A 55,360-nucleotide genomic window follows, 5' to 3' on the forward strand; every position below is an offset into this window, starting at 1 on the left:
GCGGCTTGCGCTTGACGAGGGCGAGCGCCGCCTTGATGACGGGGGAGAATTCCCGGTCGGTGATCAGCACCTTGGCTTCCCCATGGTCGAGGATGAAGGCGAGGATGGGGGCATCGAGCCGGGTGTTGAGGGCGTTCAGCACCGCCCCGCACATGGGCACGCCGTAATGGGCCTCCACCATGGGTGGGGTATTGGAGAGCATCACCGCCACCGTGTCACCCACACGAACGCCGGCCCGCTCGAGAGCCGAGCCCAGGCGCCGGGCGCGGGCATAAAGCTCGCCATAGGGCCGGCGCAGGGCGCCGTGCACGACCGCCACATGGTCCGGGAACACGGTGGCCGACCGCTCCAGGAAGCCCAACGGGGTGAGCGGCTGGTAGTTCGCGGGATTGCGGTCGAGATCCTGGTCATAGATGCCGGGCATCGGCTCCCCTCGTCATGTTATATTTCTGGCCGGTTCGCCGGATTGCTGGAGTGAGCCTAGCCGAGCGATTCCCGTGGGCGCAATCGCCCCGCGAGGCAGACAAAGGTCTTACGCAATCCAGCGGACTTGCCTTGCGCGACCGGCTGCGCATCATTCGCCGGCAATAAAATGAGACGAGGAAACGCGCCATGCTGGACCGCAATGCAAGCCGCTATGCGGAGGTCTACGGCCGCTGGCAGTCCGACCCCGAAGCCTTCTGGGCGGAAGCGGCGAAGGACATCACCTGGATCGCCCAGCCGCGCGCCATCTTCGAGCCCGCCCTGGGAGTCTATGGCCGTTGGTTCGTCGGCGGCCTCTGCAACACCTGCTACAACGCCGTGGACCGCCACGTGGATGCCGGGCGCGGCGCCCAGGTGGCTCTGATCCATGATAGCCCGGTCACCGGCACCAAGCGTAAACTCACCTATTCCGAGCTGCTGGCCGAGGTGCGCACGCTGGGCGCCATGCTGCGTGGGCTCGGGGTGGAGAAGGGCGACCGGGTCGTCATCTACATGCCCATGGTGCTGGAGGCGGTGGTGGCGATGCTCGCCTGCGCCCGCATCGGCGCCGTGCATTCCGTGGTGTTCGGGGGCTTTGCGGCGAAGGAGCTGGCGGCCCGCATCGACGATGCCGCGCCCAAGGTGATCCTCGCCGCCTCCTGCGGCATCGAGCCGACGCGCATCGTCCCCTACAAGCCGCTGCTGGATGCTGCCATCGAGATGGCGGACGCGAAGCCGACCTCCTGCCTCATCCTCCAGCGCCCGCAGCTGGAATGCGAACTGTTGGAGGGCCGCGACCTCGACTGGGCGAGCCTGCGCACCGCAACGGCCGCCGCGGGCAAGGGCGCGGACTGCGCCCCCATGGGCGCGACCGAGCCGCTCTACATCCTCTACACGTCAGGCACCACGGGGAAGCCGAAGGGGGTGGTGCGCGACACCGGCGGCCACATGGTGGCGCTGCGCTGGAGCATGGAGAACCTCTACGGCATCAAGCCCGGAGAGGTGTTCTGGACCGCCTCCGACATCGGCTGGGTGGTGGGGCATTCCTACATCGTCTATGCCCCTCTGATCCTCGGCTGCACCTCGATCGTCTATGAGGGCAAGCCCGTGGGCACGCCCGATCCCGGCGCCTTCTGGCGGGTGATCGAGGAGCACAAGGTGGCGGCGCTGTTCACCGCCCCCACCGCTTTGCGCGCCATCAAGAAGGAGGACCCGGAGGCCACCCACCTGAAGGGCCGCGACCTCTCCCATTTCCGCACCCTGTTCCTGGCCGGCGAGCGGGCGGACCCGGACACGGTGAACTGGGCGCAGCAGCACCTCAACGTGCCGGTGGTGGACCATTGGTGGCAGACGGAGACCGGCTGGGCCATTGCGGGCGATCCGGTGGGCCTCGGCCTGCTACCGGTGAAGCCGGGATCGGCCACCGTGCCCATGCCGGGCTACGCGCTGCACGTGGTGGACGAGGCGGCAAAGCCCGTGCCTCCCGGCACCATGGGCTCCATCGTCATCAAGCTGCCGCTGCCGCCCGGCTGCTTGCCCACTTTGTGGCAGCAGGACGAGCGCTTCCGCGAAGGCTATCTCGCCGAATTCCCCGGCTATTGCAAAACCTCGGACGCCGGCTTTATCGATGAGGACGGCTACGTCTTCGTCATGGGCCGCACCGACGACATCATCAATGTGGCCGGCCACCGCCTCTCCACCGGCGGCATGGAGGAGGTGCTCGCCTCCCATCCTGACGTGGCCGAATGCGCTGTTATCGGGGTGAAGGACGAGCTGAAGGGCGAGGTGCCCTGCGGCTTCGTGGTGCTGAAAGCCGGCGAGCGACGAGCGCCGGACGTCATCGAAAAGGAACTGGTGGCGCTGGTGCGCGAGCGCATCGGGCCCGTGGCGGCGTTCAAGCTCGCCATCACCGTGCCGCGCCTGCCGAAGACGCGCTCCGGCAAGATCCTGCGCGGCACCATGAAGAAGATCGCCGACGCGGACCCCTGGACCGCGCCCGCCACCATCGACGATGCGGGCGCGCTGGACGACATCACCGCATCGCTCAAAGCCCGCGGCTTCGGCGCCTGAGACCCGCCCTCACAGGCTCAGCGGTTGCCCGAATCCGTCGAGGGGTTCCAGCAGATGCCGCCCACGAAGCAGGCGCCATTCTGCGTCGGCACCCATTGCGGCTTGGTGACGTCGCCGCCGGGACAGAAGGCGACATCTTTCACATAGCGGTCATAGGTGGTCGGGCCGGTGGCGAGCAGCAGCGCGCCGGCGCGCGCCATCAGGCTCTGCACCTGGGCGCAGCTCATGGTGCGGGTCTGGGGCATGCCCTCCTGGGCGGAGGCGGGCCAAGCGCCGCCTGCCGCCAGCGCGGCCGCGCAGCCAAGCGCGGCCCATGTGCCAGTTCTCATGTGGCTCTCCTGTTTCAGCCCCCGCTCAGCGGCCCGTGCCTTCAGTGGAGGGGTCCACGCAGGTCGAGCCGATTGCGCATTGCTGCTGGTCGCGGGTCTGCACCCATTGGGGCTGGGCGACCTGCGCTCCGGTGCAAAGGCCCACATCCTGGACATAGCGGTTGAAGACATTGGGACCGGTGGCGAGCACCGCGCTACCCGAAGCGTTCACCGCGGCGATCGCCTCGGCGCAGGTCATGTTGAGGGTGTTCGGGAAGTCCTGGGCCAGGGCGGTCGATGCCATAACGCCAAGGGGAAGGAGGGCGAGGATCAGATGTCGAGAAGTGCGCATTTTTCGCTCCCTTGAATCGCATGTCCGGCGTTGGCGCGGACGTGTCCTGTGATAAGGGTCGTTTATGAGCGACGATATCCCCTTCAACCGTAATTTTGACGTTCCTGCGGGACGGGTGGAGCAGGTGACGCCGAGCGTCCGGCGCATTCTTGCGCCCAATCCCTCGCCTTTCACATTCACGGGTACGTGCACTTATATCGTTGGCCGCGGGAAGGTCGCGATCATCGATCCCGGCCCCGATGACCCGTCCCATGTGGCGGCCGTGCTCGACGCGGTGCGCGGGGAGAGCGTGACCCACGTGGTCCTCACCCATACCCATCGCGATCATTCCCCCGCCGTGGTGCCGGTGGTGGCGGCGACGGGTGCGGTGAAGGTGGCGGAGGGGCCGCACCGGCCCGCCCGGCCGCTCCATATCGGCGAGGTGAACCCGCTGGATGCGAGCGCCGACACGGACTTTGTGCCGGACATCGCGCTGAAGGACGAAGAGGCGGTGACGGGCGACGGCTGGACGCTGCGGGCCGTCACGACGCCGGGCCACACGGCCAACCACCTCGCCTTCGCGCTGGAGGAGGAGAACCTGCTCTTCTCCGGCGACCATGTGATGGGCTGGGCCACGTCCATCGTTGCGCCGCCGGACGGCTCCATGGGCGATTACGTGGCCTCATTGGAGAAGCTCGCTCAGCGCACCGAGCCGCTTTATCTGCCCGGCCACGGGCCGCCCGTCACCGATGCTCCCGCCTTCGTGCGCGATTATCTTGCCCACCGCCACGCCCGCGAGGCAGCGATCATGCGCGGGCTGGAGCGGGCATCGAGCATTCCCGACCTGGTGCGCGGCATCTATCTCGGGCTCGATCCGCGCCTTGTCGGCGCGGCGTCCCTGACCGTGCTGGCGCATCTTGAGCATCTGGTCGGGCGCGGCCTTGTGGCCACCGAGGGCGAGCCGGCCATCGACGGGGCCTTCCGGCTGGCGCGGTAGGTTGGGTCGACATTCACAGAGGGATCTGTGGTGCAAAGCGCCGTCATGCCCGGGCTTGTCCCGAAGTCGGATGTTTCCGACTTCGGCATTCTTTAAGTGTGGAAGTCGGCAACAGCCGACTTGGCATCCACGTCTATCCCTTAGTTTTTACCTGGCGGCGCCGCGTGGATGGCCGGGACAAGCCCGGCCATGACGAAGGTAAAGGCGGTGAACTTCCTCGGGTCCGAGGATTAATCGGCTCTAGCCTTCCTGCGCCGGCTGCCTTTCAGACGCGCCCGGCTCTTTCAACCATCCCGACGATGGTCTGATAGAGTTCATCCTTGGCCTGCTCCGGCGTAATCTCCCCTGCCGCCGCAGCATTGGAGAGCGCGTCGGCGGCGCCGAGCATCGCCCAGAGGCTGGCCTGCCCGATGGTCCCGTGCCCGATGAACGGCGTCAGCAGGCGCCGGCACTTCTCGATGAACACCGACTGATAGTCCCGCTTGATCTCCCCCAGTTCGGGCGAGCCGACCAAAGCCGCGATCACGCCGGGTATCTCTCGCCCCTGGGTCAGCACGCACTCCACATAGGAGGACGCGATGGCGCCGGCCTTGCCCGGCAATGTCGGATCGCTGGCCGCCAATGCCGCATCCATCACCTTGGTCTGACGGACATCGAATTCCTGATAGAGCGCCGCGAGCAGCCCGTTGCGTGTTCCGAAATGGTCATAGACCACGGGCTTCGTAACGCCGGCCCGCTCGGCGAGCCGCCCGAGCGACAAGGCGTCCGTGCCTTCCTCCCGAATGAGCCCCCACGACACCTGCAGGAGCTGATGATGACGCTCGTCTCGCTGCATCCGGCGGCGCGGCGCGGCGTCTGGTTTTCCAGGTCGATCGCTTGACATCACTATATACCAAAAGTAACTTACTAAAAGTATATAAGCCCATGTGGGCTGTCGCAATCGGCCTGGGAGTTTTCATGCACGCCCTTATCGTGGTCTCGCACCCAAATCCCGGTTCGCTCACCCATGCCATCGCCGCACAGGCCGCCGAGGGCGTGCGCACATCGTCCCGGGAGCACTCCGCCGAGATCGTCGACCTTGCGGCGGAGCGGTTTGATCCCTCTTTCTCCACGGACGACATCGCCGTCCATCTCAGGCAGGCCGCGCCGTCCCCCCACATTCTCGCGGAGCAGGCGCGGATCGATCGCGCCGATGCGCTTGTCCTCGTGTACCCCGTCTATTGGTGGTCCATGCCGGCCCTGCTGAAGGGCTGGATCGATCGGGTTTTCAGTAATGGCTGGGCCTATGACGAAGGCCCCGACATCGTGCCGGCGAAGAAGCTGAACCGCCTTAACGTGCACTTGGTGGCCGTCGGCGGCGCCGACCTCCGGACCTATGCCCGGCACGGCTATTTCGGCGCCATGAGAACGCAGATCGATCACGGGATCTTCGGCTATTGCGGCGCCCGCGTCGTCACGTCGGAACTCTTCGTCCCGTCGGAACCGCCCGACACGACGCATCATCTCGAATCCGCCCACACGCTGGGCCGGACCCTGTTCGCGGCCCGTGACCGCGAAGCAGCTTGAGCTTCACGGGGTTACTGACGCTTCCTGCGCTCCGCCGACAGGTCCGCCATCAGCCGTGAGATCCGCCAGGCATTCTCGCCCAGATCGTGGATGCCGTAGCGCGAGGCGGAGCGCACGTCGATGCGCGCGCCGCGCTGCGTCGGCCGCACCCGGATCACCACGTCGTTGCGGAAGCCCAGCAGCGGGGTCTGGGCCACCGCCTCGATCTGCCCGTCGCGCACGCCACCGCGCGGCGGCACCGAATCGAGGATGCGCCAGTGGCGGGCGCGCACCAAAGCCAGAACGGCGTTGAAGGCTTCTTCCGGCGTCGCGTCGAGGTCCACCGGCTTGATGCCGGGATAGGCGCCGCGCTGGAGCGCGCTTACGGCATCGCCCGGATATAGGGAGGGATTGGCCGCGCTCGGGCGGGCGAAGCCCATGGCGCGGAAGCGCGGGGGATCGGCGACGTCGGTTGTGAGGTCCGTGAGCGGCGGCAGCATGAGGCCGCGCGCCAGCACGGCGGCGGGCACAGCCAGCAGGGCCAGAGCGATGAACAGGGCGCCGACCGCCGCGCCGAGGCCGCGCCAGCCGCTCTCCCAGATGCTGATGCACGCACCGATGGCCACCAACCCGCCGATGAGCGCCATGCCGAGGCCCACGGCAAGGGTCGCCACCGCCGGCTCGAAGGTGAGAAGGTCGGCGCGGTAGAGGCCGGCGGCGAGGGCGATCACCGGGATGGAGAACAGAGCGAGCCGGAGGCTCCACACCGCGAGCGCCGAGGTGCGTTCCTCCACATAGAGGCCGCGCTTGATCAGCATGGCACCGCCTCCAGGAGATGGGCCGGAAGGTCGTCGATGGAATCCACGACGAGATCGGCCTCGCCATAGAGATGCTCCACCGGCGCGGGGCCGGTGCGCACCAGGATGAAGCGGGCGCCGGCGCTGCGCGCTGCGGTGAAATCGTGAACGCTGTCGCCGATCACCGCCATTTCCTGGGGCTCAAGGGCGAATTGCTCGGCCACCGCGCTCACCATGCCGGGGTCGGGCTTCGAGCCGTATCCGGAATCATATCCATGCACCGCGTCGAAATAAGACAGCACGCCGAGGGCGCGCGCCTGATCACGGGCGCTGGCTTCGGCGTCGTTCGTGACGATGGCGAGGCGCAGGCCCGCATCGCGCAGATGCTTCAGCACCTCCGCCGGCCGGCCGATGGGGGTGAGGTGGTGCAGGCCCCCCTCGCGGAACAGGTGGTCGATAAGGCCGAGGAAGTCCTTGTCCGCCGGGCAGCCCAGGGCTTCTGCCCAGAGCGGGCCGTAATGGGCGGAGGAGCCGGCCACCAGCGGGGAGGAGGGCAGGAAGCGCTCCTCATCGGGCAGATACTCGCTCACCTCTTCCAGGCGCTTCAGTGCGGCGGGGTTGCCCTCCGCCAGGGTGCGCATGACCGCGCCCGCCGCCGGCCCCCAGGTGCGGTCGAAATGCACCAATGTGCCGTCCTTGTCGAACAGGAGCGCCTTGAGGCCGCGCATGGAAACTCAAATCCGGAAGCCGGCCACGGAATGCGGGCGGCTCCGCGCATGAACCACGACTACGGCCCCTTCTTCAATATCTCCCGAGGGGACCGCGACGCGATGTTTGCACGAAGCACATGGGGTGGAGAGCCAAAATTCTTTTGATTTCAGTTGCTTGGAAGGTGGCGACGGTAGCTTTTGGTGCATGGCGGCTTCCCACGGGCCGATCCTGCTTCTAAGATCGGCCAGATGCGCCTGCGATCTCCCGCCCCTTTTGCGTCGCCCGAGCCGGAGGCGCCCGCCAATCTCTCCTCCCCGCGGCGGCGTCTTTCGGCCACCGCCTTGATGGTGTTGGGGCTGAGCTTCGCCTTCGAGGCGGCGGCAACGCCCTTGCCGACGCCGCGCCCTGGCACTCCAGTGGCGCAGCCCCCCGCGCGGACGCAGGCCAGAAGCGATCGCCTGCCCACCGCCAACGTACCCTTCCCCCCGTCGCGCCCCATGGACCTTGGGGAAGAAGAGGACGAGACGGAAGAAGAGCATCCCATGCAGGCGAATACGGCGCCGCAGCCGGCGGGCGCGCCATCCCAGGCGCGGGCGCCGTCATCTCTCCCGCCCGTATCCGCCGAGGCCGCCAATGTGCCCCTGGGCGAGCTGCCGGCCTTGTGCGCGGCGCTGGTGGAGCAGAAGGCGATCCTCGCGGAGCGCGCCCCGCCCGTGACCACGAAGCCGGGCTGTTCCTTGCCTGTCCCCGTGCGGCTTACGGGCGTGCGGCTCGCCGATGGCAATGTGGCGGCGCTCAATCCCGCCGCCATCCTGCGCTGCGAAGCCGCCGCCGCCATCGCCACCTGGATGCGCGATGATATCGGCCCGGCGGTGGCCGCGCTCGGCACCCGGCTCGACACCATCAAGGTGGCGGATTCCTACGACTGCCGGCCGCAGAACCGCATTCGCGGCGGGAAGATGAGCGAGCACGGCATGGGCAATGCCTTCGACACCTATGGCTTCGTGCTGGCCGACAAGCGGGTGATCGAGGTGAAGAACGGCAGCATGCCGCTGGACTTCCAGAACGCCATGAAGGCCTCCGCCTGCACCCGCTTCAGCACGGTGCTCGGCCCCGGCTCCGATGGCTACCATGAAGACCACATCCACGTGGACATGGCGGTGCGCCGGCTCGATATCAAACTCTGCAAATGGACCATCAAGACTCCGGCTCCCGCCGCCGTCGCCCGTGTCGAGCCGCGGGCCGGCGCCAAAGCCACCGTGCCGGATGAAGCGCCTACGTCCGGTCCGGCTGCGGAAGAGGCCGAGAAGCAGATGGAGGCCGAGGCCCATGCGGATGCGGACCCCGTTCCGCTGCCGCCGCGCCGTCCCGCCAGCCTCCCGTCCCGCTCCGCCCCGCCGCGGGGGTAGGCTGGATCGACATTCAGAGCCAACCTCGCCGCTTTCACCCTCCCCCCTTGCGGGGGAGGGCAGGGAGGGGGGTGATACCCTCTCCGCCAGCGCAGCGCCGAGGTGATGCTCCAGGCCGAGGCCGCATCACCCCCCTCCCCAACCCTCCCCCGCAAGGGGGGAGGGGGGTCCGGAGTTCCAGCCGCGTGCACCGAGTGCGGCATGCCCCAAAAAAGAAAATGCCCGGCCGGAGCCGGGCATTTTCTTATTCAGCGTTAAGGAACTGTCGAGACCTCAGAGCACCACCACGTTCGCGCCCATGGGCACGCGGTTGTAGAGGTCGATCACATCCTCGTTCAGCATGCGGATGCAGCCGGAAGAGATGGCCTGGCCCAGCAATTCAGGCTGGTTGGTGCCGTGGATGCGGAACAACGTGTCCTTGTTGCCCTGGTAGAGATAGAGCGCGCGGGCACCCATGGGATTGTGCGGGCCGGGACCCACAAAAGCGGGCAGGCCGGCGATGCGCTGGTGGATTTCCGGGGTCGGCGTCCAGCTCGGCCATTCGGCCTTGCGGCCCACCTTGGCGTCGCCGCGGAACGCAAGGCTCTCTTCGCCCACGGTCACGCCATAGCGGATCGCGGTGCCGTCGCCCTGCACGTAATAAAGGAACTTCTTGTCGGTATCGACGACGATGGTCCCGGGCTTCTCCTTGCCGGAATAGTCGACGATGTGCCGGGCGAACATGCCGTCCGGCTTCACCTTCGGGTAGGGCGCGTTGGCAAGCAACTGCTTGTCACGCGGCTTAAGAGCTGCCTCGGGCGCCGGCTGAGGCGTGGATGTCATGCACCCCGCCAAAAGCAGCCCGAGCAGAACAGCCGCAACCGTCCGCACCGTCATGTCAGCCTCGTAAGAATCGTAGTGAACGAAATCGAATGAACTGGAATTACCGGAATGCGACGCAGCCTTGAAGGGGCCGTAATGGCGCCACGATGCGGTGCGGAAAAGGCGTGGCAAAAATGTCTCAGCTTCTCACCTTTCGTCACCGTTAACCCGCCCTTGCAAGTTTCCGGCGATCCTTCCGCACTAAGACCTCAGTCATGTCGCTGCATCTGCACAGTTTCGACGCACTTGCACACCATCTGTCTGAGATCTTGAGAGGATGGCGCATTCGTTTTAGGCAGAGCGCCAAAGTAAGGGAGAGTCGTTATGTCCAATGCCCAGCCCGCGCAGGAACAGTCTCCGCGCGCGGAGGCCGACAAGAACCGTTATGGCGCCCAGACGGCGCAGTGGCGGGAGATCGGAATCGCTGCGGTGGCCGCGGGTGCGCGCTACGCCGGCGAGGCAAAGCAGACCAAGAGCGCCGGCGAGCCCAACAAGGTGGTCACGCTTCGCGACATCGACCATCTCGCGGCGTGATTTCCCCGGCCTGATCGTCTAAGCAACCGGCGGCCTCGTTGACCGCCGGCTCTTACGGCCCTGGCGCGGAACCGCGCGAGAAGCGAATGGCCTGACGGGCGGCGAGGACGTTCATGCTGGTTGCTTATGTTGCGTCGCAGGGCAATCTCTGCCCGCGCCCGGTCGAACACGGCGCCGATGCGCCCACCGATGCGGTCTGGCTTGATCTCGTCCTGCCCGAGCCCGATGAGGACAAGGCGGTCGAGCGCGCGGTCGGGGTGGAAGTCCCCACCCGCGAGGAGATGCGCAAGATCGAGCCGTCGAGCCGGCTCTACGTGGAAGATTCCGCCCGCTACATGACGCTGTCGGTGCTGTGCGGCGGAGAGGGTGACACCCTCTTCGTGACGCCGGTCACCTTCATCCTCGCCAACGGAAAGCTCGTCACGGTCCGCTATGCGGAGCCGCGGCCGTTCGCGACCCTGGCGGGGCGGATGGAGAGGTCCTGCCCGCTCAATGTCACGGGCGACACGGTTCTCATCGATCTTCTCGAATCCATCATCGATCGCACCGCCGACATCCTCGAGCAGGCCGGCCAGGACATCGAGCGCCTGTCCAAGCGCATCTTCGAGCGCAACGGGACGCGCCGCGACTATCGCGCCATCATGTCCCATGTGGGACGGAAGGAGGGACTGACGTCCTATGCGCGCGAGGCGCTCAACTCCCTCTCGCGCATGATCGCCTTCCTCGGCACGTCCGGCGAGGCGGCGCCCATCCGCTCCGAGCTCAAGGCGGACCTGAAGAGCATGGCGCGGGACGTGCAGGGGCTCTCGGACTACGCGAACTTCCTCGCCAACAAGCTCCAGTTCATCCTGGACGGGACCGTGGGCCTCGTCAGCCTGGAACAGAACAACATCATCAAGATCTTCGCGGTGCTCTCCGTGGTCTTCATGCCGCCGACGCTGATCGCGTCCATCTACGGCATGAATTTCGAGCACATTCCGGAGCTGCATTTCGTCGAGGGCTACCCCATAGCGCTGGTGGCCATGGTGATCTCGGCGATCGCCCCGTATCTCTTCTTCAAATGGCGCGGCTGGCTGTAGACCCCCGCACGTCATGGCCGGGCTTGACCCGGCCATCCACGCCCATCCCCTGAGCGCCCACCCAGCGGAGCCCTGTAGATGCCCGGGTCAAGCCCGGCCATGACGTTTCACGTCAGACGTTCTGTCCGCCGTCGATATGGATCTCGGCGCCGTTGAGGTAGGACGAGGTCTCGGTGCACAGCACATAGATGATCTTCGCCACCTCGTCCGGCGTGCCGAGCCGCTGCATGGGGATCTCGGCGACGATCTTCTCCGTGCCGGGGGAGAGGATGGCGGTGTCGATCTCGCCCGGCGCGATGGCGTTCACCCGCACGCCGCGCCGCCCGAAATCCCGCGCCATCTCCCGCGTCAGTGCCGCGAGCGCCGCCTTGGAAGTGGCATAGGCGGCGCCGGCGAAGGGATGCACCCGCGCGCCGGCGATGGAAGTGACGTTCACCACCGAGCCCCGTGCCGCCTCCAGTTCGCCGATGAGGCCGCGCGCCAGCATGATGGGCGCGAAGAAGTTCACCTGGAACACGTGCATCCAGGTTTCCCGCTCGGTGTCGATGGTGCCGAGCCGCGCGCCGCCCTCGCCCTTGGGCGAGATGCCGGCATTGTTCACCAGCGCGTGCAACTGGCCGGCGGGCAGGCGGCTGCGGATTTCGGCAATGGCCTTGTCCGCATCGTCGGGGTCGGAAAGGTCCACTTGGATGTGGTCCTCCGGCCCCGCGCCCCACGGGCACTGCTCCGGAAAGGCGTGGCGCGAGCAGGTGATGACGCGCCATCCGGCGCTGGAGAAGCGCTTGACGGTCGCATGGCCGATGCCCCGGGAAGCGCCGGTGAGCAGCATAATCCGCTGCGGCTGGTTGGAAGCGGGGCGCATTGATCCTCGGTTCATTCAATGCCGGCATAGGCCCGGCGGTGCAGCATAAGGCCGTGAGGCAGCACATTCCGCGCCGCCGCGTCAAGAATCACGGGTAGAGACGGGTCCTGACCCAGTCCGCGGCCGGCCCCTCGCGCCGGAACACCACGCGGTCATGCAGCCGGAAGGGACGGTCCGCCCAGAATTCCAAGGCCGTCGGCATCACCCGGAAGCCGGTCCAGTGCGGCGGGCGGGGAACGCTGCCGACGGCGTATTTCGCGGTGGTCGACGCCACCGCCGCCTCCAGCGCGAAGCGGCCCTCCAGGGGGCGGGACTGCTTGCTTGCCCAGGCGCCGATCTGCGAGAGGCGCGGGCGCGTGGCAAAATAGGCGTCCGCCTCCGCATCGCTCACCCGCTCCACCGGCCCGCGCGCCCGAACCTGACGGCGCAGCGATTTCCAGTGGAACACGAGGGCCGCCTTGGGCTGGCCGGCAAGCTCCACCCCCTTGGCGCTCTCCGTATTGGTGAAGAAGACGAAACCGCGCTCATCGAAGCCGTTCAGCAGCACCATGCGCGCATCCGGCAGGCCGTTCGCATCCACCGTGGCGAGCGTCATGGCGGTGGGATCATTGGGTTCGGAGCGCTTTGCCTCCTCCAGCCATTCGGTGAACAGCCGAAAAGGTTCGCCGGCTTCCGTGAAATCACCGGTTGTTAAGGGGTTTGTGGCTTCCATGGTGCGATCGGACATGCGTAGGGGCCCTTGCCGTGCGGCGTCTTCTGGTGCTTGCGTTTCCGGGTCGCGCCGCGCGGCTCATATATAGGGCCGCACGCGGCACGCGCCCAGCAGGCCGTGCGGCGACCGCCGGCGGACTGCTTCTCTGCGCCATGGCGCTGCCCGGCTGCGGCGCCCTGAGGCTGGGTGAAGCCGACCCCATGGTCACCGGCTCCATCAAGGTCCAGCCTGTCTCCCTGCCGGTGCCCGCGGGGGACGCTCCCTCCGGCATCGCGACCAGTGACTGGGCGCAGGCAAAGCTCGCGCTGGACCAGGCGCTCATCTCCCGCGACAAGGCCGCCAGCATCCCCTGGGACAATCCCAAGACCGGCGCGCGCGGCACGGCGACGCCCATCGGCGCGTCGGATGCGGACGGCTGCCGAGACTTCCGCATTGGTGTCGTGGACGGCACCGGCGAGCACTGGGTCCAGGGCTCCGCCTGCCGCGACACCAAGGGCGCGGTCAGCCTGTCGCAGGTGCGAGTGCTAGGACGCGCTTGAGCCGGGGCGTTGCAATCAGGCAACATGTCCTTACATGAGCAATGAGGCCGGCCGGAAAGCGCTGGCCCCGAGGTGATTTTCCATGCGCGATCCATACGACGTTCTCGGCGTTGCCAAGGGCGCCGACGAGGCCGATATCAAGCGCGCCTACCGGCGGCTCGCAAAGAAGCTGCATCCGGATTCCAACACGAGCGATCCGAAGGCGCAGGACAAGTTCGCCGAGCTGACCTCGGCCTACGACATCCTCTCCGACAAGGAGAAGCGCGGCCAGTTCGACCGGGGCGAGATCGATGCGCAGGGCAAGCCCCGCATGCACGACTTCGCCGGCTTCGGCGGCGGCCGCCAGCGTCCCGGCGGCTTTTCGGGCTTTGACGGCGACACCATTTTCGAGAGCTTCTCTTTCGGCCAGGAGGGCGCGCGCCGTCAGGGCCGGGCGGGTGGTGCCGGCGGCGGCTTCGACGATCTGGGCGACATTTTCGGCTTCGGGCGGCAGCGCCGCGCGGCCGGCGGCGGTTTCCAGGCTCCGGCCGGCGGGGACACGGAGATTACGCTCCCGGTCTCCTTCGAGGAGGCGAGTGTCGGCGCGAGCAAGCGCGTCTTCCTGCCCAACGGCAAGCAGGTGGACGTGAAGATCGCTCCCGGCACCCTCGAAGGCCACCGCATGCGGCTGAAAGGGCAGGGGGAACAGAGCCCCCTGGGCGGCCCGGCGGGCGACGCCTATGTGACCATCTCCTATTCCGCCCATCCCCAGTTCCGCCGCGAAGGCGAGGATCTGCGCTATGAGGCGCCGGTGCCGCTGGAGGATGCGGTGCTGGGGACGAAGGTGCGCGTGCCGACTTTGTCAGGCGCCGTGGACCTGAACATCCCTGCCTGGACTTCCGGTGGGCGCACCTTCCGCCTGCGCGGCAAGGGCCTGCCGAAGGCATCCGGCGGCCATGGCGATCTCCTGGTGAGCGTCGAAGTCACCCTGCCGGCGACCCCCGATGCGGAGTTGGAAGCGCTGATGCGCAAGCGGCGCGGCGACGCCTGAGGCGGACTGTCGCCTTCCTCTGACGCCGCTGTGAGTGGCCCATGAGGCTTGCCCGCTTAGGATGAGCGCGCCGCATTGATGCGGCGCGTTTTTCTGAAAGCGAGGCTTTGCCGATGCCTGCTCCCACCTCCCGTTCTGTCCTTCTTGCGAGTGCGGTGCTTGTTCTGGGCGGTGTTCTGCCGTCGCTGGCCCTCGCCCAGGCGGTCCACCAGCACGGCATGCACCAGAGCGCGCCGAGCCCGTCTACCGCCGCTTTCCAGGCCGCCAATGCCAAGATGCACAAGGACATGGACATCGCCTATTCCGGCGATGCGGACGTGGATTTCGTGCACGGAATGATCGCCCATCACCAGGGGGCCATCGACATGGCGAAGGTTGAGCTGAGCTATGGCAAGGACCCTCAGATCCGCAAGCTCGCCGAAGACGTCATCGCAGCCCAGGAGAAGGAGATCTCCGACATGCGGGCCTGGTTGGCAGCAAGGGGAAAGTGACAGGTAAGAAAGTAGGGGATTTTCTCCTGCGTAAACCAATTTGCAATCATTTGATGCTTAATGTTTAGTTCACATGGAGAGTTCTTCGCTACCGCCTGAATCCTGCAATCCCGAATGATTTGCGCAGGCCTTCGGGGCCCCCTTCTGGGGTGCCGGGACGCAGGACGATCGTGTTCGGCGGCGGGGGTGCCGCATTCTGATTGCTGGAGATGCGGATGACGGTCCTGAACGTGAACCTCGCCCCCGGAATGAAGAGCCTTTTGGATCTCTCCGGGGTCTATGCCTATGCGGTCTATTTCGACCCGACGACGGGAGCGAGTCCCACCTGGCAGGCCATTTCGCTGGACGGCGCCCTTCAGAACGGCGGCACCGGCAACGTCGCGCTCAACCTTCCCAGCAGCTTCAGCGGCGGGAAGGTCTATTTCCTCATCCAGAGCGATGATCCGGCAACCCACACCGATCTGCAGACGGTCATCACCCAGCAGAGCGACATCAACTGGAACAATGCGGCGACCTGGGGTGTCCGCTACGACAGCTTCGAGGTCACCCTCACCAACGGCGCCAACGATGTCGGAAACCTGACCTCCGTGGAAGGCTTCGGCCTCCCTATGGACCTCAGCGTGACCTATTCGGACGGGACGACGGGGCACCGCGGTTATTCGAACCCCGCTGGCGGGTTTGCGGGCAACGGCATCTGGTCCGGCATCCAGGGCGCGAGCGGCCAGCCGACTGTCTACGATTTTGCTCCGGGTACGGCCCTGTACAATCAGGGCTACCACCGCGCCGGCATCTCGCCCACCCAGGCGGTCGGGCTGAACCCGCAGAACCCTGCCTTCTCGCCTTCGGACTGGAACAACTACGTCCAGTCGCTGGAGAACACCTCCGCGTCCGACGTCGCGATCACCGGCTTCTTCAACGGGGCCAAGGACGCCAATGGCGTCTACCACAATGGTGGATTCTTCAGCTACCAGCTGGAATGGGACGCATCCCAGGGGGTCTTCTGGCTCAATCCCACGACCACCAGCCAGATCAAGGGCTATATCCGGCTCACTCCGGGTGATCTCGAGAACAGCATCTATTCGACGCTCGGTAACGTCCAGATCTACGAGAGCAAGACGGATACGAGCCCGTACATCATCTACAAGAACACCAATGTCGACGGCAATTCCGCCGACATGAATACCGGCGACAACAACCAGTGGGGCAAGGTCCTCAGCCAGTTCCTCACCGGATTCACCGCCGGCTTCTACGGGATGCAGGGCCAGTCCGCGAACGCGGATGTGGGCGCCATCGATCTCAACAAGAACTGGAACTGGGATCCGACCTATTCCTTCGGCAACAGCCTCCAGGCCGGCTACACGCCGATCCATGTGGACCAGTATTCCAAGGTCTTCTTCTATAATTCGAATTCCTATGGCTCGGGCTATTCGGACAGCCTGATGAGCCAGTACAGCGTCGGCGGGCCGCTGCTGTCGGTGTACGATCCCGGCACCCATGCCGACGTCGCCGCCATCAACATCACCCTCTACGCGGACGATGAGCCGGCGGGCGGCTATGTACCGCCGGTCATCTACAACCACATTGGTCCTTCGGGCGCCCAGTACGATGCGCCGCAATGGGTCAACAACACCAGCTCGGTCACCCTGAATTTCTTCAATTCCGGGATGATCCTCGACGATCAGGTGCCGATCTATTTCGAGATCCTCACCGGCTACGACACCTCCGGCACGCCCCAATGGGCCCAGGTGCAGCTCGGCGGTGGCGGCACGTCGCCCTGGCAGCTTTGGAACATCAGTGTTGTCGACGGCCAGTATGTGGCGACGGCGGCCGGCGCGCAGACCGATGGCAGCCTCCTGATCGGCCAGTTCCCGACGGCGGTGAGCGGCACCTCCTGGTATCGCATCGTGGTCGGCGAAGGCGATACCCAGAAAGCCTTCAACCTTTATCTGGAAACCAATGCCAGCGGCGAGTTCGAGAACTCCGCCGGCAGCATCGCCGTCGACGGCCTCGCCACCATCACCCCCGGCGCCTTGAATGGGGACGGCTCGCTGCACACCTTCTCCGTCAACTTCATGCCGAGCTCGACCCTCACGTTCGATCCCGCGCTGGTGGAGCAGTATACGGACTTCAACTACAACGCCGTCGCTCCCAACGCGCCCGTTGCCGGCACGTTGGACGGGGGCGTATTCACCGCCTTCGGCGGGCAGACCAGCCAGGTCAGCAATGCGATCTCCGTGACGCAAGGCGAGATGGCCTTCGGCTGGACCGGCAATAACAGCGATGCAGGCACGGCCTCCTGGATCAGCGGCCTGACGAACAAGATCAACGGCCTCAACATCGCGCTTCTGTCCATCGCCTCGACCTCCGGCACCTCCTCATACGCGCCCATCGCTGCCGAGGCGGACGTGGACGGGCAGTGGACGACGGCCGTGCAGCAGCAGCTCGGCAACGGCACGTACAACATCACCATGAAGGAGTACGCGCCGGGCGATACGACCTTCTCCTCGCCGCTCACCGGCGCGAGCAGCCTGCTGACCGTCACGGTTGCCATGAGCACGCTCGCGCTTCATGCGACGGCCGGCGGCACGGGCATCCAGCTGGCGGATGCGACTGACGGCACCGCCGGAAACTGGCTCTCGCTCAGCACCGTATCCTCGAGCCTGCCGCCCGAAGCGACCTTGCTTCTCTACGCCACCGACAGCTCCGGGCACATGCTCGGGCGCGATGGCCTGCCGACCACGGACCTGAATCAGGCCGTGCTCGCTTATGTGGGCTCCGTGGAGAACGACCAGGGCACGGCCATGCTCCAGGGCAGGCAGTCGGTCTATCTCGGTGTCGGCCAGCAACTGCACTTCGCCATCCAGACGCAGGAGAGCACCATCAACGATGCCCCGGCGGTGAACATCACGCAGCATGCCGATGGGTCGCTCGGGCTGAATGTCGGCGGTGTCCAGCTCAACGCCGCGAGCAACAACGTGCTGTCCGGGTCGTCCGAGATGGCCGCCGCGCAGCGCATGTACGATCTGCCCGTGGTCTACCTCCAGCATGGCCAGCAGATCGACGTGGAGGTGGCCGGAAGCGCCGCCAACACCAACCATCTCAGCTTCGTGCGGTTCGACGTCAATTTCGACAACAACGTGGACACCAGCGACCTGAGCGTCGGCGGCGTCGCCTATGGCAGCACGCCGGAATTCCATGCCGCGCTGCTTGCCAATATCGACAGCGGTTACGGCTCCGTCGCCCATGGCGGCGGCAATTTCCACGACACCACCGGCTGGACCGTGGACGGAGCTTCGGGCTTCTACGTCCCCGTGCTCGTGACCCAGTCGGGCGAGATCTTCGTGCCCGGCACGGGCAATGCGGGCGGTGCGGAATATATCCGCATGTTCGGTGAGAACACCTTCGGCTTCGAGGATCTCACCGCCGCCCAGGGCTCGGACTTCGACTATAACGACATGGTCATGAAGCTCACGCCCCATGACGGCCTGATCTGACGCTTCGTCGGCATCAGCTGAAGGAAGGCCCCGCCAAAAGCGGGGCCTTTTCTTTTTACGGCACAGGTGGGGGTGGTGGCGCGGAATGTCAGTGCGCCATGACGGGTGCGCGGCTCGTGAGCGGCTTTATTGACCAGCCGCTGCTTCATCGGTGCTGACGGCGTGAACAGGCGTTCTGGGTGGCCTGCAAGGCACAGAGCGCGTGCCCCTTGAATAGCCGCTTAAGCCCCTCTGGAAGTGCTCCAGCACGCTCTCCGTCTGGGAGAGGACTCTCCCCCCTCAGCCGGCCCTGGGTGCCTTCCAGCTGCCGCTCCGGCCGGAGCGTCCGTATCGAACAGCCCAACAAAAAAGCCCCGCCGAAGCGGGGCTTTTTTCATTTGAAGGGGAGGGGGTCAGACGGCGATGCGCTCGGCGCCCGCCATGGGCTCGCGTAGCACGTAGCCGCGACCCCAGACCGTCTCGATATAGTTCTTGCCGCCGGAAGCGTTGGCCAGCTTCTTGCGCAGCTTGCAGATGAAGACGTCGATGATCTTCAGCTCTGGCTCGTCCATGCCGCCATAGAGATGGTTCAGGAACATCTCCTTGGTGAGCGTGGTGCCCTTGCGGAGCGAGAGCAACTCCAGCATCTGGTATTCCTTGCCCGTCAGGTGCACCCGGGCCGCGTCCACCTCCACCGTCTTGGTGTCGAGGTTGACGATCAGGTCGCCGGTCTGGATTACCGATTGGGCATGGCCCTTGGACCGGCGGACGATGGCGTGGATGCGCGCCACCATCTCGTCCTTGTGGAAGGGCTTGGTGAGGTAGTCGTCGGCGCCGAAGCCGAAGCCCTTCACCTTGTCCTCGGTGCCGGCGAGGCCGGAGAGGATCAGGATGGGCGTTTTCACCTTCGCGACCCGGAGGCTGCGCAGGACCTCGAAGCCCGACATGTCAGGCAGGTTCAGGTCCAGGAGGATGATGTCGTATTCGTAGACCTTGCCGAGGTCGACGCCTTCTTCCCCGAGGTCCGTCGTATAAACATTGAAGCTCTCGGACTTCAGCATCAGCTCGATGCTTTGGGCCGTCGCACTGTCGTCCTCGATGAGCAAGACGCGCATGGCAATCCCTTTCCTCGCACCAAGTCGAAAGGCGGCAGACCGCCTTCCACGTGCTCAGGCCACAGTGTGATTCGCGATACGGATGGAGAATCGATAACCGAAACGAATTCTACCGCACAAGAGAGGTGCCGAAAAACTTTGTGCATCGCTTTGGAAGACTAGACGTCACGCCATGCACAGAGGTTTTTTGCACTCCTTGACCCTATCGCCACACTGCCCCAAGCCCGGGAGCCTCGGCCGATCTTCGAGAAAGAGAGCGAGAGCAGGCTTTCCCGCTTCGCACTGCCCCCGACGCATCGTCCGAACCATGGAGGCATCATTAATGAAGGCGGTAAACGATTGGTTTCCACGCGGAGCGCGCGGCAACTTTTTCGTCGGAAGTGGCGGGCGGTAAGGAAAGGGCAACCCGTCTGCGCCATGCTCTATGGGAAGGGCCCTTTCCGGGCCGGTGTCTCCTCGTGTGCTTCGGAGTATTGCGTTCCATGAAGTCGCGTGAACCCCTGATCCGCGCCAAGCGGTTCCAGACCGAGGATGCGCGCCGCCGCCTCGCACAGATCGACGGCATGATCGCCGAGTTCGATCGCATGGCCACCGAGCTTGAGCGCGACATTGCCTCCGAAGAGGCGCGCTCCGGCATCACCGATCCCCGGCATTTCGCCTATCCGCCGCTCGCCGCCGCCGCGCGGCAACGGAAGGAGAACCTCGCCCGCTCGGCGCAGGATCTGCGCGCCCAGCGCGACGAGGCGTTCGATGCCTTCACCGAGGCGGAGGCCCAGCTTCACCTCGCTGAAGCTGCGGGCGAACGCGAGCGCGCGGCCGAGAACGAAGCCATCGAGCGGCGCGCCGCCTGGCGCCAGAGCGAGCCCGCGCGCCTCTGAGGGCGCCGGGGCCTGCCGCTGCATATTTGCCCGCAGCTTTCATCTGCGGCGTGAACATGATTAAATCTCAATAGGATAGAAGTGGCTGCGCAGTTGGCGCCGCAGCGGCGGCCGTCGCCCCTTTTCGGCAAAGGCGGGCGACCTCGCGCAGCGCTTTAACTTGGTTAATTTCTTTTGTTAACGCAATAGGTTGGGGCGCAATCCTGAAGCTGGAATGGAGGCATGATGCCGCCGTCCGGCGTGGTGGCGTTCCTGCCGGACCGGGTGGGCCGTGACCGATCCCGAAGGACTGAAGGATCTTCTCGTCGCCGCTTCAAGCGGGGACCGGGCTGCGTTCGCGCGGCTCTATGGGCTCACAGCCCCGCGCCTCCATGGCATTGCCTTGCGCATTCTCCGGCAGGAGGATCTCGCGGCCGACGCGCTGCGGGCCGCCTTCGTCCGGCTCTGGCACGAGGCAGCATCTCTGGCGGGTGAAGATGATATTCTTACTCTTATGGTTGCGCGGGTGCGGCGCGAGGCGCTTGATGCGGCGCGCGCACGCGCTGAGAGCGGCCTGTCGCTGGAGCCTTTCGAGGTTGAGGAGGAGGTAGAGGACCCGCTCGCCAGCGACGTGCGCAGCCCTGAACTCGGCCGCCTGCTGAGCTGCCTCGGCCAATTGTCCGAGGAACGCCGTCGCATGGTGCTCCACGCTTATTATGACGGCTGGAGCAAGGAAGCCCTCTCCATTTATTGCGACGCCCCGCCCCATGCGGTGAACACCTGGATCTGGCGCAGCATCGCAGAGCTCGACGTTTGCCTGGGGCCATGAACGCCATGGAGGAGCTGCGCCGCACCGCCGCCGAATATGTGCTGGGCACGCTCGATGCGGACCAGCGGGCGGCCGTGCGCGAGTGGATGGCGGCCGACCCGGACTTCGCCGCCTTGGTGCGCCTGTGGGAAACGCGCTTCGCGCCGCTCCACGAACTCTCCGCCAGCGCACGACCCCCCGCCGGCCTGCTGGACGAAATCCTGGCCGCTCTACCGTCTGCCGAAACGGTAGCTGAGTCGGAATCGCAGGCTGATGACGCCATCATCGCATCGCAGCCGGAGCCCGGCCCGGTTTCGCCGCCCGAGGCTGAGCCGGTGTCCACGCCCGAGCCTCCTGCGGAGACGGCGGACGGGCAGGGCGCCAGCGGACCCGTTCCCGTTGTGCTGGCCGCCGAGGAGAAGCCGGAAGTTGTGGCGGCCGAAGCCGCCGAGGCGGAGCTTGAGGTGCCCGACCAGTCGCGGCCGGAATCTCCCGAGCCCGACGCTGAGGTTTCCGTTCCGGAAATTCCGGTGATGGAGGAGCGGCCGGACACAATCGAGGAGGCGAAGGACACGCCGCAGGCCGAGGCACCTGCTGTCGAAGCGCCGGCGCTTGCCTCCGAAGCCCCGCTTTTCCCGCCGGCTCCCCGGGGTCCTCCGCCGGAGCCGATCCCGGAACCTGCGGAACCGCGCAATCCCTGGCGCGTGCTGAGCGGCGTGCTCATGCTGGCGATCCTTCTGGGCGGCACGGCCCTCGTTTATCGGGAAATCCACCGGCCGATCGAGAAGCCCGCGCCACCCCCGCCGGCCGCGCCGCCCCCGGCGCCCGAAGTGAAGCAGAGCAACGGCCCGGATTTCTTCGCCGTACTCCATCCCCAGCCCATGGACGGGGTCGCCCTCACGCTGGATCCGGACACGAGCGAGGTGGCGGTGCTCCAGCTTCCGGCCGCCGCGCCGGAGGGCATGCGCTATAACCTCTGGGTCACGTCGGAGGCGCTGGGGACGCGGCGCATCGCCATGTTCCGGGAGACCGGGACGATCCGGTCCGAGGAATTGTCATCCATCGGCCGGGCGGGGCTCTCCGATGCCATGCTGCGGCTGACGCTGGAGCCGGAGGCGCTGGACACCTCCGAGCCCACCGGCGAGACGGTCTTTTCCGGCAAGGCGGTGCCGCAATAGGCGCGCCGTTCCATCGCAGCCCGCTTTCGTGCATAAGGCCGCTCGCATGATTTCCCGCCGGATTTCCCCATGACCGCCGCCGTCGCCGTCCAAGATGCCGTCAAGACCTTCGGCCCCCACCGGGCGCTTGCCGGAATCTCGCTGGACGTGCAGCCGGGCGAGCTGGTGGCGCTGCTGGGTCCCTCGGGCTCGGGCAAGACCACCTTGCTGCGGGTGGTGGCGGGGCTTGAGGAACTGGATTCGGGCTGCGTGAGGCTGGATGGCGTGGACGCGTCCACGGTGCCGGTGCGCTTTCGCGGCATCGGCTTCGTGTTCCAGCACTATGCCCTGTTCCGGCACATGACGGTCGCAGACAACATCGCCTACGGCCTGCGCTCGCGCCAACGCGCCACGCGCCCGCCCGAGGCGGAGGTCCGCCGGAAGGTGGAGGAGCTGCTGGTCCTGATCCAGCTCGAAGGCTTCGGTCGGCGCCTTCCGGCCCAGCTCTCCGGCGGCCAGCGCCAGCGCGTGGCGCTCGCCCGCGCGCTCGCCATCGAGCCCAAGGTGCTGCTGCTGGACGAGCCCTTCGGGGCGCTCGACGCGCTGGTGCGCAAGGAATTGCGCGCCTGGCTGCGCCATCTGCACGAGCAGACCGGCCACACCACCTTGTTCGTCACCCACGACCAGGAGGAAGCGCTGGAACTGGCCGACCGCGTTGTGGTCATGAGCCAGGGCCGCATCGAGCAGGTGGGCACCCCCGACGATGTCTATGACCGGCCCGCCTCTCCGGAGGTGTTCGGCTTCATGGGGGAATCGAGCCGGTTCGAGGTGGAGGTGTCCGAAGGGCTGGCGCGCGTCGGCGGACAGGTGGTGGCGGCCGCCACCGAGCCGGTGGCCGACGGCCCCGGAATGCTGTTCGTGCGGCCCCACGACATCACCGTCTCAATGCCCGGCACGCCGGGAGCGGAAGGGACCGTGCTGGGCTTCCGCCGCCACGGCGCGACGCGCCTTCTGGAGGTGGAAGTGGGCGGCGGCCGGGTCGAGGCCAATATCGCCCCCACGGTGCGGGTGCCCAACGGCGCGAAGGTTTCGGTGCGGCTCGACCGGGCGCGGCTGTTCCCGCGCGCGGGCGGGGCGGTGGACTGCCGCCCGCCGCGCGCCCATCAGGTGGGCGAATACGCCATCTGAAGTTTGCGCTGCGGCGACGCTGAGCTTGCACTTCGCCCCTCGGCGAGGGTATCGGAACCCGGCGCCCCGCGCCGGACGCGCCGCGAGGCGGCTTCCCGGTGCCGAGGGCCTTGGGAGGTCCCATGAGCGACGACCCTCTGTCCCCGCGGCCCGTCGACCGGGCGCTGGACCCGTCCTTCCGTTTCGGCCAGTCCATGGAGCCCAATTATTCCGGCGCCACCTCGTTCCTGCGCCGGCGCTACGCCAAGGATGGCGGCGGCGCGGAAGTCGTGGTGTGGGGCATCCCCCTCGACGTCACCGTCTCCAACCGCCCCGGCACGCGCTTCGGGCCCCGGGCGATCCGCACCGCGTCCGAGATCATGGACGGTGACCCGTTCTACCCCTTCAACATCGACCCGTTCGAGCAGATGGAAGTGGCGGACGCCGGCGACTGCGTGTTCGATTACGGCCTGCCTTACAGTATCCCCGGCGCCATCGAGGCGCAGGCCAAGGCGCATTATGCGCGCGGCAGCCACCTCGTGACCCTGGGCGGCGACCATTTCCTCACCTATCCCATGCTGAAGGCCCTGGTGGACCGCATCGGCGAGCCCGTGGCTCTGGTGCAGTTCGACGCGCACCAGGACACCTGGGACGATGACGGCACGCGGGTCGACCACGGGACCATGATCACGCGGGCGGTGAAGGACGGTCTGCTGCGCGTCGACCGCTCGGTGCAGGTGGGCATCCGCACCCACGCGCCCCAGACCTTCGGCATCGACGTGGTGCACGGCTTCGTGGCCGGAGAGATGGGGCCGCGCGCGCTCGCCCAGCACATCATCGAGCGGGTGGGCGATGCCCCCGTCTACGTGACCTTCGACATCGACGCCCTCGACCCGGCCTTCGCCCCCGGCACCGGCACGCCGGTCTGCGGCGGGCTGACGTCGCGGGAGGCCATCTCCTGCCTGCGCCTTCTGGGCGGCCTCAATTTGAAGGGCTTCGACGTGGTCGAGGTCTCCCCGCCCTATGACCATGCGGAGATCACCGCGCTGGCGGGGGCGAGCCTTGCGGCCTGCTATCTCGGCCTCCTCGCCGAGCGCAAGGCGAAGGGCCTTTCCCTCAAGCCTTAGGCTCACGAAAGGCTGGGTAATGGCCACAGCGCGCTACGCGTTCGTTTTCCCCATCGCGGCGGTCAGCCTCGCCGCGGTGGGTTCGTTCCTGCACATCGAGGTCTCGGACCTCATGGCGGTCGTCTCCACGGTGCTGCTGCTGGGCACGGCCTTCTCGGCCGTGCAGCACGCCGAGCGCATGTCGGCAAGGCTCGGCCAGCCCTACGGCACCCTGGTGCTCACCTTCTCGGTGACGCTCATCGAGGTGTCGGTGCTGGTCTCGCTGATGATGAACGGCACCAACAACCCGACCCTGGCACGCGAGGCGGTGCTCTCGACGGTGATGTTCGTGCTGACCGGGGTGGTGGGCATCTGCCTGCTTCTCGGGGGCCTGCGCCACCATGAGCAGGAGATCCGCCAGCAGGGCGTCGCCGGCTATCTCTCCGTCATCATCGCCATCTCGGTCCTCGCCCTGATCCTGCCCGACCAGACCTGGGCGGGCCTGCAGGGGGCGACCACCCAGGTGGACGTCATCTTCATCATGATCGCCGTCGTGCTGCTCTACGGCTCGTTCCTCTTCATGCAGACGGTGCGCCACAAGGCGCATTTCCTGGAAGGCGAGGAGGAGGCGCACAGCCGGCCGACCGGGCGGCAGACGCTCGTCGCCGTCGTTTTCCTGCTGCTCAGTCTTGTGGGCGTGGTGTCGCTCTCGAACCATGTCGCCGGCGGGGTCGAGCATCTGCTCTCCCAAATGCCGCTGGCGGATCCCGATGCGGTGATCGGCGCAGTAGTGGTGGCCATGCTGCTGCTGCCGGAGACCATCACCGCGGTGCGGGCGGCGCGGCGCAACCATCTCCAGCGGGCGCTGAACACCGCGCTTGGCTCGGCGCTGGCCACCATCGGCCTCACCATGCCGGCCATGGTGGCCATCGGCTTCATCATCGACAAGCAGGTGGAGCTCCGGCTTGAGCCCGAGGACCGCGTGCAGCTTCTGCTGGCGCTGATCCTCTCCGTCGTCAGCTTCGGCACGGGGCGCACGAACGCGCTGACCGGGCTCGTGCATGTGGTTCTGTTCCTGGTCTATGTGATGACCCTGTTCTCCCCTTAAGGCGCGGCGATAGGCGGCGGGGGAGGGGCGGTGGACACCGCGCGGGCGTGGTGGCATGGTCCGGCCAGATCGAGCGAGGCAAGGTCCCGTGAAAGAATTCCTGCTTTATATCTTCGCCTGGTGGCAGAAGGCGACGCCCGGCACGCTGCTGTGGACCCGCCGCTACGGCGAGCTGGTGGGCGAGGACGAATTCGGGAATCGCTATTACCGCACCCGCAACGGCGAGATCGACCCGACCCTCGGCTTCGAGCGCCGCTGGGTGCTCTATAACGGCTATGCCGAGGCGAGCACGATTCCTCCCGGCTGGTATGGCTGGATGCATCACCGCACCGATGTGCCGCCGCCCAGCGACACCTACACGCCCCGCGTTTGGGAGAAGCCGCACCGGCGCAATTATACCGGCTCGCCGCAGGCCTATCGGCCCAAGGGCTCGGTTCTGGCCGGCCGCGCCCGGCCGCGCGTGACGGGCGACTACAAGGCCTGGACGCCCGGCGAGTAATCGCCCGGCCGCAAGGTCATCAGGCCAGCGCGCCGTCCTCCGCCCTCGCAAGGCCGCAATGCGGGTGTTAACGGGCCTGACGGGGCGCTCCCAGCCCCGGAGCGCCACGGCGCTTTCCGGCCATGCACGTCTCAGGTCCGTCCCTTCATGGCGAAGTCCCGTTCCGCGCTTTTCCTGATCCTGGCCATGGTCGCTGCGGCGCCTGCGTCGGCGCAATACAACGTGCCGGTCCAGTCGGCCCCGCTCGCCCCGCCCGCCGGCATTCCCAGCGCGCCGCCCGCGGGCATGTCCACCACGGCCCCGCCGCCTTCCGGCCGCCAGCAGCCGCCGCCCGGCGCGCCGCGTCCCGGCGCGCGTGATGCCTTTCCGGGCCCCGCGCCCGCGGCGCCGCCGCCCACGACCACCACCGCCGCGCCACCCGCCGCGGGAACACCGTCCCCGGCCGGCGCGCCCGGCGCGGACAGCGATGTTGTTGTGGTGCAGCCGCCGGCCGAGAAGATCGCAAACCCCACCGCCGTCTATGCCGGGCTCGATAAGATCACCGGCCGCATCACCTCGTTTGAGGTTGGCATGGGCGAGACCGTTCAGTTCGGCGCGCTCCAGGTGACGCCGCGCGCGTGCTACACGCGCCCGCCCACCGAGCCGACCAATACGACGAGCTTCACGGAAGTGAACGAGATCACCCTGAAGGGCGAGGCGAAGCGCATCTTCACCGGGTGGATGTTCGCCTCAAGCCCCGGCCTTCACGGGGTGGAGCACCCGATCTTCGACGTCTGGCTGACCAACTGCAAGGCAACGCCGCCGTCCACGGTCAAGTCGGCGGGCCAGAAGTAGAAGTCGCCTTCGGCGTCCAGCGCCTGCTCCAGCATGCGGTGATATTGCCGCCGGCTCACCTCGACCGCGCCGAAGCCGGAGAGGTGGGAGGTGACGAACTGGGTATCCAGCAGCCGGAAACCGCCCGCCTTCAGCCGCGCCACCAGATGGACGAGGGCCACCTTGGAGGCGTCCCGCTCGGTGTGGAACATGCTCTCCCCGAAGAACGCCCCGCCGAGACGCACCCCGTAGAGCCCGCCCACGAGACGCCCGTCTCGCCAAGCTTCCACCGTGTGGCAGCGCCCGCGCTGGAACAGCGCCCCGTAGAGGGCGCGGATGCGGGTATTGATCCAGGTCTTGCTCCGGCCTTCCTGCGGCGCCGCGCAGCCGTCGATGACCCCGTCGAAATCGCTGTCGATGCGGATCTCGAACCGCCCTGAGCGCACCGTGCGGGCGAGGCGTGCGGGAATGTGGAAGGCGTCCAGCGGAATGATGCCGCGCCGCTCCGGCTCGATCCAATAGAGGCCGGGATCCTCGGCGCTCTCGGCCATGGGAAAGATACCGCAGGCATAGGCCTTCAGCAGCACTTCGGGCGTGATCTCGACGATATGGTCGTGCGGTCGGCTCATGGCGTCATGACATTAGCACGCGCGGGGCGGCGGGATGTGGCGCTTTGACGCCGGGTTGCAAGGGCAACCTCACGAGTTGGCTCCGCGCCTTGTCCGGCGTGGTCCGGAGCCTCGGCGGAGAGCTGCAGATTCCACGTAGTCTTTTTGTCATGGACGCGCTGTACTGCCTTGTAAAGCTACACAATACCTCTTCCACCGTTGCGAGCGGGACCTGCCCATGCTCTTCCAGCCTGCCGCCGTCGGCAACGCCCCCGCCTCGGTCCGCCCCCGTTTCTTCAGCGCTTTCGACCTCTTCGCCTTCGCCGTCGTGTTCGGCCTGCTGGCCATGTTCACCCATGGCACCGAGCAGGCCTTGATCCCGATCAGCCAGATGGAGCAGACGCCCATCTCGCTCGATCCGTCGTCGCTGCCTGAATACGCGTTGCGCACCACGCTGCGCATGCTCGCGGCCATCGTCGCCTCGCTGATCTTCACCTTCATCTATGGCGCGATCGCGGCCAAGAGCCGGCGCGCGGAGATGGTGCTGATCCCCATCCTCGACATCCTCCAGTCCGTGCCGGTGCTGGGCTTCCTCTCCTTCACCGTGCTGTTCTTCATGGGCCTGTTCCCGGGTCAGGTGCTGGGGGTGGAGTTCGCGGCGGTGTTCGCCATCTTCACCGCCCAGGCGTGGAACATGACCTTCAGCTTCTACCAGTCGCTGAAGACATTGCCGCACGACCTCGAGGAGGTGTCGGAGAGCTTCCACCTCACCGGCTGGCAGCGCTTCTGGCGGCTGGAAGTGCCGTTCTCCATGCCGGGCCTGGTGTGGAACACCATGATGTCCATGTCCGGCGGCTGGTTCTTCGTGGTGGCCTCCGAGGCCATCACCGTGGGCTCCACCACCATCACCCTGCCGGGCATCGGCGCCTACGTCTCCACGGCCATCGACCAGCGCAACCTCACCGCGGTCGCCTGGTCGGTCTTCGCCATGCTGATCATCATCCTGATCTACGATCAGCTTCTGTTCCGCCCGCTGGTGGCGTGGGCCGAAAAGTTCCGCTTCGAGCAGTCCGCCGGCGCCCCGCCGCCCAAATCCTGGGTGCTGGACCTCGTCAAGCGCGCCCATCTTTTCCAGTTCGTTCTCTCTCCCCTCGGCGCGCTGGCGCGCACCCTCGGGCGCATGCCGCTGGCCTTGCCGGTGCCCGTGCCGCGGCAGGTGGGGGCGGCATGGTCCAGCAAGACCATGGACAAGATCTGGACGGGTCTGGTCATCGCCGCCGCCTGCTACAGCGTGTGGCTCATCGTGAAATTCGTGGGCAGCGAGGTGGCGCTCTCCGAAGTGTTCCACGTGGTCTGGCTCGGCTTCCTCACGCTCATCCGCGTGGCGGTGCTGATCTTCCTCGCCTCGCTCATCTGGGTGCCCATCGGCGTGTGGATCGGCCTGCGCCCGAAGGTGGCGACCGCGGTGCAGCCCGCCGCCCAGTTCCTCGCGGCCTTCCCGGCCAACATCATCTTCCCGTTCGCCGTAGTGGCCATCGTCCATTTCGGGCTCGACCCGAACGTCTGGCTCTCGCCGCTGATGGTGCTGGGCACCCAGTGGTACATCCTGTTCAACGTGATCGCCGGCGCGAGCGCCTTCCCCACCGACATGAAGGAGGCCGCCGCCTCCTTCCACATCCGGGGCTGGCACTGGTGGACCAAGGTGATCCTGCCCGGCATCTTCCCCTATTACGTGACCGGCGCGCTCACCGCCTCCGGCGGCTCCTGGAACGCCTCCATCGTCGCGGAGGTGGCAAGCTGGGGCAACACCACCCTGCGCGCCGAGGGCCTCGGGGCCTATATCGCCGATGCCACCACGGCGGCCGATTATCCGCGCATCACGCTCGGCATCGCCGTCATGTCGCTCTATGTCATCGCCTTCAACCGCACCCTGTGGCGCCCGATGTTCTCGTTCGCGGCGCGCCGGCTGCGCCTCGATTGAGGAGACCGCACGATGCTCGAAACCACCGCTCCCGCAGCCGGTCCGCTGCTCGAGGTCTCCCATGTGGTCCAGTCCTATCGCAAGGGCGATGGCAACAACCGCATCCTGGTGCTGGATGACGTCTCCCTCTCCATCAAGGAAGGCGAGATCGTCGGCCTGCTGGGCCGCTCCGGCTCGGGCAAGTCCTCGCTCCTGCGCATCATTTCCGGCCTGACCGAGCCTTTCGCCGGCGAGGTCATGTGGCGCGGGCAGAAGATCGACGGGCCCGCCAAGGGCATCTCCATGGTCTTCCAGACCTTCGCCCTCTTCCCCTGGCTCACCGTGCGCCAGAACGTGGAGATCGGCCTGGAGGCCATGGGCATCGACGCCGCCGAGCGCCGCAAGCGTGCCGAGCAGGCCATCGACCTCATCGGCCTCGGCGGCTTCGAGAGCGCCTATCCCAAGGAATTGTCCGGCGGCATGCGCCAGCGCGTGGGCTTTGCCCGGGCGCTGGTGGTGCATCCCCGCCTCATGCTCATGGACGAGCCCTTCTCGGCCCTCGACGTGCTCACCGCCGAGACCCTGCGCACCGACATCATCGATCTGTGGATGGAAGGGGCGCTGCCCATCAAGTCCATCCTCATCGTCACCCATAACATCGAGGAGGCGGTGCTCATGTGCGACCGCGTCCTCATCTTCTCCTCCAATCCCGGCCGTGTGGGCTTCGAGATGCCCATCACCTTGCCCCATCCGCGCGACCGCCAGGCGCCGGAGTTCCGGGCGCTGGTGGAGGAGATCTATGCGCGCATGACCAATCGCGACGGCCCCGGCGCGCCGCTCCACACAGGCCCCGCATCCCATGCGGACGTGACGCTGACCACGCACCTCACGCCCATCTCCACCAATATCCTCGCCGGCCTCCTCGAAGAGTTGGCGGACCCGCCCTATAACGGCCGGGCCGATCTGCCGGAACTGGCCGACAGCCTGCATTTGCCGGCGGACGAACTTTTCCCCGTGGCCGAAACCCTGTCCATGCTGCGCTTCGCCGACGTGGCCGGCGGCGACATCCTCATCACCGATCTCGGCCGCGAATTCGTGGGCGCGGACGTGGAGCCGCGCAAGAAGCTGTTCGCCAAGCAGCTTCTGGCCCACATCCCGCTCGCCGCCCATATCCGCCATGTGCTGGAGGAGCGCCCGAGCCACAAGGCGCCCTGGTCGCGCTTCGCCGACGAGCTTGAGGACCACATGTCCGAGGACTTCGCCGAGGAGTGCCTGCGCGCCGTGGTGAGCTGGGGCCGCTATGGCGAGACGTTCGTCTATGACGAGCAGACCCGGCAGTTCAGCCTGGAAGAGGAAGAGTGAGGCGCGGTAGGGCCGGTCGACACTCATTCGTCCGGACGAGAGTGTAAAGCGCCGTCATGCCCGGGCTTGTCCCGGGCATCCACGTCTCTCCCTTAGCTCGCACCTAGCGGAGCCTCGTGGATGGCCGGGACAAGCCCGGCCATGACGCAGGAGAGACGGCAAACCCGCTCATTGCTGAATGTCGATCAGGCGCCGTGAAAGTCACGCCCCGGGCATGACGAAAGCGAGCCTCAGCCGGCCTTCTTCTCCGGATGCTCCGCCAGGAAGTGCTCCAGCCAGTGGATGTCGTACTGGCCTTCCGCGATGGCCTTGGTGCGCACCAGCGTGCGGAACAATGGCAGGGTGGTGTCGATGCCGTCCACCACGAACTCATCCAGCGCCCGCCGCAGCCGCATGAGACACTCGTCTCGCGTCTTTCCGTGGACGATCAGCTTCCCCACCAGCGAGTCGTAATGGGGCGGGATCGAATAGCCCTGGTAGGCATTGCTGTCGACGCGGATGCCGAGGCCGCCGGGCACGTGATAGTGGGTGATGCGCCCCGGTGAGGGGCGGAACGTGGTGGGGTGCTCGGCGTTCACGCGGCATTCGATGGCATGGCCCTCGAACACCACATCCTCCTGCCTGAGGTTCAGCGGCTCGCCTGCGGCGACGCGGATCTGCTCGTTGATGAGGTCGATGCCGGTGACCATCTCGGTGACGGGATGCTCCACCTGGATGCGGGTGTTCATCTCGATGAAGTAGAAATTCCCGTCCTCATAGAGGAACTCCACCGTGCCGACGCCGAGATAATTCATGTCGCGCATGGCTTTGGCGACGGTCTCGCCGATCTCGGCGCGCTGGGCCGGGGTGATGACCGGGGAGGGGGCCTCCTCCCACACCTTCTGGTGCCGGCGCTGGAGCGAGCAGTCGCGCTCGCCCAGATGGATGGCATGGCCGCGCCCGTCGCCCAGCACCTGCACCTCGATGTGGCGCGGCTTGGCGAGGTATTTTTCCAGATAGACCGCATCGTCCCCGAAGGCGGCCTTGGCTTCTGAGCGGGCGGTGGAGAGGGCCTGGGAGAGGTCGTCGGCGGTCATCGCCACCTTCATGCCCCGCCCGCCGCCGCCGGCGGCCGCCTTCACAAGCACCGGAAAGCCGATCTCGGCCGCCACGCGCTGGGCTTCCTCATCCGAGGTGATGCCACCGTCCGAGCCGGGCACCACCGGGATGCCGAGCCGCTGGGCGGTCTTCTTGGCCTCGATCTTGTCGCCCATGATGCGGATGTGCTCCGCCTTGGGGCCGATGAAATGGATGTTGTGATCCTTCAGGATCTCGGCGAAGCGGGCATTTTCCGCCAGGAAGCCGTAGCCGGGATGCACCGCGTCCGCGCCCGTGATCTCGCAGGCGGCGAGCAGCGAGGGCACGTTGAGGTAGCTCTCGCGCGCTGGGGGCGGGCCGATGCACACGCTCTCGTCCGCAAGGCGCACATGCATGGCGTCGGCGTCGGCCGTGGAATGCACGGCAACGGTGGCGATGCCCAGCTCCTTGCAGGCGCGCAGGATGCGCAGGGCGATCTCGCCGCGATTGGCGATCAGGATTTTCTTGAACATGGGCGCCGCCTGCCTTCACCTGCGCCGGTGCTTGGGGCGAACCGCCCGCACCGGGAATTTTCTTCACTCACTCGATGACGAGCAGCGGCTCGCCATATTCCACCGGCTGGCCGTTCTCCACGAGGATGCGGGTCACGGTGCCGGTGCGGGGCGCCGGAATGGCGTTCATGGTCTTCATGGCCTCGATGATGAGGATCGTCTGGCCTTCCTTCACGCTGGCGCCCAGCTCCACGAACGCGGCCGCGCCGGGTTCGGGTGCCAGATAGGCCGTGCCCACCATGGGCGAGGCCACCACGCCGGGATGCTTCGAGAAATCCGTGGCCGCGTGGCTCACCGGTTCGACAACCGGACCGGCCACGGCCGCATGCGGAGCGGCGTTATAGATGGGCGCCGGCGCCGCGATGGTCACGGGCGCGGGCGTGCGGACCACACGGATGCGCAGCGCGTCGTGCTGCACCTCGATCTCGGTCAGGTCGCTGTCGGACAGGAGTTGGGCGATCTCGCGCACGAGAGCCGAATCGATAGGGGGCTTGTTGCTTTTCATCATGGTGTTTGCGATCGCGCGGCGGGCACGGCCGAGCAAGGGCTCCTTAGGGAAAGGCGGGTCATGCGGCATCCGGCCTCGTCGCCGCCAGAGCGGCGATGCCGAGGACGTAGCTCTGCGGGCCGAAACCGCAGATCACGCCGCGCGCAACTGGAGAGAGATAGGAGTGATGCCGGAAGGCTTCCCGGGCGAACACATTGGAAAGGTGGACCTCGACCGTGGGCACGCCCGCCGCGCCGATGGCGTCTCGCAGGGCAACCGAGGTGTGGGTGTAGGCGCCAGCATTCAGCACGATGCCAAGCGCGCCGCGCGCCGCATGGATCTGCTCCACCAGCTCGCCCTCGTGATTGGTCTGGCGGAAAACCACGTCCAGTCCATGGGTGGCGGCGGCGTTGCGGCACAGGGCCTCGATGTCGGCGAGCGTCGTCGTGCCGTAAACCCCCGGCTCGCGCGTGCCGAGCAGGTTCAGATTGGGTCCGTTGAGGACATGGACGACGTGATCGGACATCCGTGCATAAAAGCCTGGAGCGGCATCGTCCTCGGCGAGGACAATGCGTCTCGAATCATGGCCGGCGGTCCTCCGCCGGTGCCGGCAGCGCCGGGCGAGCGTTTATAGGGGGAGCGCGGCGTCATGAAAAGCCGTTGCGCGCAAAGGCCTGTGGGTCGCGCCCGTTTCCACCCGTTACCGCTCCCCCTCCCCTTGCGGGGGGAGGGGACAGCAGCAATCTCGGTTCGACCCGTTCAGTTGGACTTGGGCTTGCGCTGGGCGTCGACCGTGGCCTTGAGCTTGTCGTAGCCCACCGAGCCGATCACCACCTCGTCGCCGATGATGAAGCTCGGCGTGCCGTTGAGGCCGAGCGCCTGGGCGATCTTCATGCTCTCGTCCAGCGTCGCGTTGAGCTCGGGCGAGGTGGCCACCTTCTGGATGGCGGCCGGGTCGATGCCCACGTCCTTGGCGGCCTGGAGCGCCTTGGCGCGATCGGCCTGCCCGCGGATGCCGAGGAGCGCATCGTGAAAGGCGAGGTATTTTTCCGGGGCGACCATGCGCACCGCCACCGCCACCTGCGCGGCCTCAACGGAGCCTGGGCCGAGGACCGGGAATTCCTTGAAGATCACCTTCAGGTTCGGGTCCTTCTTGATCAGCTTGTCCACGTCGGCCAGCGCCTGCTTGCAGTAGCCGCAATTGTAATCGAAGAACTCCACCAGGGTGACGTCGCCCTTCGGGTTGCCCACCACGACGCCGCGCGGCGAATCGAAGACGAGGCCCTTCATCTCGGAGAGCGCCTTGCCACGGCCTTCCGCTTCCTGCGCCTGCTGCTTCTTTTCAAGCTCGCCGATGACCTCCTGGAGGACTTCCGGATTCTTCATCAGATAGTCGCGCACCACGGTGCCGATCTCGGCCTTCTCGGCGTCGGTGAAGGCGGCGGCGGGGGTGAGCGTCGCGGCCATGGCGCCGAAGGCGGCGGCAAAGGCGAAGGCGGCGCGGGGGCCGGAGCGGAACATGGTGGTCTCCTTGAGGAAAAGGGTCATTGAGGCTTGGGCGGCTTGAAGTTGAGGATGTCGTCCGCCTTCAGCCAGCCCGGCGTGCCGGGCTTGAAGGTCTGGCGGGCCCGGGCGGCCAGCTCCTGGCCGGTGCGGTACTGGCCCGCCGCCATGAGGCCCTGGGCGGAGGCAAGGTCTGCATTCGCGGTGTCGCCCTTGCGGCCATAGGCCATGGCCAGCGAGCGCCAGCCTTCCACGGAATCGGGATCGCGCTGCGTGGCGCGGACCAGCTCGCTGATCGCCTCGTCGTTATAGGCCGGGTTGCCGGACTGGACCAAAGCCTGGCCGAGCATGGCGCGGATCAGCGCATTGCCGCCGGTCATGGCCACCGCCTGGCGCAGCGGCGCGATCGCCTGTCCCGCGCGGCCCGATTCCAGCAGCGCCTGGCCCTTCAGCTCCTGGAAATAGGGGTTGCCCGGTTCCTTGGCGATGAGCGCGTCGATCTTGCCCACCGCCTCGTTCACATTGCCGAAGCGGTAGGCCGAGATGGCGCGGGCATATTGGGCGGCGAGCGACGTGTCGGAGATGGGATAGCGGCGATAGACCGCGTCCGGCCGCTCCATGAAGCCGAACAGCTTCGCCCGCATGAGGTCGTGCCGGGCCTGGAGGGCAGGGGGATCCTTGGAGTTGTAATAGGGGCTCGCCTTCGCCAGTTCCTCAAGCGCCGCGATGCGCTCGCGCGCCATGGGATGGCTCAGGAGGTAGGGATCGACCCTTTGGCTGAGGAAGAGCTGGTCGTTCTGGAAGCGCTGGAAGGTCTCCAGCATACCCTTGGCGGACTGGTGGGTCTCGTTGAGGTATTTCACGGCGGAACGGTCGGCCGCCTGCTCCTCGCCGCGCTGGTAGGAGAGCAAGGAGCGGCGGATCATCTCCTGCGGTGCGCTGATGGCGCCCGCCGCCGCATTGCCGATATTGGTGCCGCTGGCGCCGGCGGCAGCACCCGCCGCGACGCCCGCACCTGCCAGCAGCATGGCGACGATGGCCATGGTCTGCGCGCCCGCCAGCTGCTCGCGCATGCGCGCGAGATGCCCGCCGGCGATATGGCCGGTCTCGTGGGCGAGCACGCCGATGATCTGGTTCGGCGTGTCCGCATCCATCAGCGCGCCGGCATTGATGAAGATGCGCTTCCCGTCGGCCACGAACGCATTGTAGGAGCGGTCACCGATGATGGTGACCTCCACATTCTGCTGGGCGAGCCCCGCCACCTTCAGCACGGGGCGGGTATAATCGCGCAGAAGGTTCTCGATCTCGGCATCGCGGATGATCTTCGGGCGCGGGCCGCTCTGCCGCTGCTCCTGGGCGTTCACGCCATGGAGGGGCAACCACAGGGCCGCCAGCAGCGTCAGGCCCCGCGCCGCGCGCATTGCAATGGTCGAAACCCCACTCATCGGCCGCAATGCGTCTCCATTCCGGGCCTGGCGCAACCGCCGCCGCTCGAATCCACCCTTGGCGCCCAGGGGCGCACGGGGTACGAGACGAAGGAACACAGGCCGGCCCCACGGGTCAATGCGCCCCGCATTCACGTTAGGGCGAAGGGCCTACCCACAGCGCGAATGCGGCGGCAGCACGGCGACGCCGGCAGGATTGAACGCCATGAACCTCTCCCCCCACATCCGCAGCCTTGCTTCCGGCCGCAGCGCGGTGGCGCCCTTCATCGTCATGGACGTGATGGAGCATGCCGCGCGGCTGGAGCGCGCTGGCGCGCATGTGATCCATATGGAAGTCGGCCAGCCGGCCGCGCCCGCGCCGCTGTGCGCGCGCCGCGCCGCCGCCGCCGCGCTGGAGCGCGGGCAACTGGGCTATACGGCGGCGCTGGGCATTCCCTCGCTGCGCGCGCGCATCGCGCGGCATTACGGGGAGGCGCATGGGCTGGCGCTCGACCCGGAGCGCGTGGTGGTGACCAGCGGCTCCTCCGCCGGCTTCATCCTGGCCTTCCTCGCTCTGTTCGAGGCGGGAGACCGGGTGGCCATCGCCGCGCCGGGCTATCCGCCCTATCGGCACGTGCTCTCCGCGCTCGGCTGCGAGCCGGTGCTGATCGAGACCCGCGCCGAGGACCGTTTCGCACTGACGCCGGAGAGGCTGATCGCCGCCCACCGGGAGAAGCCGCTGGCCGGCGTGCTCGTGGCGAGCCCGGCCAATCCCACCGGCACCATGATGGACCGCCCGGCTCTGGTGGCGCTGCATGCCTGCGCCCGCGACCTCGGCCTGCGCTTCATCTCGGACGAGATCTATCATGGCCTCGATTATGCGTTCCCGGCGGTGAGCGCGGCCGAGATCGCCGACGACGTGGTGGTGATCAATTCCTTCTCGAAATATTTCTGCATGACCGGCTGGCGGGTCGGCTGGATGGTGGTGCCGCCGGACCTCGCCCGCACCATGGAGCGCCTTCAGCAGAATCTCTCCATCTCCGTGCCCACCCTCTCCCAGATCGCCGCCGAGGCGGCCTTCGACGGGCGCGAGGAGATGGAGGCCATCAAGCACGGCTATGAGGAGAACCGCCGCATCCTGGTGGAAGGCCTGCCCAAGGTGGGGCTCGACCGCTTCCTGCCCGTGGATGGCGCCTTCTATCTCTATGCCGACGTCTCCCGCTTCACGGGCGATTCCGCCGCCTTCGCCTCGCGCCTGCTCGATGCCGCCCATGTGGCGGCGACGCCGGGGATCGATTTCGACCCGTTCCGAGGAAAGCAGTTTCTGCGCTTCTCTTATGCCGGCTCGGCAGAGGATATGCGCGCGGCGGTGGAGCGGATCGGGGTGTTCCTGAAGGCGGAGTAGGGAAGCAGCTTCCCATAAGTGCGCCCTTGTCCTGCACAAGCGAAAGCGAAGCTTGAGCGCAGATGCGGGACCCAGCGCAGGACTCCGGCGAAGCCGTCACCCCGCGACCAGCGCCCTCACGCCTCCGCTGCGTAGCAGCGAAGGCTCATTGAAGCGCCTTCGGCGGATTCTTGCGCTGGGTCCCGGGTTGCATTCCACGCCTTCGGCGTTCCATGCCCCCAGGACAAACAGGTGCGCGGGGAGGGAAGACCTCACACCCCCAAAAACGTCAGCTCCGTCTCGTCATAGCGGCGCTGTTCCAGCACCTCGAACCCGTCCGGCACTACGAAGGCGCCGGCCTTCTCCTCCACCACCACCAGCGCGTCCGGCGCGAGCCATCCCCCCTGGCGGGCCGAAAGCAGCGCCGCCTCGGCGAGGCTTTTGCCATAAGGCGGGTCGCAGAAGATGAGGGAATAGGCGTCCCCCGGCGGGCAGTCGCCGAGCTTCGTGGCGTCGCGCCGGAAGATGCGGGTGGTGCCGGTGAGTCCCAGCGCCTCCACATTCTCGCGGATCAGCGCGCGGGCCTCCACCGCCTCCTCCACGAACAGAGCGAAGGCCGCGCCGCGCGAGATGGCCTCGATGCCGAGCGCGCCCGTGCCGGCGAACAGGTCCAGCACCCGCGCACCGTCGGCGGCGTCGCCATAGGCATGGGCCAGCACGTTGAAGAGGGCTTCCCGCAGCCGGTCGGAGGTGGGGCGGGTCGCCTGGGAGGAGGGGGCTTTCAGCGCCCGCCCCCTCAAGCTACCGCCGACGACGCGCATGGTTCAGGTGCGCTTGCGCGGACCGGCGGGCTTGCCGCCACGCGGCGGGCCGGACCGCTTCGGTCCGCCAGCCTTGGGCCCTGCGCCTTTTGCACCACCCCGGGGGGCGCCGCTCCTTGGACCGCCTTTCGGCGGGCCCTTGGGGCCGCTGCGTTCACGCGGCGGACCATCGCCACGGGGCTCGCGATCGATGAAGCCGACATTCTCGCCGCGCCGTTCCCCGCGCGGCTTTCCGCCGGCAGGCCGCGCCTTGGGGCCGGCACCGCGCGAGGGCGGTCCGGAACGTTCCCGACGCTCTTCCCGCTGGCCTTCGGGACGCTCCTCACGCCAGGGCCGGAAGTCCTCGCGGGGAGCCTCGGAGGCCACTTCACGCCGACGCGGACGCTCTTCGCGCCCTCCTGGACCTTCTTCTCGGTGACGCGGGCGCTCCTCGCGGGCACCAGGCCCCTCCGCGCGCGGGCGCGGCCGGAAACCTTCGCGCGAGCCACCTAGGCCTTCCTCGCGGCGGCGGGGACGCTCTTCGCGTCCACCTGGACCTTCCTCCCGGCGACGCGGGCGCTCCTCGCGGGCGCCGGGACCCTCCGCGCGCGAGCGCGGCCGGAAGCCCTCGCGCGAGCCGCCGGGGCCTTCCTCGCGGCGGCGGGGACGCTCTTCGCGTCCGCCTGAACCTTCCTCCCGGCGACGCGGGCGCTCCTCGCGGGCGCCAGGACCTTCCGCGCGCGGGCGCGGCCGGAAACCTTCGCGCGAGCCGCCTGGACCTTCTTCCCTGCGGCGGGGGCGGGCATCCTCGCGCCCTTTGCCACGCTCGTCCCCTCGGCGGAAATCCTCACGGCCTTCGCCTTGCGGGCGCGGGCGGCGGGGCGGGGGACGGCTGTCATCGCGGCGCGCATCGTCCCGCTCGAAGCTCCGGCCTTCGGCGCCGGCGGGCCGGCGGCCACGGGGGCGCTCCTCGAAGCTGGAATCAGGGCGGCGGGGACCGGCGGGGCGCTTTCCGGGCGGGCCGGAACGGCGCGGGCGCTCATCATCGCGCTCGAAGCGACCGCCTTGCGGCCGATCCCGACCGGGGCCTGACCGGCGCTGAGGCCGCTCCTCTTCGCGGGGCGCGACCACGCGCTCCACCTTGATCTCGCGGCCCTTGCGGTCGGCCACCGTGCCGCGGCTCTCCACCGCGCGCTCGGGGTCGGCGCGCCGGCTACGGACGCGGAAGTCGCTGGTGTCTTCCTCCGCGCCGTGGGGATGGCGGGCGCGGGCGCGGCCTTCCGGCTCGCGCTCCGCGCGGCGGGGACCTCGGGCGGGACGGCGCGGCGCGTCGTCCTCGTCCGCCGGGCGCACAAGGCGGCGGGGTGCTTCTTCCAACGTGCGCTCGATCAGCGGACCGTCAAAATCGGCGCCGGAGGCGGCGACGATGTCGGCACCGATCTGGTCGCGCAGGATGCGCGTGCGCACCTCCTCGATGCCGTTCTCCTCGATCTCTCCAAGCTGGAACGGGCCATAGGAGACGCGGATCAGCCGGTTCACGGCCATGCCGAGGGCGGCGAGCACGTTGCGCACTTCGCGGTTCTTGCCCTCGCGCAGCGCCACCGTGATCCAGACGTTCGCCCCCTGCACGCGATCCAGCGTCGCCTCGATGGGGCCGTACTCGATGCCTTCGACGGTGATGCCGCGCAAAAGCCCGTCCAGCCTCGCCTGGTCGATCTCGCCCTTGGCGCGCACGCGGTAGCGGCGTAGCCAGCCGGTCTCCGGCAGTTCCAGCGCACGGGCGAGGCCGCCATCATTGGTAAGCAGCAGCAGGCCTTCGGAATTGAGGTCGAGCCGCCCGATGGAAACGAGGCGCGGCAGGCCCTTGGGGAGGATCTCGAACAGGGTCGTGCGCCCTTCCGGGTCGCGGTTGGTGGTCACCACGCCCTTGGGCTTGTGATAAAGGAAGAGGCGCGTGCGCTCCTTCTCGGGCAACGGCTCGCCGTCCACCTGGATGGTGTCTTCCGGCGTCACGGTGAAGGCGGGGCTTTCGAGAATGACACCGTTCACGGCCACGCGGCCGGCGGCGATCCACTCCTCGATCTCGCGGCGCGAGCCGAGGCCGGCGCGGGCGATGACCTTGGCGATGCGCTCGGCATCCGTCTTCTCGGTGGCTGTCGAGGCGGGGGCGATCGCGCGTTTGATGCGCGGAACGCGGTTCTTGTCCTTGCGGGGCGGCAGTTTACTGGGCATGCATGGCGGATAGCACGAACCTTGCCTTGGGGCGAGGTGGCGAGGACGCGTAAAGCACGTGAGCGAGACTTTCATGCAGATGGCGCTGGCCGAGGCCCGCGCAGCCGCGGAGCGCGGCGAGGTGCCGGTGGGCGCCGTGCTGGTGCGCGGCTCCACCGTGATCGCCCGCGACGGCAACCGCACCCGGGAGCTGACCGACCCCACCGCCCATGCCGAGATGCTGGTGGTGCGCGCCGGCTCGACCATGCTCGGCGCCGAGCGGCTGCTCAACTGCGATCTCTATGTGACGCTGGAGCCCTGCGCCATGTGCGCGGCCGCCGTCTCCTTCGCCCGCGTGCGGCGGCTCTATTATGGCGCGCCGGACCCCAAGGGCGGGGCGGTGGAGAGCGGGCCGCGCTTCTATTCCCAGCCCACCTGCCACCACGTGCCGGAAGTCTATGGCGGCATCGCCGAGCGGCAGGCGGCGGAGGTGCTGCGCACCTTCTTCAGGGACAGAAGGTAGGGTTCTTGGACCGTCAGGCTCCCTCTCCCGCTTGCGGGGGAGGGCTGGGGAGGGGGCACCTCAAGCAGAGCGACCCATCCGGATCAGCGGCCAGCGCCCTTTCCCTTTCCCTAACCCTCCCCCGCAAGCGGGAGGGGGAATGAAGCAACGGTCCCTCCCGGGGAGGGGAACCTCAGCCCAAAAACCCCTTCAGCGCCGCCAGCACCGCTTCGGGCGCTTCCTCGCACATATAATGCCCGCTGTGGATCGGCGCGCCCTGGAGCCTCGGCGCGAAGGGCCGCCAGGATTCGAGCGGTCCCGTGCTCACCGAGCCATGGTCGCCCCACAGCACCAGGACCGGGCACTCCATGACCCGGCCGGCGGCGAGGTCCGCCTCGTCATGGGCGAGATCGATGGTGGCACCGGCCCGATAATCCTCGCAGGCGGCGCGGATATGGTCCGGCGAGGAGAAGGCGGCGCGGTAATGGGCGATGGCACGCGGATCGAACACCGAGAGATTCTTCGGCCCGCTCCAGCTCGCCAGCGTCCAGTCCAGGAAATAAAGCGGGTCCTTGCCGATCATGGTTTCGGGGAAGGGATGGGGCTGGGCGAGGAAGGACCAGTGATAGGATTTCAGCGCCCGCGACCGGTCGATGGCATGCCACGTGGAGACGGTGGGGGCGATGTCCAGCAGAGCGAGGCGGTCCACCCGGCCCACATTGTCCAGCGCGAGGCGATAGCTCGCCCGCGCGCCCCGGTCGTGGCCGACGATGGCGAAATGGGCGTGGCCCAGATGCTCCATCATGGCCACCAGCGCCTCGCCCATGGCGCGCTTGGAATAAGGCGCGTGGTCCTTGCCCGGCTCGGGCGCGGCGCTCCAGCCATAGCCCGGCAGATCAGGGATGATGACGCGGTGGGTTTTCGCCAGTGCCGGTGCCACCCGGTGCCACATGACGCCGGTCTGGGGGAAGCCGTGCACCAGGAGGAGGGGCCGGCCCTCGCCGCCGGTGCGCACGAAGATGCGGCCGGCAGGCGTGTCGATATTGTGTGCCTCGAAGCCCGGATAGAGCTCTGCGAGTTCGGCCATGGCGTTCCTCCCGCTGGCGTCTATTTGAGCGCGCGCCAGCCTATGTCGTTGCGGTAGAAGCCTTCCGGCCACTGAATCTTTTCAGCCGCCTCGTAGGCCCGGTCACGGGCCGCCTTCAGATCGGCTCCGGTGCCCGTGACATTCAGCACGCGCCCGCCATTGGACACCAGCTTCGCGCCGGAGCGCTTCGTGCCGGCGAGGAACACCAGCACGCCCTCGGTGCGGGCCGCGTCTTCCAGGCCGGAGATTTCCGAGCCGGTCTGGTGCGCGCCGGGATAGCCCCGGCTGGCATAGACCACGGTGAGCGCCGATTTGGGCGACCAGGAGACGCTCGCTTCCGCAAGCTTTCCGTGGGCCGCCGCGTCGAGCAGCGGAAGCAGGTCGCTTTCCAGCCGGGGCATCAGCACCTGGCATTCGGGATCGCCGAAGCGGCAATTGTATTCGATGAGCTTCGGCCCGGATGCGGTGAGCATGAGCCCGGCATAGAGCACGCCGCGGAACGGCGCGCCCAAAGCGACCATGGCCTTGGCGGTGGGCACGACGATCTCGCGGATCGCCCGCGCTTCCAGTTCCGGGGTCAGGACCGGGGCGGGGGAATAGGCGCCCATGCCGCCGGTATTGGGCCCGAGGTCGCCGTCGAAGGCGCGCTTATGGTCCTGCGCGCTGCCGAAGGGGAGGACGGTCTCGCCGTCCACGAGGCAGAAGAGGCTCGCCTCCTCGCCTTCCATGAATTCCTCGATCAGCACTTCCTGGCCGCCGGCGGCGAACACCTGGTCGATGGCGGCGATGGCCTCCTCGACGGTGAGCGCCACCACCACGCCCTTGCCGGCCATCAGCCCATCCGCCTTCACGACGATGGGCGCGCCTTCCGCATGCACATAGGCCCAGGCGCTTTCCGGCGTGGTGAAGCGGGCGAAGGCGGCGGTGGGGATGCCGTTCTCGCGGCACAATTCCTTGGTGAAGAGCTTCGAGCCTTCCAGCCGCGCGGCGGCGGCGGTGGGGCCGAAGGCGGGGATGCCGGCCTCGGCGAGCCGGTCCACCAGCCCCGCCACCAGCGGGGCCTCGGGGCCGACCACCACAAGGTCGATGGCATTCTCGCGGCACCAGGCGACGAGCGTCTGGTGGGCGGAGAGGGGAACGCCCTCCACCACCTCCGCATGCTCCGCAATGCCGGGATTACCGGGGAGCGCGTAAAACTGGGTCATGGCCGGGCTCTGTGCGAGCTTCCAGGCAAGAGCATGTTCACGGCCACCTGAGCCGAGCAGCAGCACATTCATACGCATTCCTCCCGCGTAAAACCGCTATCGGCTCGCGTCGGCACAAACAAGGGGTCCGGCATTGCGCTCGCCGCATGGGGGGGAACCCGGCTATGCTCTTGCCTCTTTCCTCAGATGCGAATCCGAGTCGATGGCTGCCGTAAGCGAATCCCGTCCCAACACGCCTGAATGGACCGTTTCCGAGCTGTCCGGCGCGCTGCGCCGCACGGTGGAGGACGCCTATGGCCATGTGCGCGTGCGCGGGGAGATCTCCGGATATCGCGGGCCACATTCCTCCGGCCACGCTTATTTCAGCCTGAAGGACGAGGGCGCCCGGCTGGACGCGGTGTGCTGGAAGGGCACCTTTGCGCGGCTGAAGGTGCGGCCCGAGGAAGGGCTGGAGGTGGTGGCCATCGGCAAGCTCACCACCTATCCCGGAAAATCCGGCTACCAGATCGTCATCGAGGCGCTGGAATTCGCCGGGGCCGGCGCCATCATGGCCATGCTGGAGGAGCGGAAGCGGCGCCTCCAGGCGGAAGGGCTGTTCGACCCCGCGCGCAAGGTGCCGCTGCCCTTCCTGCCTTCGGTCATCGGCATCGTCACCTCGCCCACGGGGGCGGTGATCCGCGACATCCTCCACCGCCTGTCCGACCGTTTCCCCCGGCGCGTGGTGGTGTGGCCGGTGCGGGTGCAGGGCGAGACCAGCGCGGCCGAGGTGGCCGCCGCTATCAGGGGGTTCAATGCCCTGGAGGTCGGCGGGCCGATCCCCCGGCCGGACCTCATCATCGTGGCGCGCGGCGGCGGCTCGCTGGAAGACCTGCTGGGCTTCTCCGACGAGGCGGTGGTGCGCGCGGCGGCCGAGAGCACCATCCCGCTCATCTCGGCGGTGGGCCATGAGACCGACGTGACCCTCATCGATTTCGCCGCCGATGTGCGCGCGCCCACGCCCACCGCCGCGGCCGAAATGGCGGTGCCCGTGCGGGCCGAGCTGCTGGCCGGCGTGCGCACCCTGCATGGGCGCCTTGCGGCTGCGCCCGCGCGCCTTTTGGAGCGGCGGCGCGGGGATTTGCGGGCGCTCTCCCGCCTGTTGCCGGCGGCGGACGCGCTGCTGGCGGTGCCGCGCCAGAGGCTGGATGCGGCGTCCGGCCGCCTGCCGCGCGCGCTCCGCGCCAATGCCAGCGCCCACCGCATCCGCCTCCATCAGGTGCGCGGGCGCATGTCGCCCGCCATCCTGCGCGGGCGGCTGGAGCGCGGCATGGACCGCACCCGCCAGCTCGGCCGCAGCCTCACCCAATCCACAGGCCGGCTACTGGAGCGCCGCAAGGAGCGGCTCGGCGCGGCGGTGATCCGCCTCAGCGTGGCGCAGGCGGCCAATCTGCGGGCGCAGCGGGTCCATCTCGCGCGCTGCCGCGAGCGGCTGGCGGACCTCCATGCGCGCGGGCTGCGTAGCGTGAAGGTGACGTTGCGCGAGCGGGCGCGGCGCCTTGTGGGGGCGGCGCAGCTTCTCGAAGCGCTCTCCTATCATGGTGTCCTGGCGCGCGGCTTCGCGCTGGTGCGGGACCAGGCGGGGCAGGCGGTGCGCAGCGCCGCCGGCGTCTCCGCCGGACAGGCGCTGGACCTCGAATTCGCCGACGGCCGCGTGGCCGTGGTGGCGGGCGGGGGCAAGCCCGCGCCGCGGCGCGCGGCCTCCACGCCTCCCCAGCCGAGCCTGTTCGACGCTCCGGAATGATCCCGACCTTTCCCCGCGGGCGCCGAGCCACTATCTTGCTGGCAGCAAGTCAGCGAAGCATCGGCTGAGATGAACAGATTCGAACGTTTTCCCGAGGCGGGCGGCGAGGCCCAGGTGCGTTATTTGGATGGCGAATTCCGCATCCTGCGCCCAGGCAGCTTCGTGCGTTGCGCCGTGACGGGGCAGTCCATCCTCCTCGACGAACTGCGCTATTGGAGCGTGGATTTGCAGGAGGCTTATGCGAGCCCCGAGGCCGTGTTGGCGCGCGTGCTCCAGGAGCAGGGCAAGCGGGAGATGTGAGTCTCCGGCGGATCACATGTTGGGAGAATGAGGGGTCGCGCTCTTCCGACCGTCATGGCCGGGATTGTCCCGGCCGTGTTTCTGCGTGCTCGTAAGGGCCATCGACATCAGACGATCGCGGTCAGGACGAAGGCGGCGGCCAAGATAACCACAAGCGTCGGCACGGCCCACATCAGAAAGTAATAGGCCTGTTCCTGGACATAAGGCCCGAAGGCTGTTTCCAGGACCCTGAATCGGCTGAACACCATGTTGATCAGAAAAGCCACGCCGAGGACCGCATAGTTCAAGGCGAATAGCCGTGTGACCGTGTTGTCGCCCGATGAGAGAAAGACATAGCCGGTATAGATGGTGAAGTTCAGCGCAACCACAGCGAACAAGCCGCCGATATTGATGTTGAGGAGATCGACGGGATCGCTCTGAAGCTTTCCCTTTTCGACCGACTCGAGCCATATGGTCAGCAGCGGGATGAGCAGAGAGGCCAATAGGGGGATGAAGATCGCCGCCGCAACCTCGCCTAGCTGGCGCGCGATCTCCAGGCTGGCGACGACCTGATCGTTGACGGTATTGTACCACGCCGCGATGGGCTTCAGCGTCAGGTCGATGGCGCCGATAGTCCAGCCGAACAGCTCCAGGTCCCTTGCCGGCCGGCTGAAGTTGATGTCGGACTGATCGAAGCGCAGTGCCAGGATGTTGGCAGGTTCATCGAGCGTGGCGATGTCGATCGTGAGAGCCTGACGATCGAAGGGAAAGCGTGAGACGGTGAACGGCGTCGAGAAACTGCCGCGCGTCCTGCGCATCAGCTCCACCCATCCATTCGGGTAAATCCGCAGACCTGTCGCCAGCACCTCCGATTCGCCCTTGAGATTGGCCAGCACCACCGGGGGAACCCACATTGTCGCGAGACGCGCTTCGGCCGCCGCTTGCCGCAATGTCAGCGGCGCCTCGCCCGGCTTCGCGCCCGGGATCGCCAGCCGCATATCCTGCCACCGGACCCTGAGGTTCACCGTGGCATCGAAGGTGCCGCCGCTCTCGTCGAAGGCGTCGAGCTTCGTCATGGCGAGGCCGACATGAACGAGGATTGGAAAGCCCTGATCGGTGGGCATCTCGGGCGCTGCCGCCGGTTCCGCGCGCGCCAAAGACGGCACGGCTACGGCTGAAGAGAGAAAAAGCATCAGCGCAAGGAGCGCGGCGCGCAGGCTCGAAGGGGGGAGGGGGCGCGGCCAAGCGGCGGTGGTCACGAGGGCGCTCCCGCCCTGGCCCGGCGCAGGCGAACGCGATCGTAGAGCTCCACGAAGGGCTGAAGCTCCCCCGCAAACCGCTCCGATCCCTCGATCGGGTCGAGCGGCCCGCCATTCGCCAACGAGACGAGACCTTCGCCGAGAACCTGAAGCGGGCGAACCACGAAGCCGCGCACCACGATCAGGATGATGCCGCAGAGCAGGACCATCACCACCAGCGCCATCGTTGCCAGCCAGACCATCGAGCGCCCCCAGGCCGCGCGGGAGTCGCCGAAATCGCGCGCCGCCGCGATGACGCCGAGTGGTGCTCCCAAGGCGTTTGTCAGGGGAATGAGCACGACGCCTTGGACGAGGCCGTCGGCGTCGCGGGTATAGGTGACGGGCTCGGTCACCACGGCGAGGTCCGACGGCTCGACCAATGCCGCCATGGTCGCTGCATTGGTGGTTTCAAGGCGGATATAGTGGCCGACGCGATTATCTTCCCCCAACCGCTCGGGCGCGATGTTCTTGCCGAACTCGCGCAGCAGTTCGCCGTCGACGAAGAGTGCGAGGTCGATGCCGTAGGCCACCTTCAGGTCGGCCAGCAGCGGGCCGAAGGCGATCCCAACCTCGAAACTCCCGAGGTGCCTGCCATTTGCATCGGTGATGGGCGCGACGCCGAAGATGGCCGGACCGTTGCGCGCGCTGGCGATGCCCTTGATCGGCGCCTTGTCGCGGTTGGCAGCGACGACCATGGGCTTGGACGCCGTGCCGTCGTCACCGAAGGCGGAGGGCTCGTGCAGCCGCAGAACCGAGGTTGCGGGAGGCACGTGGAACTGCGCCTGATCGACGCCGTGGCGGGCCTTCTGTATCGCGAACATCGGGGCGAACTCGGCGAGGAGGGCCTTGCGATCACCGCCCGCCATCAGCGGTTGCGTCGGCGGCAGACTGGCGATCAGCTCGGCAGTCGCCAAGGCCTTGTTGCTGGCATTGGCGAGCGCGGTCTCCACGATCGCGCGCATCAGCTGAAATTGGTTTTCTTCCACCGCCGTGGTCAGCCGCGTGAATAACATCGCCGCTACGGCGGCCATTGCCGTGACCAGAACAATAACAGACAAGCAAAGCGTGACAGGAGCGCTTCGTCGAAACGTCATGCGACCCATTCCTTGTCAGATCAGTGTGGATACATTCTTCTGACAAAGAGGCTTGGACGGACCAGCTTGTGCGAGGCTTTCGCTTTATGTAGAAGCGGCTCGGAACATGCCGGAATAGAAGGATATTACACGGCTTGAACTCGGTAGCCGGCATAGAAGTTCAGTGTTGAATCTGATTTAAGCCATTTCGGGGGTCGGCCAAATCTTAATTGGCCGCGGCGGCCCTAAGCTTGTTCTTGTGTTTCCTCTGCGAGCGGCTCGGGTGAAGTCCCGCTGGCCACGGCCCGGACTTCCGCCTTCTCGATCAGGATGTCCAGCTCGATCGGCATGTCGAAGTTCATGTTCACCGGCAAGGTGCGGATATAGTCGCGCACGTCTGCGAAGGCGGCGCCGGAGAGGCGGACCTTGTCCTTGTCGGTGGTCACGAGCTCCAGATCGAGCTCATAGGCGCGGTCCACCAGCTTCTGGATGTCCGCCACGCTATAGGGGTGATGGTCCGCGAAAGCGTATTTCTCCGTCACCGTGGCGCCGATCTCCTCCAACAGGCTGAAGAATTTCTGCGGCTGCCCGATGCCGGCGAAGGCCAGGACGCGGCGGCCATCGAGCATCTCGACAGCGTCGGGATCGGGCACGAGCTTGCCGTGCATGACCGGCTTTTTCCCGAACGGGAGCTTATCCCCGGCATCGCCTGGCCCCACCAGCAGCAGTGCATCGGCAAAATCGAGCTGCTCGCGGAACGGCGCGCGCAGGGGGCCTGCGGGGATGACGAGGCCGTTGCCGATGCCGGCCGCCCCGTCCACCACCAGAAGCGAAGCGTTCTTGACGATGGAGGGATTCTGGAAGCCGTCGTCCATCACCACGTGGGTCGCCCCGAGCGACACGGCGAGCCGGGCGCCGGCGACGCGGTCGTGGGACACGATGGTGGGTGCCGTTTCGGCCAGAAGCAGCGCTTCATCGCCCACGGTGGCGGCATCGTGGAGGGCGGGGTCCACCACAAGCGGCCCGATCTCCTCTCCGCCATGGCCGCGCAGCAGCGCGAAGGGCCGCGCCTCGCGCTCGATGAGGCGCTTCAGGACGGCGATGACGGTGGGCGTCTTGCCCGAGCCGCCGACGGTGGGATTGCCGATGCAGATCACCACCACCGGCACGATGACGCCGGGCTGCCCCATCCGGCGCAGCGTAATCCCGCCCACCAAGGTACCAATGGGCGAAAGAAGCGCCCCCGCCACGCTGCGCCGCGCGGACCAGAAGCGGGGCGCGCGGGAGAACATCATCGGCGGGCCAACCGGATTTGCACGAGATAGGGTTCGATGGCCGCGAGCGTGCGGTCGAGCGCCCCGCCCAGCGCCTCCGTGGTGCGCCGCGCAGCTTCCGCCGTGCGGGCGTGGAGCGAGCGGTCGGCCAATTGCGCAAGTACGTGGTCTGCGAGGCTGTCTGCGTCTGTCACCTGGGCCGCGCCGCCCTCCTCGTCGAGGCGGGCGTAAAGGGCGCCGAAATTCCATACGTGCGGGCCGTGCAGCACCACGGCGCCCAGCTTCGCGGCCTCGATGGGCGTCTGGCCGCCATGGCGCACCAGCGAGCCGCCCACATAGACCACGGGCGCGAGGCGATAGAACACCCCGAGCTCGCCTATGGTGTCGGCCACGTAGATTTCGGTGTCCGTGGTAGGAAGCGCGCCTGTGCTGCGGCGCAAAGCGGGAAGGCCCGCGCCCTCGGCCAGCGCCAGCACCTCCTCGCCCCGCTCCGGGTGGCGCGGCGCGATGATGGTGATGAGGCCGGGCAATTCGGCCTGCAGCATCCTGTGGGCGTCGATCACCACCTGATCCTCGCCGGGATGGGTGGAGGCGGCCAGCAGCACGGGCCGTCCGCGCACCACCCGGCCCAGGCGCTCCAGCGCCTCCGGATCGGCCTGGGGCGGGGGCACATCGAATTTTAGATTGCCCGCCACTTCCACCCGCGGCGCGCCGAGCGCCTGGAAGCGCTGGCCGTCGTCCCGGCTCTGGGCAAGGCAGAGGTCCACATTGGACAAAAGCTTGCGCGCGCTCTTGGGCAGCTTCGCCCAGCGGTCGCTGGAACGCGAGGACAGGCGCCCGTTCACCAGCACCAGCGGCGTGCCGCGCCGGCCGAGCTCACCCATGAGGTTCGGCCACAGCTCGGATTCCGCCAGCAACGCAAGGTCCGGCCGCCAATGGTCAAGGAAGCGGGTGACGAAGCGGCGCGCGTCGAGCGGCACGAACTGGTGGATGAGGGACGGGTGGCTGCGCCGTGCAGCGATGCGGCCGGAGGTGAGCGTGCCGGAGGTGAGCAGCACCTTGAAGCCGCGCTCGATGAGCCGGTCGATGAGGGGGAGGACGGACAGCACCTCGCCGACGCTCGCCCCGTGCACCCAGACCATGGAGCCCTTGGGGCGCGCGGCGCTGGCGAAGCCGCGACGTTCGGCCAGGCGGCGCGGGTCTTCCTTGCCCTTGCGCACGCGATAGCCGAGCCAAGCGGGCGCGAGGAGGGAGGCCGCAGCCGTAACCCCTCCATAGACCCGCAGCGGCATCGGCACCCGGTGCCCCTTCATCGCCCAGCGCCTCCGGTCTCCACGCCTCCGCGCCCCAGAAGGGCCTCGGCGCGGGCGGTGATGGTTTCGAGGCGTTGCTGGAGCAGCGCGCGCGCGGCCTGGAGGCCGGCTTCGTCCACGTCCTTGTCCACCCAGATGGGTTCGCCAGCCACCGCCGCCCCGGCCCCGAAGGGCAGGTGCAGGCTGGCACGGTCCCAGCTCTTGAGAAGGATTCGGTTACGGGTCGCCATGGCGACCGGCAGAATAGGCCGTCCGGAATGCCGCGCAATCGTTACGACGCCGAGCCCCGCGCGGCGTGAGATTTTCGGTACATCTGCGGTCATGGCCACATTGATGCCCTGAGCCAGCGTGTCGATGAGCGCGTAGGTGGCGGAAACGCCGCCTTTGCGATGGAAATCCTGCGGGGACGTCGCGCCCGACCCGCGGATGGTGCCAACCCCGAGCCGCTCGGCGGCGATGGCGTTGATCTCAGCATCCGCGTGGCGGGAAATCAGAACCTTAGCCTTGTGATGTGGCTTCATCATGAAGGGCGTCAGGAAGTGCTGGCCGTGCCAGAAGGTGATGATGGCCGGCAGGTTCGCATCTATCTGCTCATAGATGTCCGCCGGCTCCACCTTGAAGCGCGTGGTATGCGCGACCAGCGAGAAATAGCCCGCAAAAGCGTTTCCGGCGGCCAGTTTAAAGGCCCGGTTGGTGCGCACATGACGCCACATTCTGAAACTGTACCCTACTGGTGGTTGGCGCTGATCCGCCCCCTGCGGTCGGCGCTTCTGATCATTCGGAAATAAGACCGGCGCAGGGCAGGGTGCCGCTGCGCCGGTAAATTGATGGGGACGATGCCCTTATCTAGTGCTCGTGGCCGGTCTCGGGGTCCAGCAGGCGGTGCATGTGGACCACGAAATAGCGCATCATGGCATTGTCGACGGTGAGCTGCGCCTTGCCCCTCCAGGCCGCTGCGGCGCTGGCATAGTCGGGATAGATGCCGACGATGTCGAGCTTGTTCAGATCCTTGAACTCGATGCCGCCGAGTTCTTTCAGCTCCCCACCAAAAACGAGGTGGAGAAGTTGCTTGGGTTCGGATGAGGTGGACATGGTGGCCAGCAATCCGCGGTTTGATGGGCGATCAGGATGCGCCGAGCTCGCCTCTGGCGAGGTCGAGCATCGGCGCATGGAGATATGGCCCGGCACAGACCAAAGGACCATGACGGGGAACGGGGGCATTGTATAACAGTACCGTGCCGTCGTAACCCGTCAGGGCGCCGCCTGCTTCGTGCACCAGAAGGTCTGCTGCGGCAAGGTCCCAGTCATGGCTGTTGCCGGACGCCAGGGCGAGGTCCAGCTCGGCGGTGGCGACGCGCGTCAGCCGCAGCGCGAGCGACCGCACGCGGGGCATGCGGGAGATGGCCGCCGTCCGGGCGACACGGTCCAGCAGGAAGCCGGGGCCGGAAATGGTCGCGCCATCCAGCGATGGACGGTCGGACGCGGCGATCCTGGCGCCGTTGCGGGTTGCCCCACGCCCTTTGGCGGCGACGAACAATTCATCGGTCACGGGGGCGAACAGGGCGCCGGCGATGGGGCGGCCATCTTCCACCAGCGCGGCAGAGACCGCCCAGTCCTCGCCCCCCGCCATGAAGGCGCGGGTGCCGTCGATGGGGTCCACCACCCAGACGCGGCGCCGGCTCAGCCGGTCGGGGCTGTCGGCGCTCTCCTCGGAGAGCCAACCATAATCCGGGGCCAGCGCCTCCAGCCGCTCCTTCAGGAAGCGGTCCACGGCGATGTCGGCTTCGGTGACGGGGGAGTCGTTGTGCTTGTTCCAGCTCCGGATCTCGGAGCGGAACATGGCGAGCGCCACCGCGCCCGCCGCCGCCACCGCATCGGCGAGGTGACGCGCAAACAGTTCCGGAGCCTCCATTGCCGGGAAGCCGGAAGCGGTCGGCGGTTCAAATGCAGTCATGGGCAAGGCAATAGGGGGCGCTGCACCATGAGGCAAGCGGCGCGTATCATCGGGGGCGGGATCAGATGAGCCCGGCGCTCACCACATTCTGGAGGAGGGCATCCGCCGAGAGGCCTGCGAAGAAGATGAGGCCCGCATCGCGGTTTGACTTGAACAAGGCGAGGCATTTCGCGCCGTCATGAATGTCGAGGCGCACCACCTGGCGATAAAGCAAGAAGGCGAAGCCCATCAGGCCGAGGGCGGAAAGCACGCCGGCTCCCGCGCTGACAAGGGCGCCGGCAAACAGCGCGACGGCGGCGATATAGGACAAAGCGAGCGGAAGGCGGCTTTTCTCGCCGAACAGCAGCGCGGTGGAGCCGACGCCCACCAGCGCGTCATCCTCCCGATCCTGGTGCGCATAGATGGTGTCGTAGCCGAACACCCAGCAGACCGAGCCGGCAAACAGCAGGAGCGCCGGATCGTCGATGCTGCGGAACACGCTCGCCCAGCCCATCAGCGCGCCCCAGGAGAAGGCGATGCCCAACACCACCTGCGGCACCGAGGTGATGCGCTTCATCAGCGGGTAGATGGCCACCACCCCCATGGAAGCGACGCCGGTGATAACGGCGAAGCGCGGCAGGCTGAGCAGGACGGCGAGGCCGACAAGCAGCTGGAAGGCCAGGAAGGCAAAGGCTGCCTTGACGCTCAGCTGCCCGCTGGCGAGCGGGCGGTTGCGGGTGCGTTCCACCTTCCGGTCGATATCGCGGTCGAGGATGTCGTTCCAGGTGCAGCCCGCGCCGCGCATGGCGAGGGAGCCGATGGCGAAGAGGATCAGCAGGACCGGATCGGGATAGGGCCGGCCGGCGGCGACGGCGGCGAGCGCCGTCGACCACCAGCATGGCAGCAGAAGGAGCCAGCTGCCGATGGGCCGGTCCGCGCGGGCGAGACGCAGATAGGGACGCAGTGGAGCGGGCGCGAGGCGATCGACCCAATTACCCGACCTTGCGTCGGCAACCGGGGCGGCCGCGCCTTCACTCCGCCACGTGGTCACGAGGCCACCTTCAGTTCTTCAGGGCGTTGCCGGTCAGGGTATCGAACACACCGCCGCCCGTGGAACTCTGCCCGGGCACGTAGCCCGTGGTGACGCCGAGGGCGCTGGACATGGAGCCCTGTGGCGGCGGCTTGCCGGGGCCGCCCGGGCCGGCGCCATTGGCCGCCGCCGCGCAGACCTTGTCCCGCAGCGCGGCGGTCTTCTTGTTGCCCTCTTGCGATTGGGCGATGGCCTGCTCGGGGATCTGGCACCAGTCCTTGTTGTCGAGAAGGTACTTGGCCAGCTTGCCCTCGGCAGCCGTATAGGCGCGGAAGAGGGGGCACAGCTCCTGCGGCGAGGCCTTGGCCTTGCCGGCGGCCTGGAGCGCCTTGCCCTTCTCGTCCATCTCGGCGCGGATGGCGACGAAATCAGTCTGACAGTCCGCGCGGGCGACGGTGACGCCGAGAAGCGTTCCCGATCCGAGGGCCAAAAGGGTCAAGGCCGTCGCCGAAGCGCGCTGGATTCGAAAATGCAGCGACATGATGAGTTTCCGCAGCGTCCCCTGGTTTCAATTCTCACTTACAGAGACCCGGAAGATAGGGCAATATCACGGCAGCGTCGCGTAAAAGCAAAAAGCGCGTGACGGTGCCTTGACGGAGATTTCGTACGCGATTAGGTTCGCGCAACTTTTGGAAGGTCCCGCGGGTCCATGCGCAAGATCGTTACCATTCTCGTACTTAGGAGCGCCACCATCGGAACGGCCTGATCGGCCGGTCGCGGGAGATGGTGGCGTGTGACGAGGGGCCCTTCGGGCCCCTTCGTCGTTTCTGGGCCTGAAGTTTTCTCAAACGGACATGAAAAAGATGGCAGGCGCGGACGGCGCTGCCAGGGAGAGATGGGATGAGCAAGGAAATGACCGGCGCCGAAATGGTCATGCAGGCGCTCGCCGACCAGGGTGTCGAACACCTCTTCGGTTATCCGGGCGGCGCCGTGCTGCCCATCTATGATGCGCTGTTCCACCAGAACAGCGTCGAGCACATCCTGGTGCGGCACGAGCAGGCGGCGGTGCATGCCGCCGAAGGCTATGCTCGCTCCTCTGGCAAGGTGGGCGTGGTGCTCGTCACCTCGGGCCCCGGCGCGACCAACGCCGTCACCGGCCTGACCGACGCGCTGATGGATTCCATCCCCATCGTCTGCATCACCGGACAGGTGCCGACCCACCTCATCGGCAATGACGCCTTCCAGGAGTGCGACACGGTCGGCATCACCCGTCCCTGCACCAAGCACAATTATCTCGTGCGCGACGTGAAGGACCTCGCCCGGGTCCTGCACGAGGCCTTCTATGTGGCGCAGAACGGGCGGCCCGGCCCCGTGGTGGTGGACATCCCGAAGGATGTGCAGTTCGCCGCAGGCCTCTATGTCGGCCCCGAGAATATCGAGCACAAGACCTATAAGCCGAAGCTCAAGGGCGACGCCGACAAGATCGAGGCGGCGGTGAAGATGATCGCCGCGGCCAAGCGGCCGATCTTCTATACCGGCGGCGGCGTCATCAATTCCGGGCCCGAGGCGAGCCGCCTGCTGCGCGAATTGGCGCGGCTCACCGGCATCCCCGTCACATCCACGCTCATGGGCCTCGGCGCCTTCCCGGCGGCGAGCCGGCAATGGCTCGGCATGCTGGGCATGCACGGCACCTATGAAGCCAACATGGCCATGCACGGCTGCGACGTGATGGTCTGCATCGGCGCGCGCTTCGACGACCGCATCACGGGCCGCATCGACGCCTTCTCGCCGGGCTCGAAGAAGATCCACATCGACATCGACCCGTCCTCCATCAACAAGAACGTGAAGGTGGACCTGCCCATCATCGGCGACTGCACGAAGGTGCTGGAGGCCATGATCCGGGCGTGGCGGGAGCAGGATCTCTCCCTGAACCGCGAGGCCATGGACACGTGGTGGGGGCAGATCGACCGCTGGCGCGCCCGCAACTGCCTCGCCTACCGGGCGTCCAACGACGTGATCAAGCCGCAATACGCCATCGAGCGCCTTTATGCGGCGACGAAGGATCGCGACGTCTACATCACCACCGAGGTGGGACAGCACCAGATGTGGGCGGCCCAGTTCTTCCGCTTCGAGGAGCCGAACCGCTGGATGACCTCGGGCGGCCTCGGCACCATGGGCTACGGCCTGCCCGCCGCCATCGGCGCGCAGATCGCCCATCCCAACGCGCTGTGCGTGGATATTGCGGGCGAAGCCTCGATCCTGATGAACATGCAGGAGATGTCCACGGCCATTCAGTTCAACCTGCCAGTGAAGATCTTCATCCTCAACAACCGCTACATGGGCATGGTGCGCCAGTGGCAGGAGCTGCTCCATGGCGG

Annotated in this window: 54 protein-coding genes (2 of these 54 only partly in view); 25 read left to right on the top strand and 29 right to left on the bottom strand. The window is 67.3% G+C overall.

From position 1 onward, the window contains the following. Positions 1 to 424, bottom strand: the beginning of a protein-coding gene (locus ABLE91_RS19390; protein ID WP_348933479.1) for an acyl-CoA synthetase. 1,202 nt of this gene lie to the left of the window's left edge; the window shows 424 of its 1,626 coding nt (coding positions 1–424); the start codon lies at positions 422 to 424; the stop codon falls past the left edge of the window. Between the two features lie 188 nt (positions 425 to 612). Between ABLE91_RS19390 and ABLE91_RS19395 the strand changes: the two genes are divergently transcribed. After that, a complete protein-coding gene (locus tag ABLE91_RS19395; protein ID WP_348933480.1) occupies positions 613 to 2,532 on the top strand; it encodes a propionyl-CoA synthetase in 1,920 nt (639 codons plus the stop codon). A gap of 17 nt (positions 2,533 to 2,549) precedes the next feature. On the opposite strand, the gene ABLE91_RS19400 is transcribed toward ABLE91_RS19395, so the two are convergent. Next, positions 2,550 to 2,861, bottom strand: a complete 312-nt coding sequence (locus ABLE91_RS19400) for a hypothetical protein (protein ID WP_348933481.1) — start codon at positions 2,859 to 2,861, stop codon at positions 2,550 to 2,552. A gap of 25 nt (positions 2,862 to 2,886) precedes the next feature. Beyond that, positions 2,887 to 3,144: a hypothetical protein gene (locus tag ABLE91_RS19405; RefSeq protein WP_348933482.1), complete on the bottom strand. Its 258-nt coding sequence runs from the start codon at positions 3,142 to 3,144 to the stop codon at positions 2,887 to 2,889. 112 nt (positions 3,145 to 3,256) lie between these two features. On the opposite strand from ABLE91_RS19405, the gene ABLE91_RS19410 reads away from it, so the two are divergent. After that, entirely contained in the window at positions 3,257 to 4,168 is a 912-nt protein-coding gene (locus ABLE91_RS19410) for an MBL fold metallo-hydrolase (RefSeq protein ID WP_348933483.1), read from the top strand. Positions 4,169 to 4,433: 265 nt separating this feature from the next. On the opposite strand, the gene ABLE91_RS19415 is transcribed toward ABLE91_RS19410, so the two are convergent. Next, complete coding sequence (locus ABLE91_RS19415) at positions 4,434 to 5,051, bottom strand: TetR/AcrR family transcriptional regulator (RefSeq protein ID WP_510181974.1); 618 nt, start codon at positions 5,049 to 5,051, stop codon at positions 4,434 to 4,436. 74 nt (positions 5,052 to 5,125) lie between these two features. Between ABLE91_RS19415 and ABLE91_RS19420 the strand changes: the two genes are divergently transcribed. After that, positions 5,126 to 5,734, top strand: coding sequence for an NAD(P)H-dependent oxidoreductase (locus ABLE91_RS19420; RefSeq protein ID WP_348933484.1), 609 nt, complete (start codon positions 5,126 to 5,128; stop codon positions 5,732 to 5,734). A gap of 11 nt (positions 5,735 to 5,745) precedes the next feature. On the opposite strand, the gene ABLE91_RS19425 is transcribed toward ABLE91_RS19420, so the two are convergent. Further along, complete coding sequence (locus ABLE91_RS19425) at positions 5,746 to 6,531, bottom strand: DUF1499 domain-containing protein (protein ID WP_348933485.1); 786 nt, start codon at positions 6,529 to 6,531, stop codon at positions 5,746 to 5,748. Beyond that, positions 6,525 to 7,238 carry an HAD family hydrolase gene (locus ABLE91_RS19430; protein WP_348933487.1) on the bottom strand — a complete coding sequence of 238 codons (714 nt, stop codon included), beginning with the start codon at positions 7,236 to 7,238 and terminating at the stop codon, positions 6,525 to 6,527. The genes ABLE91_RS19425 and ABLE91_RS19430 overlap by 7 nt, the downstream gene beginning before the upstream one ends. A 231-nt stretch (positions 7,239 to 7,469) precedes the next feature. On the opposite strand from ABLE91_RS19430, the gene ABLE91_RS19435 reads away from it, so the two are divergent. Beyond that, entirely contained in the window at positions 7,470 to 8,630 is a 1,161-nt protein-coding gene (locus ABLE91_RS19435) for an extensin family protein (RefSeq protein ID WP_348933489.1), read from the top strand. 273 nt (positions 8,631 to 8,903) lie between these two features. Here ABLE91_RS19435 and ABLE91_RS19440 read toward each other — a convergent pair whose 3' ends face one another. Next, the gene (locus ABLE91_RS19440) at positions 8,904 to 9,506 is read right to left on the bottom strand and encodes a L,D-transpeptidase (RefSeq protein WP_348933490.1); all 603 of its coding nucleotides are present in this window, start codon (positions 9,504 to 9,506) and stop codon (positions 8,904 to 8,906) included. A gap of 309 nt (positions 9,507 to 9,815) precedes the next feature. On the opposite strand from ABLE91_RS19440, the gene ABLE91_RS19445 reads away from it, so the two are divergent. Together ABLE91_RS19445 and ABLE91_RS19450 are read left to right on the top strand one after the other, a co-directional pair. Beyond that, a complete protein-coding gene (locus tag ABLE91_RS19445; RefSeq protein WP_348933492.1) occupies positions 9,816 to 10,025 on the top strand; it encodes a hypothetical protein in 210 nt (69 codons plus the stop codon). A gap of 113 nt (positions 10,026 to 10,138) precedes the next feature. After that, complete coding sequence (locus tag ABLE91_RS19450) at positions 10,139 to 11,104, top strand: magnesium transporter CorA family protein (protein ID WP_348933494.1); 966 nt, start codon at positions 10,139 to 10,141, stop codon at positions 11,102 to 11,104. A gap of 112 nt (positions 11,105 to 11,216) precedes the next feature. On the opposite strand, the gene ABLE91_RS19455 is transcribed toward ABLE91_RS19450, so the two are convergent. Further along, a complete protein-coding gene (locus ABLE91_RS19455) occupies positions 11,217 to 11,966 on the bottom strand; it encodes an SDR family NAD(P)-dependent oxidoreductase (RefSeq protein WP_348933496.1) in 750 nt (249 codons plus the stop codon). Between the two features lie 88 nt (positions 11,967 to 12,054). Then, positions 12,055 to 12,678, bottom strand: coding sequence for a pyridoxamine 5'-phosphate oxidase (gene pdxH / locus ABLE91_RS19460; RefSeq protein ID WP_348933757.1), 624 nt, complete (start codon positions 12,676 to 12,678; stop codon positions 12,055 to 12,057). Positions 12,679 to 12,830: 152 nt separating this feature from the next. Here pdxH and ABLE91_RS19465 point away from each other — a divergent pair, with 152 nt between their 5' ends. The 4 genes from ABLE91_RS19465 (at position 12,831) to ABLE91_RS19480 (ending at position 18,232) form a co-directional block, all read left to right on the top strand. Then, positions 12,831 to 13,217 (top strand): RT0821/Lpp0805 family surface protein, encoded by a 387-nt coding sequence (locus ABLE91_RS19465; protein ID WP_348933498.1) that lies wholly within the window; start codon positions 12,831 to 12,833, stop codon positions 13,215 to 13,217. Between the two features lie 82 nt (positions 13,218 to 13,299). Next, positions 13,300 to 14,247, top strand: coding sequence for a DnaJ C-terminal domain-containing protein (locus tag ABLE91_RS19470; protein ID WP_348933500.1), 948 nt, complete (start codon positions 13,300 to 13,302; stop codon positions 14,245 to 14,247). A 113-nt stretch (positions 14,248 to 14,360) separates the two neighbouring features. Further along, positions 14,361 to 14,738, top strand: coding sequence for a CopM family metallochaperone (copM, locus tag ABLE91_RS19475; RefSeq protein ID WP_348933502.1), 378 nt, complete (start codon positions 14,361 to 14,363; stop codon positions 14,736 to 14,738). Between the two features lie 215 nt (positions 14,739 to 14,953). Continuing rightward, entirely contained in the window at positions 14,954 to 18,232 is a 3,279-nt protein-coding gene (locus tag ABLE91_RS19480; protein WP_348933503.1) for a hypothetical protein, read from the top strand. 392 nt (positions 18,233 to 18,624) lie between these two features. Here the strand turns inward: ABLE91_RS19480 and ctrA are convergent, their stop codons facing one another. Then, positions 18,625 to 19,326, bottom strand: coding sequence for a response regulator transcription factor CtrA (gene ctrA, locus ABLE91_RS19485; protein WP_348933505.1), 702 nt, complete (start codon positions 19,324 to 19,326; stop codon positions 18,625 to 18,627). 482 nt (positions 19,327 to 19,808) lie between these two features. On the opposite strand from ctrA, the gene ABLE91_RS19490 reads away from it, so the two are divergent. From ABLE91_RS19490 to ABLE91_RS28975, 8 genes are all read left to right on the top strand, one after another. After that, positions 19,809 to 20,204, top strand: a complete 396-nt coding sequence (locus tag ABLE91_RS19490) for a flagellar export protein FliJ (protein WP_348933507.1) — start codon at positions 19,809 to 19,811, stop codon at positions 20,202 to 20,204. A 271-nt stretch (positions 20,205 to 20,475) separates the two neighbouring features. Continuing rightward, positions 20,476 to 21,012, top strand: coding sequence for a sigma factor-like helix-turn-helix DNA-binding protein (locus ABLE91_RS19495; protein WP_348933508.1), 537 nt, complete (start codon positions 20,476 to 20,478; stop codon positions 21,010 to 21,012). Then, on the top strand, positions 21,009 to 22,169 hold the full coding sequence (locus ABLE91_RS19500; RefSeq protein ID WP_348933509.1) for a hypothetical protein: 1,161 nt from the start codon (positions 21,009 to 21,011) through the stop codon (positions 22,167 to 22,169). The genes ABLE91_RS19495 and ABLE91_RS19500 overlap by 4 nt, the downstream gene beginning before the upstream one ends. A gap of 69 nt (positions 22,170 to 22,238) precedes the next feature. Beyond that, positions 22,239 to 23,336, top strand: a complete 1,098-nt coding sequence (locus tag ABLE91_RS19505) for a sulfate/molybdate ABC transporter ATP-binding protein (RefSeq protein WP_348933510.1) — start codon at positions 22,239 to 22,241, stop codon at positions 23,334 to 23,336. 122 nt (positions 23,337 to 23,458) lie between these two features. Further along, a complete protein-coding gene (gene speB / locus ABLE91_RS19510; RefSeq protein WP_348933512.1) occupies positions 23,459 to 24,442 on the top strand; it encodes an agmatinase in 984 nt (327 codons plus the stop codon). Between the two features lie 19 nt (positions 24,443 to 24,461). Next, complete coding sequence (locus ABLE91_RS19515; RefSeq protein WP_348933514.1) at positions 24,462 to 25,529, top strand: calcium:cation antiporter; 1,068 nt, start codon at positions 24,462 to 24,464, stop codon at positions 25,527 to 25,529. Positions 25,530 to 25,617: 88 nt separating this feature from the next. Next, the gene (locus ABLE91_RS19520) at positions 25,618 to 26,028 is read left to right on the top strand and encodes an NADH:ubiquinone oxidoreductase subunit NDUFA12 (RefSeq protein ID WP_348933516.1); all 411 of its coding nucleotides are present in this window, start codon (positions 25,618 to 25,620) and stop codon (positions 26,026 to 26,028) included. 147 nt (positions 26,029 to 26,175) lie between these two features. After that, positions 26,176 to 26,862, top strand: coding sequence for a DUF2155 domain-containing protein (locus ABLE91_RS28975; RefSeq protein WP_510181975.1), 687 nt, complete (start codon positions 26,176 to 26,178; stop codon positions 26,860 to 26,862). Here ABLE91_RS28975 and aat read toward each other — a convergent pair. Next, positions 26,772 to 27,470, bottom strand: a complete 699-nt coding sequence (gene aat / locus ABLE91_RS19530; protein WP_348933518.1) for a leucyl/phenylalanyl-tRNA--protein transferase — start codon at positions 27,468 to 27,470, stop codon at positions 26,772 to 26,774. The two genes, ABLE91_RS28975 and aat, sit on opposite strands and share 91 nt — an antisense overlap. A gap of 217 nt (positions 27,471 to 27,687) precedes the next feature. On the opposite strand from aat, the gene ABLE91_RS19535 reads away from it, so the two are divergent. Next, on the top strand, positions 27,688 to 29,430 hold the full coding sequence (locus ABLE91_RS19535) for an ABC transporter permease (RefSeq protein WP_348933520.1): 1,743 nt from the start codon (positions 27,688 to 27,690) through the stop codon (positions 29,428 to 29,430). A 12-nt stretch (positions 29,431 to 29,442) separates the two neighbouring features. Beyond that, entirely contained in the window at positions 29,443 to 30,771 is a 1,329-nt protein-coding gene (locus tag ABLE91_RS19540; protein ID WP_348933522.1) for an ABC transporter ATP-binding protein, read from the top strand. A gap of 230 nt (positions 30,772 to 31,001) precedes the next feature. Here the strand turns inward: ABLE91_RS19540 and accC are convergent, their stop codons facing one another. The 5 genes from accC to ABLE91_RS19565 all read right to left on the bottom strand — a co-directional run bounded on the left by accC (position 31,002) and on the right by ABLE91_RS19565 (position 35,834). Further along, positions 31,002 to 32,360 carry an acetyl-CoA carboxylase biotin carboxylase subunit gene (accC, locus tag ABLE91_RS19545; RefSeq protein WP_348933524.1) on the bottom strand — a complete coding sequence of 453 codons (1,359 nt, stop codon included), beginning with the start codon at positions 32,358 to 32,360 and terminating at the stop codon, positions 31,002 to 31,004. 67 nt (positions 32,361 to 32,427) lie between these two features. Next, the gene (accB, locus tag ABLE91_RS19550) at positions 32,428 to 32,904 is read right to left on the bottom strand and encodes an acetyl-CoA carboxylase biotin carboxyl carrier protein (protein WP_510181981.1); all 477 of its coding nucleotides are present in this window, start codon (positions 32,902 to 32,904) and stop codon (positions 32,428 to 32,430) included. Between the two features lie 61 nt (positions 32,905 to 32,965). Then, positions 32,966 to 33,412, bottom strand: coding sequence for a type II 3-dehydroquinate dehydratase (gene aroQ, locus ABLE91_RS19555; RefSeq protein ID WP_348933526.1), 447 nt, complete (start codon positions 33,410 to 33,412; stop codon positions 32,966 to 32,968). Between the two features lie 233 nt (positions 33,413 to 33,645). Then, on the bottom strand, positions 33,646 to 34,434 hold the full coding sequence (locus ABLE91_RS19560) for a DsbA family protein (protein WP_348933528.1): 789 nt from the start codon (positions 34,432 to 34,434) through the stop codon (positions 33,646 to 33,648). Beyond that, the gene (locus tag ABLE91_RS19565; RefSeq protein WP_348933529.1) at positions 34,431 to 35,834 is read right to left on the bottom strand and encodes a M48 family metalloprotease; all 1,404 of its coding nucleotides are present in this window, start codon (positions 35,832 to 35,834) and stop codon (positions 34,431 to 34,433) included. Before ABLE91_RS19565 ends, ABLE91_RS19560 begins: the two co-directional genes overlap by 4 nt. A 205-nt stretch (positions 35,835 to 36,039) precedes the next feature. On the opposite strand from ABLE91_RS19565, the gene ABLE91_RS19570 reads away from it, so the two are divergent. Further along, on the top strand, positions 36,040 to 37,218 hold the full coding sequence (locus ABLE91_RS19570; RefSeq protein ID WP_348933531.1) for a pyridoxal phosphate-dependent aminotransferase: 1,179 nt from the start codon (positions 36,040 to 36,042) through the stop codon (positions 37,216 to 37,218). Between the two features lie 251 nt (positions 37,219 to 37,469). Here the strand turns inward: ABLE91_RS19570 and rsmD are convergent, their stop codons facing one another. Both rsmD and ABLE91_RS19580 read right to left on the bottom strand, forming a co-directional pair. Then, positions 37,470 to 38,018: a 16S rRNA (guanine(966)-N(2))-methyltransferase RsmD gene (gene rsmD / locus ABLE91_RS19575; RefSeq protein ID WP_348933533.1), complete on the bottom strand. Its 549-nt coding sequence runs from the start codon at positions 38,016 to 38,018 to the stop codon at positions 37,470 to 37,472. A gap of 3 nt (positions 38,019 to 38,021) precedes the next feature. Beyond that, a complete protein-coding gene (locus ABLE91_RS19580) occupies positions 38,022 to 40,229 on the bottom strand; it encodes a pseudouridine synthase (protein WP_348933535.1) in 2,208 nt (735 codons plus the stop codon). A 73-nt stretch (positions 40,230 to 40,302) separates the two neighbouring features. On the opposite strand from ABLE91_RS19580, the gene ABLE91_RS19585 reads away from it, so the two are divergent. Next, entirely contained in the window at positions 40,303 to 40,731 is a 429-nt protein-coding gene (locus tag ABLE91_RS19585; protein ID WP_348933759.1) for a nucleoside deaminase, read from the top strand. Between the two features lie 172 nt (positions 40,732 to 40,903). On the opposite strand, the gene ABLE91_RS19590 is transcribed toward ABLE91_RS19585, so the two are convergent. Together ABLE91_RS19590 and purD are read right to left on the bottom strand one after the other, a co-directional pair. Continuing rightward, positions 40,904 to 41,797 carry an alpha/beta fold hydrolase gene (locus tag ABLE91_RS19590; protein WP_348933537.1) on the bottom strand — a complete coding sequence of 298 codons (894 nt, stop codon included), beginning with the start codon at positions 41,795 to 41,797 and terminating at the stop codon, positions 40,904 to 40,906. A 20-nt stretch (positions 41,798 to 41,817) separates the two neighbouring features. Next, positions 41,818 to 43,074, bottom strand: coding sequence for a phosphoribosylamine--glycine ligase (gene purD, locus ABLE91_RS19595; RefSeq protein WP_348933539.1), 1,257 nt, complete (start codon positions 43,072 to 43,074; stop codon positions 41,818 to 41,820). Positions 43,075 to 43,204: 130 nt separating this feature from the next. On the opposite strand from purD, the gene xseA reads away from it, so the two are divergent. Both xseA and ABLE91_RS19605 read left to right on the top strand, forming a co-directional pair. Further along, on the top strand, positions 43,205 to 44,782 hold the full coding sequence (gene xseA / locus ABLE91_RS19600; RefSeq protein WP_348933541.1) for an exodeoxyribonuclease VII large subunit: 1,578 nt from the start codon (positions 43,205 to 43,207) through the stop codon (positions 44,780 to 44,782). 69 nt (positions 44,783 to 44,851) lie between these two features. Further along, entirely contained in the window at positions 44,852 to 45,082 is a 231-nt protein-coding gene (locus tag ABLE91_RS19605) for a DUF2093 domain-containing protein (protein ID WP_348933543.1), read from the top strand. A 107-nt stretch (positions 45,083 to 45,189) separates the two neighbouring features. Here ABLE91_RS19605 and ABLE91_RS19610 read toward each other — a convergent pair whose 3' ends face one another. The 9 genes from ABLE91_RS19610 to ABLE91_RS19650 all read right to left on the bottom strand — a co-directional run bounded on the left by ABLE91_RS19610 (position 45,190) and on the right by ABLE91_RS19650 (position 53,481). Continuing rightward, positions 45,190 to 46,320 (bottom strand): ligand-gated ion channel, encoded by a 1,131-nt coding sequence (locus ABLE91_RS19610; protein WP_348933544.1) that lies wholly within the window; start codon positions 46,318 to 46,320, stop codon positions 45,190 to 45,192. After that, a complete protein-coding gene (locus ABLE91_RS19615; RefSeq protein WP_348933546.1) occupies positions 46,317 to 47,453 on the bottom strand; it encodes a cache domain-containing protein in 1,137 nt (378 codons plus the stop codon). The genes ABLE91_RS19610 and ABLE91_RS19615 overlap by 4 nt, the downstream gene beginning before the upstream one ends. Before the next feature lie 224 nt (positions 47,454 to 47,677). Beyond that, positions 47,678 to 48,727 (bottom strand): tetraacyldisaccharide 4'-kinase, encoded by a 1,050-nt coding sequence (gene lpxK, locus ABLE91_RS19620; protein WP_348933548.1) that lies wholly within the window; start codon positions 48,725 to 48,727, stop codon positions 47,678 to 47,680. Beyond that, positions 48,724 to 50,019, bottom strand: coding sequence for a 3-deoxy-D-manno-octulosonic acid transferase (locus ABLE91_RS19625; protein ID WP_348933549.1), 1,296 nt, complete (start codon positions 50,017 to 50,019; stop codon positions 48,724 to 48,726). The genes lpxK and ABLE91_RS19625 overlap by 4 nt, the downstream gene beginning before the upstream one ends. Continuing rightward, positions 50,016 to 50,732 (bottom strand): lysophospholipid acyltransferase family protein, encoded by a 717-nt coding sequence (locus tag ABLE91_RS19630; RefSeq protein ID WP_348933551.1) that lies wholly within the window; start codon positions 50,730 to 50,732, stop codon positions 50,016 to 50,018. The genes ABLE91_RS19625 and ABLE91_RS19630 overlap by 4 nt, the downstream gene beginning before the upstream one ends. Positions 50,733 to 50,865: 133 nt before the next feature. Then, positions 50,866 to 51,111 carry a DUF4170 domain-containing protein gene (locus tag ABLE91_RS19635; protein ID WP_348933553.1) on the bottom strand — a complete coding sequence of 82 codons (246 nt, stop codon included), beginning with the start codon at positions 51,109 to 51,111 and terminating at the stop codon, positions 50,866 to 50,868. 31 nt (positions 51,112 to 51,142) lie between these two features. Next, complete coding sequence (locus ABLE91_RS19640; protein ID WP_348933555.1) at positions 51,143 to 51,973, bottom strand: 3'(2'),5'-bisphosphate nucleotidase CysQ; 831 nt, start codon at positions 51,971 to 51,973, stop codon at positions 51,143 to 51,145. Positions 51,974 to 52,034: 61 nt separating this feature from the next. After that, positions 52,035 to 53,003, bottom strand: a complete 969-nt coding sequence (ubiA, locus tag ABLE91_RS19645; protein ID WP_348933557.1) for a 4-hydroxybenzoate octaprenyltransferase — start codon at positions 53,001 to 53,003, stop codon at positions 52,035 to 52,037. A 10-nt stretch (positions 53,004 to 53,013) separates the two neighbouring features. Continuing rightward, the gene (locus ABLE91_RS19650; protein WP_348933558.1) at positions 53,014 to 53,481 is read right to left on the bottom strand and encodes a hypothetical protein; all 468 of its coding nucleotides are present in this window, start codon (positions 53,479 to 53,481) and stop codon (positions 53,014 to 53,016) included. Between the two features lie 401 nt (positions 53,482 to 53,882). Between ABLE91_RS19650 and ABLE91_RS19655 the strand changes: the two genes are divergently transcribed. Beyond that, positions 53,883 to 55,360 carry the 5' portion of an acetolactate synthase 3 large subunit gene (locus ABLE91_RS19655; RefSeq protein ID WP_348933560.1) on the top strand. Its footprint extends 283 nt past the window's final position, so the window shows 1,478 of its 1,761 coding nt (coding positions 1–1,478); its start codon is at positions 53,883 to 53,885; its stop codon lies beyond the right edge, outside the window.

This window comes from Aquabacter albus (genome assembly GCF_040049275.1).
Taxonomy (GTDB): domain Bacteria; phylum Pseudomonadota; class Alphaproteobacteria; order Rhizobiales; family Xanthobacteraceae; genus Aquabacter.

Coding starts and splice junctions, on each gene's coding strand:
- ABLE91_RS19395 (WP_348933480.1), top strand. CDS start 613: ATGCTGGACCGCAATGCAAGCCGCTATGCGGAGGTCTACGGCCGCTGG.
- ABLE91_RS19400 (WP_348933481.1), bottom strand. CDS start 2,861: ATGAGAACTGGCACATGGGCCGCGCTTGGCTGCGCGGCCGCGCTGGCG.
- ABLE91_RS19405 (WP_348933482.1), bottom strand. CDS start 3,144: ATGGCATCGACCGCCCTGGCCCAGGACTTCCCGAACACCCTCAACATG.
- ABLE91_RS19410 (WP_348933483.1), top strand. CDS start 3,257: ATGAGCGACGATATCCCCTTCAACCGTAATTTTGACGTTCCTGCGGGA.
- ABLE91_RS19415 (WP_510181974.1), bottom strand. CDS start 5,051: ATGTCAAGCGATCGACCTGGAAAACCAGACGCCGCGCCGCGCCGCCGG.
- ABLE91_RS19420 (WP_348933484.1), top strand. CDS start 5,126: ATGCACGCCCTTATCGTGGTCTCGCACCCAAATCCCGGTTCGCTCACC.
- ABLE91_RS19425 (WP_348933485.1), bottom strand. CDS start 6,531: ATGCTGATCAAGCGCGGCCTCTATGTGGAGGAACGCACCTCGGCGCTC.
- ABLE91_RS19430 (WP_348933487.1), bottom strand. CDS start 7,238: ATGCGCGGCCTCAAGGCGCTCCTGTTCGACAAGGACGGCACATTGGTG.
- ABLE91_RS19435 (WP_348933489.1), top strand. CDS start 7,470: ATGCGCCTGCGATCTCCCGCCCCTTTTGCGTCGCCCGAGCCGGAGGCG.
- ABLE91_RS19440 (WP_348933490.1), bottom strand. CDS start 9,506: ATGACGGTGCGGACGGTTGCGGCTGTTCTGCTCGGGCTGCTTTTGGCG.
- ABLE91_RS19445 (WP_348933492.1), top strand. CDS start 9,816: ATGTCCAATGCCCAGCCCGCGCAGGAACAGTCTCCGCGCGCGGAGGCC.
- ABLE91_RS19450 (WP_348933494.1), top strand. CDS start 10,139: ATGCTGGTTGCTTATGTTGCGTCGCAGGGCAATCTCTGCCCGCGCCCG.
- ABLE91_RS19455 (WP_348933496.1), bottom strand. CDS start 11,966: ATGCGCCCCGCTTCCAACCAGCCGCAGCGGATTATGCTGCTCACCGGC.
- pdxH (WP_348933757.1), bottom strand. CDS start 12,678: ATGGAAGCCACAAACCCCTTAACAACCGGTGATTTCACGGAAGCCGGC.
- ABLE91_RS19465 (WP_348933498.1), top strand. CDS start 12,831: ATGGCGCTGCCCGGCTGCGGCGCCCTGAGGCTGGGTGAAGCCGACCCC.
- ABLE91_RS19470 (WP_348933500.1), top strand. CDS start 13,300: ATGCGCGATCCATACGACGTTCTCGGCGTTGCCAAGGGCGCCGACGAG.
- copM (WP_348933502.1), top strand. CDS start 14,361: ATGCCTGCTCCCACCTCCCGTTCTGTCCTTCTTGCGAGTGCGGTGCTT.
- ABLE91_RS19480 (WP_348933503.1), top strand. CDS start 14,954: ATGACGGTCCTGAACGTGAACCTCGCCCCCGGAATGAAGAGCCTTTTG.
- ctrA (WP_348933505.1), bottom strand. CDS start 19,326: ATGCGCGTCTTGCTCATCGAGGACGACAGTGCGACGGCCCAAAGCATC.
- ABLE91_RS19490 (WP_348933507.1), top strand. CDS start 19,809: ATGAAGTCGCGTGAACCCCTGATCCGCGCCAAGCGGTTCCAGACCGAG.
- ABLE91_RS19500 (WP_348933509.1), top strand. CDS start 21,009: ATGAACGCCATGGAGGAGCTGCGCCGCACCGCCGCCGAATATGTGCTG.
- ABLE91_RS19505 (WP_348933510.1), top strand. CDS start 22,239: ATGACCGCCGCCGTCGCCGTCCAAGATGCCGTCAAGACCTTCGGCCCC.
- speB (WP_348933512.1), top strand. CDS start 23,459: ATGAGCGACGACCCTCTGTCCCCGCGGCCCGTCGACCGGGCGCTGGAC.
- ABLE91_RS19515 (WP_348933514.1), top strand. CDS start 24,462: ATGGCCACAGCGCGCTACGCGTTCGTTTTCCCCATCGCGGCGGTCAGC.
- ABLE91_RS28975 (WP_510181975.1), top strand. CDS start 26,176: ATGGCGAAGTCCCGTTCCGCGCTTTTCCTGATCCTGGCCATGGTCGCT.
- aat (WP_348933518.1), bottom strand. CDS start 27,470: ATGAGCCGACCGCACGACCATATCGTCGAGATCACGCCCGAAGTGCTG.
- ABLE91_RS19535 (WP_348933520.1), top strand. CDS start 27,688: ATGCTCTTCCAGCCTGCCGCCGTCGGCAACGCCCCCGCCTCGGTCCGC.
- ABLE91_RS19540 (WP_348933522.1), top strand. CDS start 29,443: ATGCTCGAAACCACCGCTCCCGCAGCCGGTCCGCTGCTCGAGGTCTCC.
- accC (WP_348933524.1), bottom strand. CDS start 32,360: ATGTTCAAGAAAATCCTGATCGCCAATCGCGGCGAGATCGCCCTGCGC.
- accB (WP_510181981.1), bottom strand. CDS start 32,904: ATGAAAAGCAACAAGCCCCCTATCGATTCGGCTCTCGTGCGCGAGATC.
- aroQ (WP_348933526.1), bottom strand. CDS start 33,412: ATGTCCGATCACGTCGTCCATGTCCTCAACGGACCCAATCTGAACCTG.
- ABLE91_RS19560 (WP_348933528.1), bottom strand. CDS start 34,434: ATGACCCTTTTCCTCAAGGAGACCACCATGTTCCGCTCCGGCCCCCGC.
- ABLE91_RS19565 (WP_348933529.1), bottom strand. CDS start 35,834: ATGAGTGGGGTTTCGACCATTGCAATGCGCGCGGCGCGGGGCCTGACG.
- ABLE91_RS19570 (WP_348933531.1), top strand. CDS start 36,040: ATGAACCTCTCCCCCCACATCCGCAGCCTTGCTTCCGGCCGCAGCGCG.
- rsmD (WP_348933533.1), bottom strand. CDS start 38,018: ATGCGCGTCGTCGGCGGTAGCTTGAGGGGGCGGGCGCTGAAAGCCCCC.
- ABLE91_RS19580 (WP_348933535.1), bottom strand. CDS start 40,229: ATGCCCAGTAAACTGCCGCCCCGCAAGGACAAGAACCGCGTTCCGCGC.
- ABLE91_RS19585 (WP_348933759.1), top strand. CDS start 40,303: ATGCAGATGGCGCTGGCCGAGGCCCGCGCAGCCGCGGAGCGCGGCGAG.
- ABLE91_RS19590 (WP_348933537.1), bottom strand. CDS start 41,797: ATGGCCGAACTCGCAGAGCTCTATCCGGGCTTCGAGGCACACAATATC.
- purD (WP_348933539.1), bottom strand. CDS start 43,074: ATGAATGTGCTGCTGCTCGGCTCAGGTGGCCGTGAACATGCTCTTGCC.
- xseA (WP_348933541.1), top strand. CDS start 43,205: ATGGCTGCCGTAAGCGAATCCCGTCCCAACACGCCTGAATGGACCGTT.
- ABLE91_RS19605 (WP_348933543.1), top strand. CDS start 44,852: ATGAACAGATTCGAACGTTTTCCCGAGGCGGGCGGCGAGGCCCAGGTG.
- ABLE91_RS19615 (WP_348933546.1), bottom strand. CDS start 47,453: ATGACGTTTCGACGAAGCGCTCCTGTCACGCTTTGCTTGTCTGTTATT.
- lpxK (WP_348933548.1), bottom strand. CDS start 48,727: ATGATGTTCTCCCGCGCGCCCCGCTTCTGGTCCGCGCGGCGCAGCGTG.
- ABLE91_RS19625 (WP_348933549.1), bottom strand. CDS start 50,019: ATGAAGGGGCACCGGGTGCCGATGCCGCTGCGGGTCTATGGAGGGGTT.
- ABLE91_RS19630 (WP_348933551.1), bottom strand. CDS start 50,732: ATGTGGCGTCATGTGCGCACCAACCGGGCCTTTAAACTGGCCGCCGGA.
- ABLE91_RS19635 (WP_348933553.1), bottom strand. CDS start 51,111: ATGTCCACCTCATCCGAACCCAAGCAACTTCTCCACCTCGTTTTTGGT.
- ABLE91_RS19640 (WP_348933555.1), bottom strand. CDS start 51,973: ATGACTGCATTTGAACCGCCGACCGCTTCCGGCTTCCCGGCAATGGAG.